At 40.6% G+C, this 57,671-nt stretch carries 55 protein-coding genes (1 of these 55 only partly in view); 24 read left to right on the forward strand and 31 right to left on the reverse strand.

The genetic code is table 11. The features are described 5' to 3' along the window. The first annotated feature begins 65 nt into the window (after positions 1-65). From RMY31_RS06950 to RMY31_RS06960, 3 genes are all read left to right on the forward strand, one after another. Positions 66-2,063 (forward strand): pentapeptide repeat-containing protein, encoded by a 1,998-nt coding sequence (locus RMY31_RS06950; RefSeq protein WP_322657887.1) that lies wholly within the window; start codon positions 66-68, stop codon positions 2,061-2,063. Between the two features lie 77 nt (positions 2,064-2,140). Continuing rightward, positions 2,141-2,275, forward strand: coding sequence for a hypothetical protein (locus tag RMY31_RS06955; protein ID WP_409877535.1), 135 nt, complete (start codon positions 2,141-2,143; stop codon positions 2,273-2,275). A gap of 216 nt (positions 2,276-2,491) precedes the next feature. After that, positions 2,492-2,866 carry a hypothetical protein gene (locus RMY31_RS06960; RefSeq protein ID WP_322657795.1) on the forward strand — a complete coding sequence of 125 codons (375 nt, stop codon included), beginning with the start codon at positions 2,492-2,494 and terminating at the stop codon, positions 2,864-2,866. A gap of 79 nt (positions 2,867-2,945) precedes the next feature. Here RMY31_RS06960 and RMY31_RS06965 read toward each other — a convergent pair whose 3' ends face one another. The 18 genes from RMY31_RS06965 to RMY31_RS07050 all read right to left on the reverse strand — a co-directional run bounded on the left by RMY31_RS06965 (position 2,946) and on the right by RMY31_RS07050 (position 26,527). Beyond that, the gene (locus RMY31_RS06965; RefSeq protein ID WP_322657796.1) at positions 2,946-5,141 is read right to left on the reverse strand and encodes a polysaccharide biosynthesis tyrosine autokinase; all 2,196 of its coding nucleotides are present in this window, start codon (positions 5,139-5,141) and stop codon (positions 2,946-2,948) included. Positions 5,142-5,222: 81 nt separating this feature from the next. Continuing rightward, positions 5,223-5,816 carry a sugar transferase gene (locus tag RMY31_RS06970; protein WP_322657797.1) on the reverse strand — a complete coding sequence of 198 codons (594 nt, stop codon included), beginning with the start codon at positions 5,814-5,816 and terminating at the stop codon, positions 5,223-5,225. Between the two features lie 161 nt (positions 5,817-5,977). Further along, entirely contained in the window at positions 5,978-7,153 is a 1,176-nt protein-coding gene (locus tag RMY31_RS06975) for a DegT/DnrJ/EryC1/StrS family aminotransferase (RefSeq protein ID WP_322657798.1), read from the reverse strand. Positions 7,154-7,177: 24 nt separating this feature from the next. Continuing rightward, positions 7,178-7,873: a class I SAM-dependent methyltransferase gene (locus RMY31_RS06980; RefSeq protein ID WP_322657799.1), complete on the reverse strand. Its 696-nt coding sequence runs from the start codon at positions 7,871-7,873 to the stop codon at positions 7,178-7,180. 15 nt (positions 7,874-7,888) lie between these two features. Then, positions 7,889-9,091: a glycosyltransferase family 4 protein gene (locus RMY31_RS06985; protein WP_322657800.1), complete on the reverse strand. Its 1,203-nt coding sequence runs from the start codon at positions 9,089-9,091 to the stop codon at positions 7,889-7,891. A gap of 67 nt (positions 9,092-9,158) precedes the next feature. Beyond that, entirely contained in the window at positions 9,159-10,211 is a 1,053-nt protein-coding gene (locus tag RMY31_RS06990; protein ID WP_322657801.1) for an NAD-dependent epimerase, read from the reverse strand. Between the two features lie 10 nt (positions 10,212-10,221). Further along, a complete protein-coding gene (locus RMY31_RS06995) occupies positions 10,222-11,502 on the reverse strand; it encodes a nucleotide sugar dehydrogenase (RefSeq protein ID WP_322657802.1) in 1,281 nt (426 codons plus the stop codon). Positions 11,503-12,115: 613 nt separating this feature from the next. Further along, on the reverse strand, positions 12,116-14,020 hold the full coding sequence (asnB, locus tag RMY31_RS07000; protein WP_322657803.1) for an asparagine synthase (glutamine-hydrolyzing): 1,905 nt from the start codon (positions 14,018-14,020) through the stop codon (positions 12,116-12,118). Positions 14,021-14,023: 3 nt separating this feature from the next. Beyond that, a complete protein-coding gene (locus tag RMY31_RS07005; protein ID WP_322657804.1) occupies positions 14,024-14,845 on the reverse strand; it encodes a hypothetical protein in 822 nt (273 codons plus the stop codon). Beyond that, positions 14,842-15,984: a glycosyltransferase family 4 protein gene (locus RMY31_RS07010; RefSeq protein WP_322657805.1), complete on the reverse strand. Its 1,143-nt coding sequence runs from the start codon at positions 15,982-15,984 to the stop codon at positions 14,842-14,844. The genes RMY31_RS07005 and RMY31_RS07010 overlap by 4 nt, the downstream gene beginning before the upstream one ends. Next, positions 15,977-17,221, reverse strand: a complete 1,245-nt coding sequence (locus tag RMY31_RS07015; RefSeq protein WP_322657806.1) for an O-antigen ligase family protein — start codon at positions 17,219-17,221, stop codon at positions 15,977-15,979. Before RMY31_RS07015 ends, RMY31_RS07010 begins: the two co-directional genes overlap by 8 nt. Before the next feature lie 250 nt (positions 17,222-17,471). Further along, positions 17,472-18,644, reverse strand: a complete 1,173-nt coding sequence (locus RMY31_RS07020; protein ID WP_322657807.1) for a hypothetical protein — start codon at positions 18,642-18,644, stop codon at positions 17,472-17,474. A 51-nt stretch (positions 18,645-18,695) separates the two neighbouring features. Next, complete coding sequence (locus RMY31_RS07025; RefSeq protein ID WP_322657808.1) at positions 18,696-19,850, reverse strand: glycosyltransferase; 1,155 nt, start codon at positions 19,848-19,850, stop codon at positions 18,696-18,698. A gap of 132 nt (positions 19,851-19,982) precedes the next feature. Next, positions 19,983-21,128 (reverse strand): glycosyltransferase family 4 protein, encoded by a 1,146-nt coding sequence (locus RMY31_RS07030; protein WP_322657809.1) that lies wholly within the window; start codon positions 21,126-21,128, stop codon positions 19,983-19,985. 13 nt (positions 21,129-21,141) lie between these two features. Beyond that, positions 21,142-22,512 carry a murein biosynthesis integral membrane protein MurJ gene (gene murJ / locus RMY31_RS07035; protein WP_322657810.1) on the reverse strand — a complete coding sequence of 457 codons (1,371 nt, stop codon included), beginning with the start codon at positions 22,510-22,512 and terminating at the stop codon, positions 21,142-21,144. A 97-nt stretch (positions 22,513-22,609) separates the two neighbouring features. After that, positions 22,610-23,401, reverse strand: coding sequence for a hypothetical protein (locus RMY31_RS07040; protein WP_322657811.1), 792 nt, complete (start codon positions 23,399-23,401; stop codon positions 22,610-22,612). 102 nt (positions 23,402-23,503) lie between these two features. Further along, a complete protein-coding gene (locus RMY31_RS07045) occupies positions 23,504-24,460 on the reverse strand; it encodes a hypothetical protein (RefSeq protein ID WP_322657812.1) in 957 nt (318 codons plus the stop codon). Between the two features lie 21 nt (positions 24,461-24,481). Continuing rightward, positions 24,482-26,527, reverse strand: a complete 2,046-nt coding sequence (locus tag RMY31_RS07050; protein WP_409877571.1) for a polysaccharide biosynthesis protein — start codon at positions 26,525-26,527, stop codon at positions 24,482-24,484. Between the two features lie 994 nt (positions 26,528-27,521). On the opposite strand from RMY31_RS07050, the gene RMY31_RS07055 reads away from it, so the two are divergent. Next, positions 27,522-27,704 carry a hypothetical protein gene (locus RMY31_RS07055; RefSeq protein WP_322657814.1) on the forward strand — a complete coding sequence of 61 codons (183 nt, stop codon included), beginning with the start codon at positions 27,522-27,524 and terminating at the stop codon, positions 27,702-27,704. Positions 27,705-27,732: 28 nt separating this feature from the next. On the opposite strand, the gene ilvN is transcribed toward RMY31_RS07055, so the two are convergent. Next, entirely contained in the window at positions 27,733-28,254 is a 522-nt protein-coding gene (gene ilvN, locus RMY31_RS07060; RefSeq protein ID WP_214430561.1) for an acetolactate synthase small subunit, read from the reverse strand. 275 nt (positions 28,255-28,529) lie between these two features. Here ilvN and RMY31_RS07065 point away from each other — a divergent pair, with 275 nt between their 5' ends. After that, entirely contained in the window at positions 28,530-28,898 is a 369-nt protein-coding gene (locus RMY31_RS07065) for a BON domain-containing protein (protein WP_322657815.1), read from the forward strand. Between the two features lie 89 nt (positions 28,899-28,987). On the opposite strand, the gene RMY31_RS07070 is transcribed toward RMY31_RS07065, so the two are convergent. Further along, positions 28,988-29,920, reverse strand: a complete 933-nt coding sequence (locus tag RMY31_RS07070) for an alpha/beta fold hydrolase (protein WP_322657816.1) — start codon at positions 29,918-29,920, stop codon at positions 28,988-28,990. A gap of 352 nt (positions 29,921-30,272) precedes the next feature. Here RMY31_RS07070 and infC point away from each other — a divergent pair, with 352 nt between their 5' ends. From infC to RMY31_RS07085, 3 genes are all read left to right on the forward strand, one after another. Beyond that, positions 30,273-30,806, forward strand: a complete 534-nt coding sequence (gene infC / locus RMY31_RS07075) for a translation initiation factor IF-3 (RefSeq protein ID WP_015111888.1) — start codon at positions 30,273-30,275, stop codon at positions 30,804-30,806. Positions 30,807-31,261: 455 nt separating this feature from the next. After that, positions 31,262-34,267, forward strand: a complete 3,006-nt coding sequence (locus tag RMY31_RS07080; protein ID WP_322657817.1) for an MFS transporter — start codon at positions 31,262-31,264, stop codon at positions 34,265-34,267. Between the two features lie 91 nt (positions 34,268-34,358). Beyond that, entirely contained in the window at positions 34,359-35,036 is a 678-nt protein-coding gene (locus RMY31_RS07085; protein WP_322657818.1) for a TrkA family potassium uptake protein, read from the forward strand. A gap of 34 nt (positions 35,037-35,070) precedes the next feature. Here RMY31_RS07085 and RMY31_RS07090 read toward each other — a convergent pair whose 3' ends face one another. Next, positions 35,071-36,624: a cation:proton antiporter gene (locus RMY31_RS07090; protein ID WP_322657819.1), complete on the reverse strand. Its 1,554-nt coding sequence runs from the start codon at positions 36,622-36,624 to the stop codon at positions 35,071-35,073. Positions 36,625-37,022: 398 nt separating this feature from the next. Between RMY31_RS07090 and RMY31_RS07095 the strand changes: the two genes are divergently transcribed. The 3 genes from RMY31_RS07095 (at position 37,023) to RMY31_RS07105 (ending at position 37,843) form a co-directional block, all read left to right on the forward strand. After that, positions 37,023-37,331, forward strand: coding sequence for a hypothetical protein (locus tag RMY31_RS07095; protein WP_322657820.1), 309 nt, complete (start codon positions 37,023-37,025; stop codon positions 37,329-37,331). An 84-nt stretch (positions 37,332-37,415) separates the two neighbouring features. Next, on the forward strand, positions 37,416-37,706 hold the full coding sequence (locus RMY31_RS07100; protein ID WP_322657821.1) for a type II toxin-antitoxin system Phd/YefM family antitoxin: 291 nt from the start codon (positions 37,416-37,418) through the stop codon (positions 37,704-37,706). Continuing rightward, positions 37,703-37,843, forward strand: coding sequence for a hypothetical protein (locus RMY31_RS07105; protein ID WP_322657822.1), 141 nt, complete (start codon positions 37,703-37,705; stop codon positions 37,841-37,843). Before RMY31_RS07100 ends, RMY31_RS07105 begins: the two co-directional genes overlap by 4 nt. A gap of 171 nt (positions 37,844-38,014) precedes the next feature. Here RMY31_RS07105 and RMY31_RS07110 read toward each other — a convergent pair whose 3' ends face one another. The 5 genes from RMY31_RS07110 to ndhC form a co-directional block, all read right to left on the reverse strand. Continuing rightward, entirely contained in the window at positions 38,015-39,517 is a 1,503-nt protein-coding gene (locus RMY31_RS07110; RefSeq protein WP_409877544.1) for a tetratricopeptide repeat protein, read from the reverse strand. Beyond that, positions 39,507-40,799 (reverse strand): ATP-binding protein, encoded by a 1,293-nt coding sequence (locus RMY31_RS07115; protein ID WP_322657824.1) that lies wholly within the window; start codon positions 40,797-40,799, stop codon positions 39,507-39,509. Before RMY31_RS07115 ends, RMY31_RS07110 begins: the two co-directional genes overlap by 11 nt. Before the next feature lie 225 nt (positions 40,800-41,024). Beyond that, a complete protein-coding gene (locus RMY31_RS07120; protein ID WP_322657825.1) occupies positions 41,025-41,552 on the reverse strand; it encodes an NAD(P)H-quinone oxidoreductase subunit J in 528 nt (175 codons plus the stop codon). Then, positions 41,545-42,282 (reverse strand): photosynthetic/respiratory NAD(P)H-quinone oxidoreductase subunit K, encoded by a 738-nt coding sequence (ndhK, locus tag RMY31_RS07125; protein ID WP_322657826.1) that lies wholly within the window; start codon positions 42,280-42,282, stop codon positions 41,545-41,547. Before ndhK ends, RMY31_RS07120 begins: the two co-directional genes overlap by 8 nt. Then, the gene (gene ndhC, locus RMY31_RS07130) at positions 42,273-42,635 is read right to left on the reverse strand and encodes a photosynthetic/respiratory NAD(P)H-quinone oxidoreductase subunit C (RefSeq protein WP_322657827.1); all 363 of its coding nucleotides are present in this window, start codon (positions 42,633-42,635) and stop codon (positions 42,273-42,275) included. The genes ndhK and ndhC overlap by 10 nt, the downstream gene beginning before the upstream one ends. Positions 42,636-42,830: 195 nt before the next feature. Here ndhC and RMY31_RS07135 point away from each other — a divergent pair, with 195 nt between their 5' ends. The 6 genes from RMY31_RS07135 (at position 42,831) to RMY31_RS07160 (ending at position 45,134) form a co-directional block, all read left to right on the forward strand. Then, on the forward strand, positions 42,831-43,166 hold the full coding sequence (locus tag RMY31_RS07135) for a rubredoxin (RefSeq protein WP_322657828.1): 336 nt from the start codon (positions 42,831-42,833) through the stop codon (positions 43,164-43,166). Between the two features lie 112 nt (positions 43,167-43,278). After that, on the forward strand, positions 43,279-44,298 hold the full coding sequence (locus RMY31_RS07140; RefSeq protein WP_322657888.1) for a photosynthesis system II assembly factor Ycf48: 1,020 nt from the start codon (positions 43,279-43,281) through the stop codon (positions 44,296-44,298). Positions 44,299-44,418: 120 nt separating this feature from the next. Beyond that, the gene (gene psbE, locus RMY31_RS07145) at positions 44,419-44,667 is read left to right on the forward strand and encodes a cytochrome b559 subunit alpha (RefSeq protein WP_322657829.1); all 249 of its coding nucleotides are present in this window, start codon (positions 44,419-44,421) and stop codon (positions 44,665-44,667) included. A gap of 9 nt (positions 44,668-44,676) precedes the next feature. Further along, a complete protein-coding gene (gene psbF / locus RMY31_RS07150) occupies positions 44,677-44,814 on the forward strand; it encodes a cytochrome b559 subunit beta (RefSeq protein WP_015115279.1) in 138 nt (45 codons plus the stop codon). Positions 44,815-44,823: 9 nt separating this feature from the next. Next, positions 44,824-44,943 carry a photosystem II reaction center protein L gene (locus tag RMY31_RS07155; RefSeq protein WP_071989460.1) on the forward strand — a complete coding sequence of 40 codons (120 nt, stop codon included), beginning with the start codon at positions 44,824-44,826 and terminating at the stop codon, positions 44,941-44,943. A 68-nt stretch (positions 44,944-45,011) separates the two neighbouring features. Continuing rightward, entirely contained in the window at positions 45,012-45,134 is a 123-nt protein-coding gene (locus RMY31_RS07160; RefSeq protein ID WP_322657830.1) for a photosystem II reaction center protein J, read from the forward strand. Positions 45,135-45,354: 220 nt separating this feature from the next. Here RMY31_RS07160 and RMY31_RS07165 read toward each other — a convergent pair whose 3' ends face one another. Then, positions 45,355-45,465, reverse strand: coding sequence for a photosystem I reaction center subunit VIII (locus RMY31_RS07165; protein WP_322657831.1), 111 nt, complete (start codon positions 45,463-45,465; stop codon positions 45,355-45,357). A 105-nt stretch (positions 45,466-45,570) separates the two neighbouring features. Between RMY31_RS07165 and RMY31_RS07170 the strand changes: the two genes are divergently transcribed. Continuing rightward, entirely contained in the window at positions 45,571-45,711 is a 141-nt protein-coding gene (locus RMY31_RS07170; protein ID WP_409877550.1) for a hypothetical protein, read from the forward strand. Here RMY31_RS07170 and RMY31_RS07175 read toward each other — a convergent pair. Together RMY31_RS07175 and RMY31_RS07180 are read right to left on the reverse strand one after the other, a co-directional pair. Continuing rightward, positions 45,691-48,822, reverse strand: a complete 3,132-nt coding sequence (locus RMY31_RS07175) for a hypothetical protein (RefSeq protein ID WP_322657832.1) — start codon at positions 48,820-48,822, stop codon at positions 45,691-45,693. The genes RMY31_RS07170 and RMY31_RS07175 overlap by 21 nt on opposite strands. Before the next feature lie 285 nt (positions 48,823-49,107). Continuing rightward, positions 49,108-51,453, reverse strand: a complete 2,346-nt coding sequence (locus RMY31_RS07180) for a penicillin-binding protein 1A (protein ID WP_322657833.1) — start codon at positions 51,451-51,453, stop codon at positions 49,108-49,110. A gap of 354 nt (positions 51,454-51,807) precedes the next feature. On the opposite strand from RMY31_RS07180, the gene folK reads away from it, so the two are divergent. The 4 genes from folK (at position 51,808) to RMY31_RS07200 (ending at position 55,118) form a co-directional block, all read left to right on the forward strand. Then, on the forward strand, positions 51,808-52,296 hold the full coding sequence (folK, locus tag RMY31_RS07185; RefSeq protein ID WP_322657834.1) for a 2-amino-4-hydroxy-6-hydroxymethyldihydropteridine diphosphokinase: 489 nt from the start codon (positions 51,808-51,810) through the stop codon (positions 52,294-52,296). A gap of 86 nt (positions 52,297-52,382) precedes the next feature. After that, positions 52,383-52,931, forward strand: a complete 549-nt coding sequence (locus RMY31_RS07190; protein WP_322657836.1) for an NUDIX hydrolase — start codon at positions 52,383-52,385, stop codon at positions 52,929-52,931. Between the two features lie 53 nt (positions 52,932-52,984). Continuing rightward, a complete protein-coding gene (locus tag RMY31_RS07195; protein WP_322657837.1) occupies positions 52,985-53,818 on the forward strand; it encodes an ADP-ribosylglycohydrolase family protein in 834 nt (277 codons plus the stop codon). A gap of 490 nt (positions 53,819-54,308) precedes the next feature. Beyond that, a complete protein-coding gene (locus tag RMY31_RS07200) occupies positions 54,309-55,118 on the forward strand; it encodes a prohibitin family protein (RefSeq protein ID WP_322657838.1) in 810 nt (269 codons plus the stop codon). A 72-nt stretch (positions 55,119-55,190) separates the two neighbouring features. Here the strand turns inward: RMY31_RS07200 and RMY31_RS07205 are convergent, their stop codons facing one another. Further along, complete coding sequence (locus tag RMY31_RS07205; protein ID WP_322657839.1) at positions 55,191-55,652, reverse strand: hypothetical protein; 462 nt, start codon at positions 55,650-55,652, stop codon at positions 55,191-55,193. A 491-nt stretch (positions 55,653-56,143) separates the two neighbouring features. Between RMY31_RS07205 and RMY31_RS07210 the strand changes: the two genes are divergently transcribed. Both RMY31_RS07210 and RMY31_RS07215 read left to right on the forward strand, forming a co-directional pair. Further along, positions 56,144-56,416, forward strand: coding sequence for a hypothetical protein (locus tag RMY31_RS07210; protein ID WP_322657840.1), 273 nt, complete (start codon positions 56,144-56,146; stop codon positions 56,414-56,416). Between the two features lie 33 nt (positions 56,417-56,449). Continuing rightward, complete coding sequence (locus RMY31_RS07215) at positions 56,450-56,827, forward strand: hypothetical protein (protein ID WP_322657841.1); 378 nt, start codon at positions 56,450-56,452, stop codon at positions 56,825-56,827. A gap of 193 nt (positions 56,828-57,020) precedes the next feature. Here RMY31_RS07215 and RMY31_RS07220 read toward each other — a convergent pair whose 3' ends face one another. Continuing rightward, positions 57,021-57,671 carry the end of a tetratricopeptide repeat protein gene (locus tag RMY31_RS07220; protein ID WP_322657842.1) on the reverse strand. The gene runs 1,539 nt beyond the window's last position, so the window shows 651 of its 2,190 coding nt (coding positions 1,540-2,190); its start codon lies off the right edge, out of view; the stop codon is at positions 57,021-57,023.

Here is a 57,671-nt window from a genome sequence, read left to right on the forward strand (position 1 = left end):
TGTTGCAAGAACGACTACGCACACCGATACTTCGCGAAGGTAACTTGACTGTAGATTTGCGGCAAATGGCGATCGATTTGCGACCAGAAAATGCAACTTTCCGCGATGCTTTTTACCAACTGCTGCGAAAAGAATTACAAAAGACTGGCGCAAAACCTTTGGGTTTAGACCTCAGCCATTCTTTGATTCAAGGGGATTTTGTAGGTAGCGATTTGGGTTTAAGAACACCTCTGTATGCCCAAGCCATTGCCCCTATTTTTACCACAAGCGAACAAGAACAACTAGAACGCTTGCGTTGGGTATGTTTGCAGTCACTAGGAATTAGCTTGCCCAATTCTAAGGACTGTCGATCGCTGTTGCAAACTGAGTCAACTACATCTAGTGAAATCAATGTCTTTCGTGGTTCTTTGACACTGGTGCAAACTCGCTTCAATGGAGAAGTGCAATTTCCCAATACATTCTTTCTACAATCTGTGGATGCCCAAGGCGCAACCTTTCTCAAAGCCACTAACTGGACTGAAACTAGATTTAGCCGTCCCTTAAGCTTTAACAATGCTATTTTCCGGCAATTGAGTAATTTTCAAGGCAGTATTTTTTTTGACAAAGCTAATTTTAAGCAAACTCAATTTCAGGAAACTGCTGATTTCCACAACAGCATATTTGTAGACAATGGTAACTTCAACCAAGCTACTTTTAAGCAGTTGGCTAAATTTAGTAATGTGCAGTGGCAAGGAAATGCAGATTTGTCAGAAGTGCGCTTTGCCAATCAAGCACAGTTTACGAAAGCAAATTTTTATCAGTTACTTTTACTAACAGAAGCAACTTTTGAGCAAGCTGTAAGTTTTCGGGAAGTGCAGTTTAATCAACTTGTAAATCTTCGAGGTACTAGCGTTCTCAACCAAGCAGATTTTAGCGATACAAGGTTTGCAAAAACATCTTATTTAAGCGTACCTGGACTGACTTTTAACTCTAACCAAGCAAAAATTTTAGGGAATCCTGGTGAGATTGGTAGAATGTTTTGGGTTCCGACTTTGCAAGGTAATCAAAATGTCTTGCGGAATTTAGGGCAAAATTTTCGTCAACAACAGCAAGTTACCGATGCCAATCAGCTAGAGTACATAAAACAAAGACTGCGATTAATGGAGTTAGGTCACCGTCTAGTTGCGACAAACATCAACAGCGCTTCTCTAGCAAGTTTAATCCATTTAGGTTTTTCTACAACTCAGGCTAAAGAGATAGCTAATAGCCGTCATCTAAAGCCGTTTTATAACAGCAGTGAATTACTCACTTTGCCAGGCATAGATTTAGAAACATATATGCAACTAAGCGATCGCCTTGTCGTTGCTGAACCCCTTTCTATTGGTGGGTGGTTACTGCAAGCTTGCAGTTGGTTGGCATTGAGTGTACTGCTGCTGTTGAGTGGCTACGGTACGGATTTTTGGTTAGTATTTGGCGTTGGGGGAGTTGCGATCGCTTTCTTCGGCTTGCTATTTTGGCTAGTGGATCGCTATCGCCGCCTACTTCCCATAGCAATTATTCCCACATCCTACGAAACCGTTGCAATATTGGTAAGTTTTGGCATTTTAGAATTCTTCAGTTTACTGGCGATATTTCGCAATGCAGAACAACCGTGGCTAACACTGGGATGTCTTTTAATTATTATTGTCCCCTTACCTGTGGCTTTATTGATTCGACTTTACCAACAAGGTCGTTATCATGACTTGATGGATATTTCCTACTTTACAGAAGATGGTACTTTTCGGCAGTTACGATTGTTAATTGGACGTTTGCCAGTGATACCCAGAAATCAGATATTCCGCGAAAGATATATGCCCTTATTGTGCGATCGCCGTTGGAACTGGCTCAACTATTACGACTTTAGCCTCAATAACTTAGTGAGATTGGGATTTAACGACATTCGCCTGCGAGACGAACACTTGCCGGGTATCATCGCCACACTTGCATGGTATCAATGGAGTTTGGGTGTGCTTTACATCACATTGGTTTTGTGGACGCTTTCCCGCACGATTCCAGGATTGAACTTGCTGATTTATCTGAAGTAGCTTATCGCATAATCTTCACCACAATCGAGTGTTACATTGAACTTCATACGTTGTTAGCAAGCGACTCGTAGTTATTTGTGATTGTAACCTGCGAGCATTTAACTCAAAAAAGCAGCCGAACGATCGCCTACTCTCCTCATGTAGTTTCCAAACTCAGTTTAGGGATAAATCATCCCAACGCGATCGCTAAATGCAACCTCCTGCAATGTTAATGCATCGGTCTGCAATGTTAATGCCATGGCTGCATCGTTAATGCATCGGTCTGCAATGTTAATGCCATGGCCGCATTGTGAATACGACGGCTGGATTGATAATGCATTGGTCTGCATAAACTAATCTACCCTTTGCCTAACTTTGTTCTAAATCTTACTGTTATTTTTATAGTTTTATTGGGCACATTAAATATATACTTTAACACGTATGCATATATGCCGAACCAAGATATAACACGTCGTTTGCGCCTGAAAGTCATTAGTCAAGATGTTACCTCATTCCATGGTTTGCAAACCGTCAGCACCTACGATACAACTCGTGCTGATGCCTCTGTTGCAAACATACAGCAAGCTTATCAGTCTATGTTGGCACAGCAACAAGCTGAAACCGAGAAACTAGCTTTATACCGTGCTGCTGTCGATGCTGCCCGATTAGCAGAATGGGAATTTCACAATGCTGTATTAGCCATGAAAGAAGTTGTGCGCGGGCAATATGGATCGGATAGCGATCAAGCCCAAGCAATTGGACTGAAGAAAAAATCAAACCGCAAACGTCCCAGTCGTAAAAAGCCGATTGCGGTTGCAAGTTAATTAACTTACAAGTAGAAAGCGATCGCAAACTTTCTCTAAATGCGATCGCTAATGCAGTCTATTGCAACACAATATCACTCTAAAATTTCACAAGAGATCCAGACTCCTCTTTGCGAATACTTGGTTGCGGATAGTCTTCCTTGGTGAAGTAGTAGTAGCTGTAGGGTTCGTTTTGAGAAATCACACCATTCACTACTTGTCCTAGGACATTTTGACCAGATTTTTCCAAAAGTTCTTTAGCGAAAGCTGCATTAACCGCATCAACCACACCCGGACGAACTACCAATAAAACACCATCAGCCATTTGACCCAGAGTAGCAGCATCAGCCGCCATGTTTAATGAGGGAGCATCAACAATTACAAAGTCGTAGTTAGCAGCAAAAGTTTCCATCAACGCCGCCATTCGTTTCGAGTCCAACAGAGAAGCAGGACTAGGAGGCACTACCCCAGAAGTTAGAACATCCAAGTTATCCATCACATTTCTGATCGCTTTTTTGATTTCAGCCTGTCCCACAATCAAATTGCTCAAACCTTGACTATTCGTCAATCCCCAAATTTTATGCTGAGTTGGACGGTGCAAATCTCCATCTATCAGTAAGACTTTATGCTCTGTCTGAGCCATCGCTACAGCCAAATTAGTAGCTACTGTTGACTTACCTTCTTTGGGTACAGAACTGGTGACAACAATAACTTTTAACTCTTTATCGGCGCTCATAAATTTCAGATTCGCCCTTAGCATCCGATAAGCTTCACTCATTGGGGAACGAGGAATATCTCTAACAGCAATGTTTTGAATATCCAACTCCAGTTCTTCATAGCTGCGAATGGATTTTTTCGGCTTGTTAGCAACAGGAATTATGCCTAACAAAGTCAAGTCCAGTAATTCTTTAGCCTCATCAACAGTTTTAATTGATTTATCTCTTGCTTCTAAAACATACACACTTGCCAAAGCAGCCACACTAGACAATAGACCTGCAATCAAGTACAACATCTTCAGAGAAGTTACTGGCTCTTCTGGAACTTCCGCTGGAGATATCAGACTGGCATTACCTAGATTTTGATTTTCAGCTATCTCACTCTCTTGCAGCTTTTGAAGCAAAAGTGAGTAGGTAGATTGCGCGGCCTGAACTTTACGTTCTAACTGGCGCTGATATTGTTCTAATCTTGGCAAATTGTTGAGTCTTTGCTTGTAAGCAGTTTGTAATCTGAATAAAGTATTAGCTTGGCTTGCCAAACCTAAACGAGTTGACTCTAATTCCACAAGTTTTGCAGAGAGTTGTTGTTGCAACGCTCCCAATTGAAAATTTTGATTTTGTTGTGGTTGAGTTGTTCCTGCAACCATTGCTACTCGTTGTTGCAGCAGTTCATTTAAAGACTTTAATTTTTCCTGTAAATCGATGATTTGCGGATGGTCATCTTGCAAAACAGTGCGCCTAGCTGCTAATTGTGATTCTAGTTGTTGAATTTCTTTAAGAATATCTTGCACCCCTGTAGTTTGGCTGAGGGAAGTCCTCATTACTGCCTGCTGGGCATTCATACCCAATTGCTTGCGGATGGCTTGAGACTGTGCATCAACATTGGCTAGGTTATATTGGGCTGCACTAATTTGTTTTTGTAATTCTGCAATGATTCCTACTGCCTCATTTACCTCTTCTTGTAGAGAAACAACTTGGTACTTTTCTTTAAACCTTGCTAGTTCTGCTTCTGCTCGGCGAACAACTAATTCAGCATTTGGCACTTGTTTTTCTAGAAATTTGCGAGCTGCTGCTGCTTGAGCTCTATGAGCAGACACATTATGTTCTAGATAGATAGCCATTATGGTATTCACAACTTTTGCGGCTGTCTCTGGATTTATATCTTTATAAGAGATATCTATTACATCAGCTCCCTTAATTTCTTCTACCGTCAGTCGTTGCAAAAAAATCTTTGATTTTAAGGGCATTCCTTTATCGTCTTTCAGCTGAAGTGTGCTTAAAGTTTTGTTCACGACTGGAACAGAGTGGATAACTTCTGCCTCTGTATAGAGAGGATTACTTTTATCTTGGACTAATGGCTCTAACTTACCTATTTCTGTTCCTACACCTGTTAGAGAAGAAGTCGTATTTGTCCTTTGAAACTTTAATTTGCCTTCTGCTAAATAAGAAGGCCTTTTGAAAACTGCAACAATACTTAAAAGTACAAAAACAGATAGAAAAACACATGAAGCTGACAGCCAACGGCGCTTAATAATTAACCAATATTGTTTAAAGTTTTGAGATGATTCGATAGTTTTCATAAATACCTTCTATGTTTGTTGACTAATGACGATTGTAGAGACGCAATTAATCGCGTCTCTACTGACAATTGACAAAGACTTTTATGTTGCAAATACCCGTTTCAGAGTTTTAAGTATAATAACTAGATCGAAAACTAGACTGAATCGAGTAATGTATTCCATATTTAACTCTAATTTCCGAGGCATAATTTCATTGATATAAAAATGTTCTGAGTTATTCATGTCTTTTAGTAACTCACTTTCATTGTGGAATTTCATTGAAGCTAGATCGGTTATGCCTGGAAGTACCTCTAAAACTCGACGCTGCTCAGAAGTATACAAAGCAACATATTTGGGTACTTCAGGACGAGGACCTACTAAGCTCATTTCTCCTTTAATGACGTTAAATAGTTGAGGTAATTCGTCTAGCTTATACTTTCGCAAGAATCTACCACTTCGGGTAATTCTTTTATCGTTAGCAATTGTAATTTGTTTACCTATTTTCTCGGCACTCTGTATCATAGTACGGAACTTATAGATTTTAAATTCACGCCCAAAGCGTCCAATTCTAACTTGCCGAAAAAACACAGTTCCTGGAGAATCTAGCTTTATCCATATTGCAATGAAAAAAAATAAAGGCAACAAGATTGCAACACCAAGCAAGGAGAAAAATAAATCAAAAGCTCGTTTTGACATAATCACTTACTAGTTGGTAATTGATGAGTGCGAACGATCGACAAATTGCAGCGAGATAATACTAATTTGAAAAATGATTGTGACAACTGAAGTGAATACAAGCTTATAAATGAACTTTTTCACAATCCAAAATTTCAAATGGCATTATTTCTTGGAGTTACTCAAAGCAAAGTTTTTTTCACGACTTCAATGACACGGGTTTGGTCTACTTCAGACATTTTTGTATATATTGGTAAGCTGACTATGCGTTCGTAAGCATGGGAGGCGCAGGGAAATTTTTCTGAACGCAGGTTATATGTGTCGCGCCAATAGGGATGCAAGTGCAAAGGAATATAATGGACGCTACAACCAATGCCTTTAGCAGCCAACTGCTCAATGAAAGTGTTGCGGCTCACTTTTGCAGATTCATCCAAACGAATCACGTAGAGATGCCAGGAGTGAGTATCGCCATTGGCAGGTTTTGCTGGTAGATGTAAAGGCAAGTCAGCTAACTCTGTGTCATATCGCTTAGCGATCGCAACTCGTTGTTCTTGGAATAACCAGGCTTTCTTTAATTGATGAATACCTAAAGAAGCCGCCAAATCAGTCATGTTGTATTTAAAACCAGGGGCAACCACCTCGTAATACCAAGAAGGTTTGGTTGAGCTATAACGATCGAACACATCTCGACTGATGCCATGTAGCCGCATCACACGACAACGTCGGGCAACTTCCGGATTGCGAGTAACTAGCATTCCTCCTTCACCAGTTGCAATAGTTTTGGTGGCATAAAAACTATAGACTGTCGCATCGCTATCTAGGCTGCCAATTAATTTACCTTGGTAGGTTGTCGGTATGGCATGGGCAGCATCTTCAATCACTTTCAATCCATACTTGCGAGCGATCGCCAGAATTGGCTCCATGTTACAAGCAAGTCCGCCAAAATGCACGGGTATGATGGCTTTGGTTAAGGGAGTAATAGCTGCTGCAATTTTTAGCGGATCGATATTGAGAGTGACCGGATCGATGTCAACAAAGACTGGATTTGCTCCCAGATAGCGAATTACTTCCGCAGTCGCAGTAAATGTATGTGTTGTAGTGATGACTTCATCGCCATGACTAATGCCCAGTGCTTCTAAAGCTAAGTGTAATCCGGAAGTGGCAGAATTGACTGCGATCGCCTCGACTCTATGCCCAATAAATTCAGCAAAATCCTGTTCAAAACGTTTTGTTTTTGCTCCTGTAGTTAGCCAATTAGACCTTAAAGAGTCAACGACTTCCGCAATTTCTTCCTCTCCAATATCAGGCAATGCAAAAGGTAGAAATTTTTCCATAATAATTAGATTTTTATGTTCCACAACGTTTCTGAAAATAATTTTTAATTAAGATTTTTTAATCCAACATAAAGCATGAGTACGTAGAAATGGCATCATATTTAGTAAATAATAAAGATTCGGATGAATCTTAGTAATCCGGCGATTAATAGGGGGTGCTAATGTTAATCGCCATACTTTAATCTCCCCTTTGGGAAACAATTTATAAATTCGCTTAATAGGAACACCTCTAACATCGGGATTTTTAGGATTATTGAAAATAAAGTCATACCAAAGTATCCCTCCATTTGGTTTAATTAATGACCATATATAATTTGCTAAAGTTTGCTGAAAATTATCATCTAAGATTGAAGTAAAAACTGTTGCTTGTAAAATGACATCAAATGAATTTTTCTCTAATTTTAGTGTTGAAGCATCTCCAAGCAAAACCTGAGAGTCTTTTGGGAGTAAGTATCGTGCCCGCAGCGCGCGTTCTTCTAAAAGTTCATTTCCAATCAAATTTTCTGGTTGAAAACCTAAGGAGATCAACTGAAGTAAATTATCTCCGAAACCACAGCCAATCTCTAATACCCGTTTATCTCGAACAGGTGCTAAACCAGCCCAATGAATCCAGCGAATAAAAGCTCGCCGTTTTTCTTCATAAGTCATGTAACTATATGGATTCAAAGGCTCATATAACAAGTATTCTGGAAGTTGCTTAAATCGAGCATAACGCTGGCGAATGGCTTCAACTTCGCTATACATAAAACTTTCCTAATTTTATAAATAGTTGACTTCATTTCTAAATTTGTTTAGTTGATGTTGCTCTAAATGCGGTAATCCTAAAGCACGGTAGTAGATGTTTGTATAAGAATCAGCCACCTTTTTCAGACTGAAATTTTCCCGTACATGTATTCCACTACGAGTACCCATTAAGATTCTCTGGTCTTTAGACTTGAGAAGTTGCAGAATTGCTGTAGCTAAAGCTTTTGCATTTCGAGGAGGAACTAATAACCCATTCCAACCATCTTGCACGACATCCTTACAACCAGGTGTATTCGTTGTAATCAAGGGAAGTTCCATTGCACCAGCTTCTAACAAAACGCGTGACATACCCTCACGATAACTAGGTAAAACAAAGAGATCGCTCAAAGACAATAATGTAGATATATCATTACGAATACCCAGATAAGAAACAAATTTAGCTTGCTGTTGAACTGCCTCGATTGGCACTGCTTGTCGTCCTTCTGAGGAGAACGGGCCAATTAAAATAAACTTGACACCTTGCATTTGCTGGCAAACTATTTTAGCTGCATCAAGATATTCCATTACGCCTTTAGAAACAACAAGACGCGCAATCATAGTGACAACTAATTGTCTTTCTAAACCTAATTCTTGGCGTATGACTGCTAGTTGTTCGGGGTTGGGACGGTTTTTTATTAACTGTTCTATATCAATACCCGAACCCAAAACTAAATCATCACAGCCATCTTTGACCATCTTATGCTTGCGAAAATATTCGCGATCGTCAAGATTTTGAAATACTGTGATTCCTGCTGCCGCAGAAGCTTTTCTTTGCAAATATCGATATATAGGTCTGAGTGTCAGCGCTAATGGAGAATTAGAAGAGAAGATATAGCCCATCCCATTAATTGTACGCACTCTTCCGGGAATTTTAGCCTTCATTGCTACAATGGGTGTTATCATAGCTGGTTTAGTATCAAAACCATGAACGACATCTGGTTTATATTTACTAAATAAGTTGAAAAGTTGGGTGCGAGTCTGTATATCTGCTAGTGCGTTGATTTCCCGTTCTAGTGTGTATCGATAATATGGAATTTGATGGTTTGCAAAAGCATCGCCATTTTCAGACCCAACAGCTCCAACATTAAAACCTCTATCCCTAAGTGCTAACAACAGAGGAATGCGGAAACGTATATCTTCTCCACCAACATGCCAAATAGTTTTTGGTACAGTATTCATGTCATTTTAAACATCTGTAAATACAGAAAAAATTGCATGAAGTTTTGCCATTTTTATGAAATTTTTCTTAACTAACCTGAGCGCCTAAAGAAAGCGATCGCAATGGTATTTGCACTTTGTAGTAAGAACAATACCAAGCCACAAAACGTTCAATTCCTACCTCAATTGGAGTGCTAGGTTTGAAACCAACATCCCTAATCAGATCGTCGACATCTGCATAGGTAACGGGAACATCACCAAGTTGCAGCGGCAGCAAATTTTTTGCTGCTTTTATTCCCAAACTGTTTTCTAGCACTTCTATAAAATGCATTAATTCGACGGGTTGATTATTACCTATGTTGTAAATTTTATAAGGAGCCTTACTGGTTCCTGGGTCGGGTGTATCTCCTGACCAAGCAGTATTTGGTTGAGGTATTGTATCTATCACCCGGACAATACCCTCTACGATGTCGTCAATATAAGTAAAATCTCGACGCATTTTACCGTAATTAAAGACATCAATTGGCTGTTTTGCTAAAATTGCTTTAGTGAATAAAAACAGCGCCATATCTGGACGACCCCACGGGCCATAGACGGTAAAGAAGCGCAGTCCAGTTGTAGGTAAATTATACAAATGGCTATATGTATGAGCCATCAGCTCGTTGGCTTTTTTTGTAGCAGCATACAAACTAACTGGATGGTCTACGTTGTCGTGAACCGAAAAGGGCGTTTTGGTATTAGCACCGTAGACAGAACTAGAAGAAGCAAATACTAGATGCTTAACGCCTGAGTGACGACAACCCTCCAGAATGTTAGTAAAGCCTACCAAGTTGCTATCTATATATGCATGGGGATTCTTGAGTGAGTAGCGGACACCTGCTTGGGCTGCTAAGTTAACTACAATATCGAAGCGTTGTTCTGCAAACAGTTGTGCAATGCCTGCATTGTCTACTAAATCTAGTTTGTGAAAACTAAAGCCTGATTTGTCCTCTAATTGGGCTAAGCGTTCTTTTTTGAGGGAGACATCATAGTAGTCATTGAGATTATCTAGTCCCACAACCTCGTCACCTCTGGATAGTAGGCGTTGACTGAGATGAAACCCAATGAAGCCAGCAGCACCTGTGACTAAAACTTTAACCATGTATTTTCTCCTATAGACTTGAATAATGAATGTTGCTTGGCAGAGTCAGAGAATCAAAAACAGATTTGACATCTAACAAAACTCCTCCGGGACGCAGACAAGCAAGCAACTGTTCGCGAGACATGTCTAGGTAAGCTTGATGACTGACAGCCAAGACAATTCCATCTAGATTGGATAATTCTTGCCAGTCTGTAAGCTGGATACCATACTCTCGCTGAGCTTCGTGGCTATCAGCTAGCGGATCGTGTACGAGGGGATTAATCCCAAATTGACGCAACTCTGCAACGATATCGGGAACGCGACTGTTTCGGACATCAGACACATTTTCCTTAAAGGTTAGACCGAGAATTCCGATACGCGCTCCTTTGATAGATAGGTTAGCCTTGATTAAAAGCTTGACTAGATGCCGGCCAATATGGATTCCCATACTGTCATTGATCCGACGACCAGCAAGCATAACTTCAGGATGGTATCCGAGTTCTTCTGCTTTGGTAGTTAAATAATAAGGGTCAACACCAATGCAGTGACCGCCGACAAGTCCTGGAGTGAATGGCAAAAAGTTCCATTTGGTTCTTGCTGCTGCTAATACATCGTGAGTGCGGATATTGAGGCGATCGCAAATTAATGCTAACTCGTTCATTAAGGCAATATTCAAGTCTCGCTGAGTATTTTCAATCGCTTTGGCTGCCTCAGCTACTTTAATGGAGGAAGCGCGATACACACCAGCATCAATAATAGTTCCGTAAACTCTCGCCACCTTTTCTAAGGTTTCAGCATCTTCCCCAGCTACAACTTTCACAATCTTTTCTAGAGTATGAGCCTTGTCACCCGGATTAATTCTTTCTGGAGAGTAACCAAGTTTGAAATCAACACCCTGCTGTAAGCCTGATACTTTTGCCAGAGTAGGGCCGCAGATTTCTTCTGTCACCCCTGGATAAACAGTAGATTCATAGACTACTGTCGCTCCAGGTTGTAATACTTTACCGACTAATTCCGATGCTTTAATCAGGTAGGACAAGTCTGGTCGATGGTTGCGGTCAACAGGGGTTGGGACTGCAACTACAAAAAAGTTGCTATCTACTAAGTCGTATGGTTCTGAAACGATATTCAGAGTCGTGTTTATTAACTCCTCTTGGGAGATTTCACCTGTAGTATCGATGCCTTGTCTTAAATTTGTAACTTTCTCGACGTTGACATCAAACCCAACAGTGTAGGGGAATTTTTTGGCAAATGCTAAGGCTACAGGTAAGCCAACGTAACCCAAACCGATAACTGCAATGCGATCGCTCATATCTTAGAAGTGTAATCAGAGTAGAGATTAATGTTTGACTTAATTCAATTTGCTCAAAGATGTGGGCTTTAAAATTTAAAAAGTATTGTGGAAATGAAGGGTGCAGTCGCTACTTCCAGAGCTATCTATACGAATGTAAGTCTGATTGGATAACGCTAATCGATTAATTTTGTCACATATTTAATCTGATTATGCTGATATTAGGAATAACAAAAATCAGCTTATAAACGATATTTTTCCTTTAATCAAACTAACATTTTTTCAAATCAACAACAGTATTTTTATATTGGCATTTGGCATACATTATTGTTTTTACTGTTGTTGAACACTTAAACAATTTAACAGTCAATATCAAGGAATAGATGCCACTTTGGCAATAGTTTTAGATATTAATTTCAATTCATTAAATATCTACTCTAAAGTTAAACAAACAATTGCACAACCAAAAATATGACGTTTTTCAGACTACTCCTTGGTATCTGAATACGAATTTGAAAGATTAATATTTTCCCCGAACTGGGTAAAATTAAGGCTGGTTAGGCTTCCTGGTCGATTGGTTTTCCCAATTCATTCTTAAGTAGATTATTGAGAGATGAACATCATCATTTAACAATTAATACTTTTCTTCTAACCATGCTTGAAACATCAGTACATTCCAAAGAATGTATTGCCAGTCTTTTTCACCTGTAATATGCTCTGCCCACTTTTGTCGAATCGGCTGTGGATTAAAAAACCCTTCTTGCTTTAGCCGATGTTCATCCAGTAATGCTTCTGCCCAATTTCGTAAAGGGCCGCGTAACCAACTATCAATCGGGACGCTAAACCCCTTTTTGGGACGCTCAATCAAGTGTTTAGGCACGTATTTATATAAAACTTGACGTAATAGCCACTTGCCTTGGTTGTTACGAATTTTCATAGAAAGTGGTATACGCCAAGCGAATTCTACTACTCGACGATCCAATAGTGGTACGCGAGCTTCTAAACTCATACCCATACTGGCTCGATCGACTTTCACAAGGATATCATCAGGTAAATAGCTCACAGTATCGAGGTACATCATACGTTGAGTAAAGTCGGTTAACTCTGTCCAATGTTGGCGATCGCTGAAGCCTGTTGGAGGTTCTAAACCACCTACTACTACTGTTTCTGGTTCTTGACAGTGAGAGATCAACTTTGTGTAGATAGCATCGGCATGAGGAAGTTTCAAAATCTCAGCGATTGTCTGTAATTTATTCCCCAAAGTCGATTGTTTGAGTTTAGCTAATGATAAGCTTGTCAGGGCATGTGCAGCATTCTTGCGTAGCATTGGAGGTATCCAACCGATTGTCTGCCAAATGTTGCGAGCTTTGAAATAACGCTTATATCCTGCAAATAGTTCATCCCCACCATCGCCAGAAAGACTGACTGTCACATATTGTTTAGCAAGCTGAGATACCAGAAAAGTAGGCACTTGAGATGAGTCGGAAAAAGGTTCGTCGTACAAAATCGGTAGCTTGGGGATGACTTGCAGTGCTTCTTCTGGGGTGACATAAAGTTCTGTATGGTCTGTACTTAAATGCTTTGCCACCGCCTTGGCATACTGTGCTTCGTTATAGTCATCTTCATGAAAGCCAATAGAGAATGTTTTCACTGGTTGGCTACTTTGAGCTTGCATCAGGGCTACTACTGTTGAAGAGTCAACTCCCCCAGATATAAAAGCACCCAATGGTACATCTGCAACCATTCTTAGACCTACTGCTTCCAATAGCAGGGTTTCTAGTTGAGCTACTGCTTCCAAGTCTGAACCGTTAAATGGTTCTGCAATCCCTAACTCTGCAACTTCTTTTACAGACCAGTAGGTTACAGGATTGGGATGAACTTGGCTACCATTCCAGGTAAGGACTGTAGCTGGTGGTAATTTATAGATGTCTTGGTAGATAGAATATGGTGTGGGAACGTAGCCATGCCGTAGGAACAATGTTAAAGCATCGCGATTAATTTTTGCTTTAAAAGCAGGATGGGCTTTTAGAGCTTTTAACTCTGAGCTAAATAAAAAGGTTTGACCAATCCAGCCGTAATAAAGAGGCTTTTCACCTAAGCGATCGCGTCCTAAATGCAAAAGCTGCTCTTGACGATCCCACAGGGCAAAAGCAAACATGCCATTGTAGCGCTTGATTGCCCCATCTACTCCCCATTGGCTAAAGCTAGCCAGCATTACCTCTGTATCAGAATGACCTCGAAAATGATGTCCCAATGATTCAAGTTGAGACCGTAGTTCTAGAAAATTATAAATCTCGCCGTTAAACACAATGACATAGCGATCGTTAGCCGATAGCATGGGCTGATGCCCTTCTGGTGAAAGGTCTACAATCGCTAGTCGTCGATGTCCCAAGGCAATCCCTGCCGATTCATCTACCCAAATTCCTCCATCATCTGGGCCGCGATGAATTAGTGTATCTGACATCTGCCTGACTATTGCTTGCATGATGTCATCAGAAGTTTGTCGAGAAGAATCCAAAAAACCAGTAATCCCACACATAAACTAATGCTTATATCTATACATCCGGAAACTGCCGATCGCTAAAAAAAGAGGGAGCAAAAACTTTAAATACTCAGTAATTTTCAACAATTGCAAAAAAGATGCACTGTTAATGCGATCGACTCGATCTGCAAAATTATCAATTCTTGTGACTACAGTATTCACCCACTTCTCGGTTTCAGGACGGAATTTGTAAGTTTCAAATGTCAGAGCTTTGTCCCTACTTAATTCTTCCAAGCTAACAACGCGATCGTTCTTGATGGGTACAACTTCCATATCAGCATCATACATATGCCAGTCATCGTTATACCAAGCCTCCATGACCACATGACCATTTAAATGGACTAAGCGAGCGGGTATTCTTGCTCTTTCGGCTAATTTTATGAGAACGAAAGATACTTGACTGCAAAAGCCTGAGTGTCCATACTTCAACAGATGATCGACGTTGTAATGAACTTTGAAATTATGGTCTATAAAGCCGATACTCCATAAAATCGAATTACTAAATAGCGTATGCTGCGCGTCGCGATCGCCATGCGTGAATCGACAGGCGGTTACTTCGTAAAGAACTTGCATTGCATCATGTGGTGTTAGTTGCTCTAATGGTCGTTGCGATCGTGTTTGCGCTTCTGCATAGAGAGCATTAAGACTAGGTGTTTTTTTTGCCAGATGAGGGTCAAAGCACTCCCAAGAACGAGCTGGAGTATTTCTGTAGTTTCCCAGGGATGTCCATTGCCCTAAACTAGCAATTCCTAATAGACTTACACCAATGGAAATTAATGAAATAGATAAAATATTCCATTGATAGACCCTAAAACTTTTCACTTCAGTATCTCCGAATAGATTGCCTCGTATCGATTTACAACAGCTTCCAACGAAAAGTTCTCTACCACTCGCTGCCGTGCCGACATTCCCAGCTTTTGCCGTTGCTCGCTGTCCATCATTAGTAATTCTTGCCATGCATTTGCAAGTGCCTCAGAATTCTTTGGAGGTACTATCCGTCCAGTATCTGCCACAATCCAGCCAGAATCTCCCACGTCAGTCACGACACAAGGCACACCACAAGACATTGCCTCTCCTATAATCAGAGGCCATCCTTCACCATAGGCAGAAGAAGAAGAAGCAATATCTAAAGCTGCGGTCAAGCGAGGTATGTCTGTGCGTTCTCCAAGCAAGTGAACTCGATCGATAATTCCTAACTCTTGAATTAATTGATACAAAATCTGATTCTCTAAAGTAACCTCCGTTCCAATTAGCAGAAAGTTTGTATCTGGATAGTTTTTCAGTAAGATTGCAGCAGCTTGGAGAAAATTAGCGTGGTCTTTCATTGGATGATAACGACAAATCAATCCAATCAAAAAGGTATTTTCAGATAAACCTAACTCTTTGCGAACAGTCAATCTAGCTTCAACTGATGGTTTGAATACTGAAGTATCAGTTCCATTAGGAATTACACAGCTATTTTGGTTAGAATAGCCCAAGTTTTCATGCTGTAATTTACCAATTTGAGAAACATACATAATCTTGCTAGGAGCTTTGGAAATTCCAGCACATAATTTAATAACAGTTGCTGTCATTTTTTTCGTCAGACCTAATGAGTAAATTGAACTATGAATACTCCATAAAACTGGTATTTTGGTAAAACTTAAATAACTAACTAATTGAGCGGCTAAATTGCCATGATACATCCAGCCTTGGATTAGATTTGGTTTGAGTTTACGAACTATGTGAATAATTCGCCAAATGGAAGCTGGTGTCGGTGGCATTCCTTTTTTAATACCAATGGTATAAATAGGTATATCCAAGGCTTCAATTTTATCGCCCAATCTCCCATAATCCATTAGAGAGATTACAACTGGACTAAAATACTCTCGGTTGATTTTAGAAAGTATCCTATAAAGAATTATTTCAGCGCCGCCAGTTGACAGTCCAGTAGTAATATAAACAATCAAAACTCTACTCATGTTCAGATCTCCATTGTCCTTCTGCAAGTCCTAACATCAGCGACCAAATAATAACCTGCTTTGGCTGATAAAAAGTAAAATCAGCACTTTGGCATATTAGAAAAGAAGCAAAAATAAAGAATGCTGGATAACAGTTGTTTTTAAATGTCTGCCATACTCTTTTGAACATGTAATAGAAGATAAATAGAGAAAAAATACCAAGTCCAAAACCATACTCTATAAAAATATTGTGGAAATGTTCTGGTGATTGAAGTTGTCCATAACTATCGACAAATACAATATTTGCAGATTTGATTAAAGAAGGTGTGGCATTAAATCCAATCCCCAAGATTGGAATGCGTTCAGATTGCAATAACCTCAGAGCATTATCCCAGATAAATTCTCTGGAATTTAGAGTAGAAATTTCATCTATATTAGTGCGGTTAGCAATCAAAGATGTATATAAATCTCCACCATAGTTAAGCAAGATAACAACAAAAATGGATGTCAAAATTGCAATTATAGTATAATATTTTATTTTTTTCGCCAATGATAGTTTTCTTGAATATATTAAAAATAATATAAGGCTCACTAAAACTGATGTTCTACTAAAGGTTAAAAATAAATAAATTATAGAAATGACTATTATTAGCTTATATTTTCTCATCAATGCAATTAAGCAAACTATACTTGCTACTTGACTGGAACTTGCTACAGTCATTCCCGCAGCATAAATTCTATTCAACTCTCCCAATTGTTGTTGGGCAACGAATATGCTACTCAATACTAAAATAATGAATAAAACGATTAACACACTCTCACTTGTCTGAGCGCCGAGGCGATAAACAAGCCCCTTAGCTAAATAAAAAACTAGGATAAATCTGAGTAGATAAACTAGAGTATCTATGATATAGCGATCGCCCAGTTCAAGAGCATCGAAGAAACTCAATGAGATGATGAATGTTAAAGTTACTATAAATAGAAAATCTTGCTTGTCAATTAAAATTAAACCTGACAAAAAACAAATCCCAATAGAAAATATAAGTAAAAGATCGTACCAGCCTAGAAATGCTTCATGCCACAACTTATTGATGAAGATCGCACCTTCATCTGGGAAGATCTGTGTACTACGGAGACTCATGTAAGCAACTAGAGAAAATATTGGAAATGGAGCTAATTTTAAACATTTACTAAACCTTTCCCAAAGTGAAACTGATTGATTTGAGTGATTATCGTTTATTTCATTATTTACGATCATATTTTGCCTGAATGATTTAATTAACACTCTATATAAATAAACTTCTATTTTGAAGCCCGGATTTTGGCTAAAAAACTTTGATAATTGTGAATTTAAACTTGCTAATAATCACAAGAAATTGGTTTTGACTTTATCCTAGTTAGCTTTACTAAGCTGTTCCACATTTAACTTACATATATAATCATGTAGACTGTCAAATACTCTCAGAATTGACTATACAAAGAAAATGTGTTTCAGCTTAGTTTCTTATTTATATATTTTTTTCATCTCTCATATTTTTTGCTCTTTTTATCATCTTTTCAATGCTGAAGCCTAAAGGCTTTTTATTCTTTATCTTTTTTTGAGCTGAGCGAATTGCTTCTTCAACTCCAGAGGCTATTTTGTTCTTCCACCAATTTGTTTGCTCGCTATAACACCAAACATACTCGTCTGAAGTCGCTAGCGCATAGTATGTGTTGTGTTCAAGCCATTTTGCTCTTTGCTGTGGAGTCAGGTAATAACTAATAAATGATTTTTGAGGTTGGCGTAAAGCGAATAATTCGTCTATGTAGACAGCTTGGCCTACCTGAACTTGACGGGTGTATTTTGTCTTATTTTTAGGATCTACCAATGCCAATGCTAATTCTCGGATTAAATTATATCCCCAGAAAAAATCCTTCTTACTTTCACTGTAATAAGCATCTTCGTTACCATCAATAATTAGCGTCTTTGGGTCAACTGCATCCAACATACCGTTAACAAATGCTGGAAAAAGTCCATAATTGTTTTTAGAAAAATCAGGCAGACTCTCACGATCTAATTCTACGAATTGGCTCAACTGAAATAAGGTGAGAAGTTTAATGCCTGGTAGTTCTTGTTGGATAGCTTGAATAAACTGTGCGCCTCGCTTACGTACTTGTTGCTTGTATTCCTCAAAAGATTTCTCCTTAGCCTGAGGAAGACTTGGATAGAGCCATGGATTTGCACCATAAGGTTCATAGGTTTCTGGATCGAAAGCAATGCCTACTAATCGTCCATTATGTGCCGTTTTTGCAAAAAGACGAAGATTATATTCTGATGCTTTCCAATCACTCTCGCTAAACCAATCCCAGCCTTTGTCTGTTGTTGCCCACATTACCAAGAAATTATCGGTAAACTTAGAAAATTTAGTTGTTTTAAGACTTTCTATATCTTGAGTAAAATCTTTGGAATTATAAGGCTCGTGTAAGAAAACTTTCTTTCCTGCTTTCAGACGAATAATAACACCATCAAATGGACGTTTTTCCATTTGTTGAATATTTTTATTCAGAAAAGAAGGATTTGGTGCATCCCAGCCATAGTGAATAAATTTATTGAGTTTTTGTTTAGGTTGTGCAACTGCAAAACAAAAGTAGAACATTGTTATACACAAAGCAAGTGCTAACACTCTATAAAATCGTTGCATGGAATATCTTATTCTCAACATAGATTCCTTTTTACATCTGATTTTTTGTGTTTACATCGATTTTTGTGATTTAGAAATGGAATCACAAAATAAGCTGAGAAAAGCAGCTTCGGTTTTAATAACTAATTGTTGTACTGAAAACTGTTTAACAATTCTCTGCCGAATATGTGCTCTATTGAAATTATTCGCGCCAAGATTTTCTATTAATTTCTTCATAGCATTTTTTAATGCCTCTGGATTTTTAGGTGGTACAACTATGCCTGTATCACCAACAATCCAAGCAGAATCGCCTACATCTGTTACTACACAAGGTATGTCACAGGCCATCGCTTCTCCAATTACATTAGAAAATCCTTCAGTATAAGATGAAGAAACAGCTATATTTAGAGCATTATGTACCGCAGGCATGTCTGCACGTCCTCCTGCCCAGATAATTTTCTCAGAGATGCTTAATTCTTCAGCCATCTGACAAAGTTCTCGTGCATAGTTTTCTGGGCCACTACCTACACAAACAAAACGCACATCTTGCCTTTCTTTACACAGTAATGCCGCTGCTTTTAGAAACGTAGCATGGTCTTTCCTTAGATCTAGCCGTCCCACTAAACCGATTAGAATCGTATCTTCTAAAATTCCCCATTCCATTCGTACTTTTGTCCGAGTTTCTCGATCGGGCTTAAATCGATCGATATCAATACCATTAGGGATTACCATCATCTTGGCGGCGGTGAATCCCTGATTTAGATAATATATTTGACCAGCATGAGAATTGATAATAATCAGATCGGTAAAGCATGATAAAAATCTCTCTAATTGAAAGATGATATATGCCAGCCAATCAGAAACTTGACGATCCATGTAGGATTCGCGTATTCCCCAAATCATTTTGGTCTTAGGCAAAAAAGGCTTTAATAATATAGTCAGTAAATTTGATTCTGCAAGATATCCATGTAACACATGAGGATGTATGTGTTTAAGATGCTGAACAAGTGACCAAAAGAAACTAAATAAATGCCAACGTCCCCGTTTTTCTAAACAGATGGCAGGTATATTACTATCTTTTAAATCTTTCTCTAATGCCCCACCAGGGTAAAAATATAAAACGCTGACATCAAAACCTTGTTGCTTTAAACCTTTTACTAGCGTCACTAATTGTCTTTGGGCACCGCCAAAGTTCAGATTACGAATGAGAAAAGTAATTCTATGCATTTTGATTAATGAATTATACAAAATATCTAAAGTAGTTCAAAAGAGTTTTGTGTTTGCTTAATTAAAGTCGGGTTAGCCTATCCTAGCCATATTCATAATTAGTTACTTTTTTAGTAATTAGAATTGGCTATGTTATCTTCCTAATTCAGGCTTATGGACATTAGTAACGACTTGCCAAATTTTTTCATGAATAACTTGAGTTAATAATTCTTCCCACATTCCCATTACCTTTTCTAAATTGAATCGTTCGGTCACTTCTGGCGCACGAGCTGCTAAACATTTCCGCTCTTCTTCATTAGATATTAGTTGTTCCATTGCTGCGGCTAATGCTGACACATCTTCATTGGGTACTAAGATGCCATCTATCCCATCACGAATAATCTCTCTTGGTCCACTAGGGCAATCTGTAGAAATAACTGGTAATCCACAGGCCATCGCTTCACAAAGGGCGTTAGGAAAACCCTCAAAGCGAGAGGACATGATAAAAATGTCTGCTTGCTTGAGAAATTCATAGGGATTATTGACTGCTCCAGGAAGATAAACGCGATCGCTCAGTCCCAATTGCTCGCACAATGATTCCAGATCCGGGCGCAACGAGCCTTCTCCTAAAATGGTTAATGTCCAATCTGGATAACAATTTTTTAGTTTTGCAAAGGCTTGTAGCAATAAATCAAAGCCTTTTGCTCTGACTAAACGTCCCACAGCAATGAGCGATCGCTCTTTTAAGAGGTTGCGCGATAACTCTTTTTCTATAGGCGGTAATAAAACCATGTTAGGGATAATACAACCACTAGCTTGAACTTTAGACGAAAAATAATCTCTTGCTCTCTTAGTCTGAAAAACGATGCGATCTGCAAATGGATAAGTCCATTGCCGTAGTTGTTTCCAACTCCTACTTATAGAAATTTTTAGTGGATCGTTACGTTCAGACACTACTACTGGTATTTGCAATCCTCGAGTCGCTAGTAAAACTAGCACGTTTGTCGTAGACATAAAGCTAATTACAGCATCTGGTTTGCTGTTAATAATTGCATCTCGTAGTCTTCCAATACGCTTCAAATTATTCCAGACACCAATAATTGCATTGGCAGAATCTTTATTTATGCCTAATGTCAGATAAGAAACACAGGTATCTAGATAAAATTCGTTATTTTTTTGACTCTCAAATGTCAATAGAGTAATTTGCCATCCTTTCGCTACCCAGTAGTTTGCCATGATTGACATTACACGTTCAGCACCACCATAGGTTAGAGAAGAAATAATCAGTGTTAATCTCATTTGGAAGTTAAATTTATTTTGCAAAATGACGATTTTTTAATTTCTGATTTGCACTATATGTTAAAAATAAGAAGGAAAAAATGTAAACGCAGGTTGTTGATAAAGCGATACCTGCAACACCCCACCAGTTCATAAATAAATAGTTTAAAAATATATTTATGATTAAATTACAAGCAGAACCCCACATCAATATATAGCTAACTTGCATTGCGGAAATTAAACGTACTACCAAAATACTTGCTATATAAAAAGGTATTTGTAGAGCAAAAAAATTTTGGATTTGAGCTACTAAATGTGTATCGTTAGCTGTAAACGAACCTCTTTGGAAAAGTACCTGAACTATCAACTCAGAAAACACAAGCAAGAATGCTGTCAGTATCGTAGTAGCGATCAAGATCGACTGCATATACTGCTTCAGCGTCCGACGTACACCTGTCCAGTCGTTACTGGCTACCATTTTGGAAAAATAGGGAATTACAGCAGTGCTTAATGCTGTAGTAGCTAGAGTTATCGGCAAGGCAATCACCTTGTTACCGTAATTCAGTGCCGCTACGCTACCAGCCGGCAACATCGCTGCCATAGATTGATCGACTAAAGTTGTACTACACATTAAAAAACTCCCTGCAATCATGGGGAAATATTGACCTACAACCTGACGCAGGTGAGTATCAAACCCATACCATTTTGGCCACCAGGAAATGTTTTGTCGGTGTAGTGCTATTCCTAAAAGAGTTATTTCTAGTACGGCACCGCAGACTAGCCCTACTGCTAAAGCAAAAATGCCCCAAGACTTGAGCATCAACAGCAATATGACGCTAACAGTTGGAGTCAGAATTGGTGACAAAGCTGCTAATGCAAAACGCTCTCCTGCATTCAATACAGCACTCCAAATGATAATAATCCCATTTAGCAGCACAAGAGGCGCGATCGCATAGAGCAGATGAAAAGTCATCTCTAACTTTTCAGGACTAAAGCCAGTTGCAATATATGGTAAGTAGATAGGTGCAGTGACTACCATCAATATCGTCGTGATTCCTAGTAGTCCTAACCCACTGACTGTAGCTCCAGAAAAAAGTCTTTGAGCAGCTTTTTTGCCTTCTTGCTCTCGTACCTTCATATAAGTAGGTATGAGAGCGCTATTAAAAGAACCAGCGATTACATTGATGATAAAAGAAGGAACTAGTAAGGCAATTAAATAAGCATCTACGTCGTCTCCAGTGCCAAACCTTTGGGCAACCACTAATTCTTTACCCATCGCTGCCACTTTAACCAATGCTGTCAATAAACCAACTATCATAGCTGCGCCAAAAATTTGGCGATTGATAGAGCTACTTGTTAGCTTCTTCCATAAATCAACTAAGCTTTGCAAACGCCACATTTCCATACTGCTGTTCAGAAAATTACTTTAAAACACCTGCATCCAAGCCTGGATAGTTATTGCTAATAATCTCACTATCACTGAACCTAAGCAGCTTGTTAGACTAACCACCCCAAGGTATGCGTGGTAAGGGTAATTTAGATAAACTCATATATATCTTCAGCAAGTGTAAATATAGCTTGCCCTTTATAGTAATGCCATTAATGCAATTGAAATTCTTGACAACTTCTCCACCAAATTTCTCTTTAAATTCATTAATACCTAGTTTTTGGCGGTCTGTATTTCCAGTATACCAGCCTCCAAAATCATAAATCCCGATTCCAGAATTTTTAAATCTCAATATATCCTGCCAGTGATGGTAACGATTTGCCCGTCCGATAAGTGATTGATAAGACGTGTTTTCGCTATTTTTAATAGATGCAGAATGCAAAAGAAAAGCTCTATTTTTATGAACATAGTAAACATGCCAAACCAGAGGGCTACCGTCTTTTAACTTCACATGTGAAATGTCAATCAAGCCAGCATCTGCGCGTTTTCTTAACCAGCTTCTATCAATCTTAACCAACCCTTTTTGTGTAGCAAATAAATCATAAAAATCAGAAAATCTATTGAGAAGGTCAGAGTTCACATTATCCCAATACTCATAAGCAATTTCATCTTTTTGCTCTGCTCGTCTAATTTTGTATCTGTCATTACTACTGATATTTTGCCAGAGTTCCTGTTGACTTTTAGTTAGATCTATCAATCTTGTTTGCACTTCATTAGATTGAGCGCCGGCAATTGGATATTTCCATTGTTTGTAATAGATTACGTCTACATTATTTAATTCTTTTGGTTCTTCATCAAACCAAACTTCTCCCACTGAGAAAATCAATTTTCTTTTGAGAATTAGCATACATTTATTTCCTTTCAGATTTAAATCAAATTTAAACAGCTCGCAATGGATTCACCAGTGTTTAAATTTGAACGGGTAAATATGAATCTGACAATTGTTTATTTAACAACTAGTTTTTAGCTTTTTAAGCCACAGTGCTAGTCTTGAATTTGAATTTAAAGCTAATTGAGTACTCCTTCCATCCACACAGGCTATCCATTTATTATTATCAATCTGGTGAGGATCGATATTGTGCATACCGACTTTATTCCAACCATATCCACTTGCCTTAATAATTGGATTGCTTTTTACTGCTTTTTCTTGATAATTTGCTGTTGTTAGCTCTGTGATTTCAAATGCCAGAACTTGTTTGCCATAGATATACTCACAATCCTGGGTATATCTAAAAATTTTCTCATTGAATACTATAGTTCGACCTCCTGGTCTAGCTATTTTTGCATTTCCCTTAATAACAGGACTCTGAGGATGTTCAATCCAAGGGCCAGTGGGTTGCTGAGAATAGTAGAGACGTAGAATATTTCTTTTTGCTGCTGTTGCTGTAAACAGCCACCATAAATCATTATGTTGAAAAATTGTAGGATCTACAAAATCTTCTCCAGATAGTAAAGTTTTACAGAATGTCCATTGTGTTGGAAAACTAGTTGCTTTGTATAAACGAACCGAACTTGCTTGAGCAGTTTCTGGAATCATATAGTACTCATGATTCCATTTAAAGACATATGGATAAGACAAATGAAATGGTTCTTCAAGTACGATTTTTTGATAATTCCAATTAAGACAATCTTTGCTAGTTGCTAATCCGATATCTCCTTTATTAGTACGAGCATTCAGAACTTCAAAAAACATATACCAAGTGTCATTTTCGTGAAGCATGAATGGATCGGCAACAAATTCTGCTGGCACATCTGTTACATGTTTAGCAGTCAAAATCGGATTCTTTATACTTTTGGGGGAAACCAAGTTTAAAGGAGATTCACCCGTGTAAATTGCAATTGACCACTCTGAGTCTATATTGATAATTTTTTTGACTAACTTCTTCATGAAATTTGTTCCTTGCATAATAATTTTCCTCACTTAAGGTTATCTATTTACAACTGAAGTCTCAATTTCTGGTAAGTACTTTTTAGGAATACTGTTACCTTTTAATCCATCTACTTGAGGATTCACTGTTGAATAATCAGGGGTATATCCAGTGATTAGTTGCTCAAGCAAAAATAGAATAGACATGGAATCATTGTAGGCTGCTGCTTTACACAAATCTTCTACAACGACAATTAGATTTTTGGGGATAATGCGGCTAGCATTTTTGACAACAAACAGTTTCTCATGTTGGGTTGGTTCGTATTCCTCTCCTTGAATAAACAGTTCTTCAAATAATTTTTCCCCTGGTCGTAATCCTGTAAACACAATATCAATGTCTTTGTTGACTTCATATCCTGAAAGGCGAATTAATTCTTGTGCTAAATCAACAATTTTCACAGGTTCGCCCATATTCAGCATTAAAACCTCACCACTATGACCAAGTACTCCAGCCTGTAAAACAAGCTGTACAGCTTCCGGAATGGTCATGAAATAACGACAGATATCAGGATGAGTAACGGTTACTGGGCCACCTGTAGCAATTTGTTTTTTAAAAGTGGGAACGACACTACCACGACTACCCAAAACATTGCCAAAACGCACGGTGACATAATGCTTTCCACTTTCTTTTGCAGCTTGTAGCACCAACATTTCAGCAACTCTTTTACTAGCCCCCATCACATTGGTGGGATTAACTGCTTTGTCTGTGGAGATCATCACAAAATGTTTGACATCGTATTCCAGTGCTAGTTCTAGTAAATTTTTTGTCCCGATGACATTGTTAGTGATTGCTTCTGGTGGATTTAATTCCATTAACGGGACGTGTTTATGAGCCGCAGCGTGAAAAATTACATCAGGTTGGAATCGCTCAAAAGCATGTTTTAATCGAGAACGAAAGCGAATATCAGCAATAAAGGTGTAAATATGAGGGGTATTGCTTTGCGCTTTGCCATCTTTGTTGAGTAATTGGATAAGTTGTTCTAGTTCTTGTTGGATATTGAACACAGAATTTTCTCCATGTCCAATAAGTATGATTCTGGCAGGCTGAGATTTGAAAATTTGACGGGAAAGTTCGCTACCAATTGACCCACCCGAACCTGTGATGAGTACTGTTTTGCCGTTGATAAACTGAGATACTCGCTCAATATCGGTCTGTACTGGTTCTCGTCTAAGCAAGTCCTCTATCCTGACATCCCGAATACTGTCTACCCGCACACGACCATTAAGAATTTCATGTATTCCAGGTAAAGTGCTAGTTTGCACTCCAGTAGCTTTGCAAATATCTACAATTTCCCGAATGACTTTCCCCGTCACTGTAGGCATTGCAATGATCGCTTTCTGGATATGCAGAGATTGTACCCATTTAGGAATTTGGTAGCGATCGCCTAGTACAGGAATCCCACGAATACGTGCGTTTAATTTTCGAGGATCGTCATCAATGAAGGCAACTGGATAAAGTCCCAGTTGGGGATTTCTTTGCATTTCTTGGAGGAGAGAAACTCCGGCACTACCAGCACCGATAATTAGCACTCTCTCTTGTGAGTTAAATACTGGTTGTCGTTGACTGACTCTTTCCACAGCCCGAACACTGAAACGAAGTGCCCCAATGAAAATACACGACAATAACCCATCAATAAATGGTAGCGATCGCGGCAGTGTATCTATAAATGGAAATTGATTTAGTATGTTTGTCAGAATATCAAATAGCATGATTTGGATGACTACTGCACCCACCATCAACATAGCTATATATATCAGTTCCTCAATACTGGCATACCGCCAGTAACGCCTATAAAAACCAAAACTGGAAAATACACTTAATTTAACTATTAAAAATAGTGTTGTTGCAATTGCTAATTCTAATATATATGCTTGGAGATCCAGATCGCCATCTAAACGTAGAAGCAAAGCTAATAAAGGTGTGATTGAGAAAATAATCATATCAACAATGAATAAATGACTATTTCTCAGTTTTAGCAATTTGCTCAATAAACTATTAATCATTTTTTTCCTGATTACATTAGGAATAAAAGATAAGAGATTCACCACTGTAAAAACCTCCATGGCAATCTACAGAATTATCTCATTTGTAAATAAAGTCCATTTTCGGGAAGGACTGTCAAATCTCATCCATTAGCTAAAGATGGTATTTATCATGTCTGATTGACTTTATTAGAGACTTGAAATTGAGGCAATTTTAGGCGGTTTTTTGATTAATTAACTTTAGATGCAACTACAAATTGCCTAAGATACACATTTACTTAGTCTAGAAATAGATATAGGTAATCTTATGTTTTAAAAAAGAAAATTACCTATTACCAAAAATATTTAGTATGTGGCAAATAATTAGTTTAAAGCCACAGACAAACAACTGCGATCCAACATACATACCTCTGGCTTTTGACGCTGGAGAGGATTTATATCCTAGCCACGAGATTTACTTAAGATGCAGTTTACAACATTATTGTAGGGACTATTTTTATCGATATCTAAGATTAATGAAGTAATTCTTTAACTATTACCTTTGACCTTAATACTTATAGGTATAGATTAAAAAATTACTCATTGATACTAACATAATCTTGTATCAATATTCCCGTAAGACTTGCAATGATTTATTTGGTTAATAAGTGATGCTGTTATCTCTATGTAAAAAACAGACATCAATTTTAAAAAAAAGCACCCTTTCATAACATGACCTTTGTAATTGATCGCAGTTAAAGTAATTTATTCATCAAAATTTCATGAATCTCTGATTGAGAAATACCATTTTGACTAATTATTTACTTTTGCTGCACAAGCGATACACCAATTGTTTTCACAACCTAACACTTAAAGTCAAGTAATAAACACTAACATGCTTATTACCAACCATAGTGTTGTTATTGTTGTATGAAACCATAAACCTTGTACCAGTTTTTTCTTAGTTGTGTCACGCCAATTTGCCACAATTTTTTTGAAAACATAGAAACAATTCAAAATAGTAATTATTTAATACTAAAGACAGATACTATTCAGTAATAACAGCAGATGTTGGCTGATGACTGTGAGTAACTTCAAATGGATGATTTATTTCTTGAAGTTTTCTAAAAATTACATAGCAGCAAACCTAGTAAATTTTTTACCAAGTGTGCTGCTTGATTTCATTGGTGAATTTATTTATGTCAAAGATGTGGAATTTGCGCTTTGTCGAGTTATAGATAAAAAACTAGGCGATGTCTAACGACAAGCCACTGGGTGTCTATGTTTTTTTAACTAACCTTTGCTTCCAAAGACTTGAGTAACTCAGTATTTACACCCGACTCACGAGTCAGGGCAATTTTGCCAGTGCGGGCTATTTCCCTTAGACCAAATTTTTGTAGCACCTGGACGATCGCTACCATCTTACCAGGATCTCCAACAACTTCCAGGGTTAGAGAATCTTCTGCCACATCTACAACTCGCGCCCGAAAAATCTGAGCCAGTTCGATCACTTCTGAACGGTTGCTGCTAGTAGCGTTCACCTTCAAGAGCATCAATTCTCGCTCTACGCATGGAGTTTCGGTAATATCCTGTACCTTGAGGACGTTGACCAGCTTGTATAGTTGTTTGGTGAGTTGTTCGATTACGCGATCGTCACCAGGTACAACCATCGTAATACGGGAAACTCCTCCTTGCTCAGCTGGACCAACAGCAAGGCTTTCTATATTGAAGCCGCGACGGGCAAATAAACTAGAAATGCGGGACAGAACACCCGCCTCATCTTCTACCAAAACTGAAAGGGTATGTTTCATCTTCGCCAACACAGAGTCAGGCAACATTTTAACTAATGGAAACACTAGCTAATGATTGCCATACACGTACTGCTTTAAATTGCTAAATTGTAAGTCTGATCTTCCATTGTAAACTTAATGTTTGCACTCATTACACTCTCTAGAGAGAAGTTATCTAGAAATCTTACTGAAAGTAGAATCTTCCCTGAGTGCATATCTTTTCAACGGCAGATGTGGATTGTCTATAAAACACTTATCCTCAAATGTTATGAACCTTTGATAGGAGAAAAGTTTTTATGGGTTGGTTAAAAAGACTTTTTGGATTAGAAAAACCTCAAAATGCACAAGTGAATCCTGCTCCCCAGCCAGTACCACAAGCTGCTAGTACCGAAGCTGTCTCTACCGCTACTCAATCAATACCGCCAGAGCGTTTAGGATTGAATGGAGAATACGACCAAAGTGGGATGGCAAAACGAGTAGCGTTAGCGTTCGATCAAGACCAGCAACTTGATGACATTAATACCCTCTGGGTCGCTCAGACAGGTAGTACTGTGGTGCTAAAAGGCCAAGTTCCCAGCCAAGAGATTCTTAACAAGATGATTTCTGTAGCGAGATCGGTGAATGGCGCTACAGATGTTGACACTAACCAAGTTACCATTGGCTAGTGGAAGAAGGTAGAGGGGCAGAGGGGCAGAGGAACAGGAGCAGAGGTAGAATAATAACTCCTAACTTCTAATTCCTAACTCCCAACTCCTCACTCAGCACTCATAAGCTGGTTATTGCCAAAAGATTTCTCAAGCCAACCCAAAATAGCTTTGTTGACTTGTTCTGGGCATTCATCGTGAGGACAATGCCCTACATCCTCTAACTGAAGTAGTTCCAATTTATCGTTGTACTGAATAAATCGATTAGCAAGTATAGGGGGAACAAATCGGTCTTTTTGTCCCCAAATTAACAGCATTGGAATTGTTAAGGTTGGTAATACTGTTTTGACACTAGGGCTAAAATTAACTGCGATCGCAGCTTTGAACAAGGCACTAAAAGCACGGGCAGAACCTCGGTCTTGGGGAGGGCCAGCTAAAATATCTATGAGTTCATCAGTAATTGCCTCTGGATTAGCGTAAGCAATACTTGCCCAGCGACGTAGAATGCTGGGTCTGCGCACGAAGTGAAACACTGGTTTCAATAACAGTGGAGAAGCAACAACGTTTTTGATTGCCTTGACCAAGGGTCTTAGTAAAGCCGGGATAGCTTCTTGTTCTAGTGATGGATCGGGCAGACTCATCATTACTATACCTTGCACCATATCGGGATGGGTGGAGGCAGCAGCCATGGAAATTAGTGAACCATTGGAATTCCCTATTAACACCACTGGCTGACGGATAAAGGCTTTCCAAAAGTCGTACACCTGCTCTACCCACAGTTCTATACTGTAATTCACTGGGGCTTTTTCAGAAGCACCAAAACCCAACATATCCAAAGCATAGACTGTGTGGCGATCGCCTAACACCTCTAAATTATGTCGCCAATGACCAATGGAAGCACCAAACCCGTGTAGCAAAATTAAGGGTGTTGTTTCTTGGTGGCCTTTAACAGGTCGGATATAAGTATAGCGAGTTTGCCTGCCGCGCCATACCCAGTCTCTTTGATTACCAACCCGTTCCTGCCAGTGTACCGTAGTGGTCACACTTTCCTCCCATTCATTAGCATCAATACTAATTCCAATATAGGGGATTGGAAAAAGGGAGCCGGGGAAGTTAGGCGAGAGAAATTACGACTAATAATAAAATAATTATTACAATATGTAACACTTTTTCAGGTTGTGTAATTTAGATTAACTATTGCAGAGAAATTCCCTCAGAGTGAGTAGAATGACAAATACAACAACTAACTACTCTATGAATTAGCTACCCTAGAATATAGATTCCTTTTGAAGTCCTCAGTTATTTCTAAGTACTGTGCTTCTGAGGCAAACCAATCAAAACCAAGTCAATCAAGTCCAAACTACATACTTAACTAAAGAGCTCCCACTAATCATAATGCCTGTGATTGAGAAAAAAAGAACTCGCGATCTGCCTCAAATTAACGAACGCATCCGCTTCCCGAAAATCCGCGTCATTGACACTGATGGCTCGCAGCTGGGAATCATAACTCCGCAAGAAGCACTACAGCTAGCCGAAGAAAAAGAGCTGGATCTAGTGCTGCTGAGTGACAAGGCTGACCCGCCGGTTTGTCGGATTATGGACTATGGGAAATACAAGTTTGAGCAGGAGAAGAAGGCGCGGGAAGCCCGGAAAAAGCAGCACACAGCTGATGTCAAGGAAGTGAAGATGCGCTACAAAATAGAAGAACACGACTATAACGTGCGTGTCAAGCAAGCAGAGCGCTTTCTAAAAGATGGTGATAAAGTCAAAGCGACTGTGATGTTCCGGGGTCGAGAGATTCAACACAGTGATTTGGCAGAAGATTTACTCAAGCGCATGGCAACCGATCTGGAGCCGTTTGGTGAAGTACAGCAAGCGCCCAAAAAAGAGGGGAGAAATATGATGATGCTCATTTCGCCCAAAAAGTAATCCTCTAAATTTTCTAGACACCAACTATAATCCACAACTGAAAATATCAAAACGACCTCTGAGTCGTTGAAATTTGTCGAAAACTGATAGTCCTGAGCGCTGAGTGGGAAACATAATACTCAGTTGCTTGGGACTTTTTCCATGTCTGGGGATTGGTGATTGGGGAACTCGGGGTCCCCTCTGGGGATTAGGGGCAATGGGGATTGGGGATTGGGATATTAGTTCTTTCTCCCTCATCTCCCCCTACCTTCCCGTGCTTCCCGTGCCTCCCCGAAGTTTGCTTGCAGGGAAACCAGGCCACTTGCTTCAAGCCGGGGAACCTGTCCAACGCAGTGGCTCCTCCTGGCAACTTCTCTTCCTGCTCCACGGCAGTTGCTCCACTTGGGGAGACCCCAAGACCGCACTGCCTCCCCTGCTCTCTCCCGTTATGCGGTGACATCAGAAAGTAAAACTGCATGGAACTAAAAAATGACTTGTTTGCTGCCAATAGAGGCATGGCACGACTGTTACAGTGGGTGAATCTACGGCCAGAAGAAAGCGATCGCACTTTTTTGATGTTCGCCTTTTATACAACTGTATCTGTAGGATTGCGCTGGGCAGAGGATAGTACAGTAGCACTATTTTTAGATGAATACGGGGCGGGACCGCTGCCTTGGATGTACATTGCCAGTGCAGCGATGGGTGCGGGAATGGTTTTTGTATATTCTTGGCTGCAAAAGATTTTCCCCTTGCGCTGGGTAATTGTGGCGATCGCACCCTGTATGGTCGCGCCCTTAATGTTATTGGTGTTATTGCGTTGGGGAGTACATTTTTCCTACTTGTCTGTAATTGTTGTATTCCTGATGCGGCTATGGGTAGATGCACTTTACGTCGTCAATGACCTCAATACATCCATCGTCGCTAACCAACTATTCAATATTCGAGAAATTAAGCGTACTTACCCGCTGGTAAGCAGCGGTCTGTTGGTGGCAGATGTCATCAGCGGCTTTAGTTTGCCTTGGTTACTGCAATTCGCCAAGCTCAATAAAGTCATCCTCATCGCCTGTGCAGTGATTATTTTGGGGGCAGGGATTCTATCCTATCTAAGTCATCAATATCAAGCAGCTTTTCCCGATGCTCCACAACGATTAGTTACCCAAGAACAAGCCTCTCGACACCGACGTATCCAAGCCCCGCTCAGGCGCTATACATGGCAGTTATTTGCTTTTGTCGGTCTTTTGCAAGTGATTGCGCTATTAGTAGATTTTCAATATCTTCGGGAACTGAAGTCTAATTTAGGCGAGCAAGAACTTGCTAGTTTTTTGGGTTTATTTGGTGGCATTGTGGGGCTGTGTGAGTTGGCAACCCAGTGGTTTGTCTCCAGCCGACTCATTGAACGTATAGGAGTGTTTTTCACTGCCGCCCTCTTACCAATATCTGTAGGCTTTATAGTACCAGGGGCGATCGCATTACTGAATCTCTTGCCAGGACTACAATCGCAAGGCATTTTCTGGGGACTGGTAAGTCTGAAATTCTGTGATGAACTGCTGCGCTACACCTTTGTTATTAGTAGCGGCCCAGTGCTTTATCAACCTATTCCCGAACGAATTCGCAGCCGGATGCAGGCATTATCTGGCGGGACTGCCGAAGCGATCGCCACGGGTTTGGCAGGATTATTAATTCTGGTGACTGTATTATTTTGCGAGCGGTTTGTTCCCATATCACTACAAAAGTGGGTATTGGTGATAGAAACGGTGCTAGCAGCGGCCACCTGTTTAAAAGTAGTTTGGGTACTGCGATCGCGCTATGTCGATCTGCTAGTTTTGAGTGCGGAACGAGGCGAACTGAGTGCTACAAATGTCGGTTTGCGTGTCTTTAAACAAGGAGTAGTCAAAGCTTTAAGAGAAAAAGGCAGCACGGCAGATAAACACTCTTGCATCGAACTTTTAGCCCAAATCGATCCCCAAGGAGTGTCCCAAGTTTTAGCACCTCTGCTGATCGAGTTAAATCCAGATTTGCAGCGTCAAAGTTTGGAGGTGATGCTCATGGCAGGCGCAAATTCTGCTTATGTGCTGCAAGTGCGTTCTTTGTTAGAACAGCCCCAAGGAACTGTCGATCCGGAAATTTTTGCCCTGGCATTGCGTTATGTTTGGTTGGCTGAGGCTAATCCCAATTTGAGTCAATTGGAAGAGTACCTGCAAGCACGCCACCACTCATTGATCCGTGCCACCGCCGCTGCTTTAATCTTGCGTCAGGGAACACCTATGCAAAAGGTAGCAGCGACCAAAACTATGCGCCGGATGCTGACCCATAAGCAAGAACGAGAACGAATAAATGGAGTCAAAGCTTTAAGAGAAGCAGTTTATTTACAGGCGCTGCGGATTCACATCCCGAATTTGTTGCAAGATGAATCTTTACGGGTGCGCTGTGCAGTATTGGAAATGATTGCAGCTACCCATTTGGAGGAATACTATTCCGCACTGCTTGGGGCACTTTACTATAAGTCAACTCGCAGTACCGCTATGCGTGCTTTAATTCGACTGGAAAATGAAGCTCTAGAGATGCTGTTGCAACTAGCTACTAATAATTATAAACCCGAAGTAGTACGCATGTATGCATGGCGCACCATTGCTCAAATTTCCACTCAAGAAGCGATGGAGACTTTGTGGCTGCACTTGGAAACATCTTGGGGTGCTACTAGGTATCATATTCTCCGCAGCTTACTGAAAATCCAAAAACAACCAGAAATTACTGGTGCAGTAGATCGGTTCCAGCACAGTCGGGTAGAAAGTTTAATTGACCAGGAATTAAAGTTTTTAGGTGAGATTTACGCTGCCTATCTAGACTTGCAAAAACAACAGACACTAGAAAATCATCAATCATGTAAGAGAGTTGCGATCGTCTGTGAGTTACTACAACGCGCCCTTCAAGAATTGGAATTGGATGTCAAGGAACGGTTACTGCTACTCTTGAGGCTACTTTATTCTCCAGAAAAGATGCAAGCAGCGGCATTCAATCTTCGCTCTCAGTCAGCGGTAAACTTAGCGCGAGGATTAGAAATTTTAGAGCATACGGTGAATCTGCCAACAAAATCTCTACTGTTGAATATTTTAGATAAGCGATCGCACCAAGAAAAACTGCATTATCTCGTGGAAGCAAAGTTTGCAGAATATGAACAAATGCCAGTCAGCGACAGGCTTCGCAAGATGTTGACACTAGGTAATTTTCTTTCTGACTGGTGCTTAGCTTGCTGCTTTCATGTTGCTCAAGTTAGCCGTATCCGACTCACAAGTGTCGAGATTTTGGTAGCACTGCGCCATCCTACTGGCTTTGTACGAGAAGCTGCGATCGCATATCTCAATGTCGTTTCACGCCGCGTTCTGCTAGAACTCTTACCCAAATTACAAAAAGATTCCCATCCTCTGATAGCGGCTCAAGTTAAGGAGTTAATGAAAAAATACCCAGTCAAAAATTACAATTAATAAAGTATCAAACAAGCCAATAAAGTAAAATCTTCATTCCCTTGCTAGCTTGTAAAGTGAAGTCAGAAATCGAAGAGCATCAGGAACAGCTATGTATGTATTAATTGGTGGAGCAGGCTTAGTGGGTTTAAGTTTGGCACAAAAACTGGTAGAACTGGGGCATACTGTTGCTGTTATTGACATTGACCCTACCGCTTGCCGCTATGCTCGCGAACAAGTAGGAGCAATGGCTTTTGAAGGTAGTGCTGTAAGTACAGAAGTATTGTTAGAAGCAGGAATTCGCAAAGCTGACTCCTTAGCAGCTGTCCTCCGCAGTGATGCTTTAAATTTGGCGATGGTGACTCTCGCTAAACACTACGGTGTACCCCACATTCTGGCTCGAATGCGCCACCCCGATTTTGCCGAACCGCTGAATCTTGCTGGAGCCAACCATATCATTAGTACTGTCGAGCTAGCAGTTTCAACAATGGTGAATGCCATTGAATACCCTCAAGTAGAATCAATGATGCATTTTGAGCAAGGACAGATTGAGGTGCTAAAACTTTCTATCCCAAACAATTGCTATGTTGTTGGTCGTAGCATTGCCGAAATTGCTCAAAATCCGACGTTTCCCAGTGGCTCTTTAATTATTGGCTATCAACCCCACCCCCACGAAGATTTGATGATTCCTAATGGTAGTACGGTAGTGGAACCAGGTTCGACTGTGCTGATGGTGACCAAACCAGGGTCTTTACACCAAGTTATTGATTTTATCCAAGGTTGTAAATAGAAGGCAGGAGGCAGGAGGCAGAAGGCAATTAGCATCAATCATCCTCAAGTTGAAGTAATTGTTCATCAATGGTTTGTACGCGCGATCGCACAATTTCTTCGGAGAGAATTCGCTTACGCAGTGCTTCATTTAGCGCTCCTTTTTCTGCTAGCAGTAAGCGGCGGCGGATGGCTTCGAGTTTGCTGAGATTACCATGTTTGGCTTTCAACTCCTCTGGGCGGCGATTATAGAATTCCCGCAGTGCCTTTTCCGCCCCAGCAATGCGGACTTGATAACCCGACCGCATCTCTTCATAGACAGATTTTGGCAATACCCCCGATCGCAACAGGCTATCTAATTCATCCTGTGCTGCCTTACCCGTCATCAGCTGAGCTTGCAATTCTTCAACTTGCTGTTGAGCCTCTGAAAATTTAGATAATTTTAAGCGTTTTACCAGCCAGGGTAAGCTTAAACCTTGACCCACTAATGATATCAGTACACTACCAAAGACCAAAGTAATCAGAACTTCTCGCCCTGGTAGTGTGGTAGGTAAACTCAACGCCAGAGCCATTGAGAGTGAACCTTTGATGTTGCCTAAAAAGAGTAAATGTTGCCAGGGCAGCGGAATGGGGCGGTCAATCCAACGAACTACTACCATCAGCGGATAGACCGAAAGAATTCGCCCCACTTGATAAGCCAAAACGGTCAGTAGAATTGCTGGTAAAGTCCTCCAAAGCATGACTGGGTTTATTTGTAAACCAATTAGCAGAAAAATAAAAGTGTTAACAGTAAAACCGGCATATTCCCAGAAACTCAATAAGGTGATGCGATTAGAAGCGGAAGTATTCCGAAAAAGCCCAAAATTACCGAAAATTAAGCCAGCTACAACTACAGCAACAGGACCTGAGACACCTAGAATTTGTCCAACTTGAAAAGTTCCTAATGCAACTGCGACAGTCAGTAAGAGACTGCTAAGGGGATCTTCTAAACGGGCAAATACAGGTATGCTCAAGTAACCTAAGACTAACCCCACAAGGCAGCCTCCTAGAGAGATAAATAGCAGTTGTTGGATTCCCTCTAGTAATGTGAGCGAACCTGTCGAATATACTTGCAAAATCAAGTTAAACGAAACTAGGGCAGCAGCATCGTTGAATAGAGTTTCTCCTTCAACGATGGTTGAAAGTCTTGAAGGTACAGGTATCTCCTTAAAAACGGCAATCATGGAAACCGTATCAGTGTTTGCCAGAATTACCGCTACAAACAAAGCGGGTATCCAAGCCAGTCCCAGCCCAAATTTTAATAGAACGGTAATAATAGCAGAGGACAATATAGCTCCAGGGCCAGCCAAGAGAGCAATTGGTTTAAATGTGCTTCGTAGACGGCTGATATCTGTATTAATGCCAGCTTCAAATATGAGAATCGGTAGGAAAAGATTCAAAACCAGTGAAGGATCTAAACCAATGCGACGAGACAATAACTCAGTGATTGGTAATCCTGCCAAGACTAAACCCGTTACATAAGGAATACCAAGCTTACGAGATAGCAGGGCTACGCCAGTAGCAAGCAGTAGGAGAATAATTGAAATATTAACTAATTCGGCAACATTCACTTTAATTGTGGATAGTTATTTGGACTTTGCTGAGAAATTCTCACCTCACTCATGCTACATTAGCAAGCTCAAGGCATGAGTTCAGGAACCCGAATTTCCTCAATCTAAACAACTTCAAAAATTAAGGTGAGTTTAAATTAGAGGTTGGCGCACCCGTGCCATAGAAGTGTAACTAGTTGCGCGATCGCGGCTTATTCTTTCTTCAAAGCTATCCTGCGCTGTTATTAATAAAGCTTTTCAATCATTTTTTTTTATGATTTTGAAAAGAAATCTTATTTGCTGATATATCTATCTGCTCTTAAGGTTAAATTAAGCACTTGAGAATACGCTTGTAAAATTTCTCTCATAATACATTTAAGCAATTTAGATACTTTGAACGATAAGGATGGATAAACTTTATGGAAAATATCAATTTCATACCAGAACCATATGGTGAAACAACAGATGTAGAATCTTGGCTCAGTAGGGCTGGGTTAAAATTTGCAGATTTAGGTGATGATGCTGCTAGTAGAGCAATTCGTAAGCAATGGCGAGAGTATCAAGCCGCAGTGCAAAGGGGCTGTGCAGTTCTACACCAACCACCAGAACGTATTCAACTCAGCGGCGTGTATGCCCATCTGAGAATACCTGTTAGTGCAGCAACTATGTCTAGGATTAGTAATGAAATCTCACCAAGTCATATAACTGGGCAAAAGCCAGAGAATTAGTAAATTTGAGGGTTTCAAAATTTGATTGACAAACTTAGTTAATACTTATTAGCATTGAATTAGATGCTAATAAGTATTGTCATTATGATCGATATCTCAAAAGATATACATTCTCTCACTGAGTTTAAACGTAATACTACTGAGTTTTTACAGCGTATTAAGCAAACAAAACATCCCTTAGTTCTAACTGTCAATGGAAAAGCTGAGTTAGTTGTTCAAGATGCAGAATCTTATCAAAAACTTTTAGACGCTGTTGAATTATTAGAAACTTTAAAGGGTATTAAACTTGGTTTAGAACAGATGCAGGAAGGCAAAGGGAAAATAACAGGAGATTTTTTGAATGAACTGTTTAATAAATTAGACAGTTCTCAATGAATCAGAAATATCATGTCATTATACAACCCGCAGCGATCGCCCTCACAACACTATCATTCCACCTCAAGACACGAAACTTCAAGTTCAAAGGTAGAGCGATCGCCCTCACAACACCATCATTTCACCTAAGAACATGAAACTTCCAGCTTAAAACAGGAACGTTCTCACTTAAAACAAGAACATTCTCACTTGAAACAGAAATGTTCTCACTTGGAACAAAAACGTTCTCACTTAAAACAGGAACGTTCTCACTTAAAACAGGAATATTTTTGCTTGGGATCTGAAAAGTCGAGATTAGGCGATCGCTTTTATTGTTCTGAGGAGAGGCGATCGCGAAGATATGCTAAATTTTCACGACAAGTAATACTGTTTGGGTGATTCACCCCTAACCGCTGCTCCAAAATTTCCAAAGCTTGAATGTACAACGGTTCAGCTTCGCTGTATCTGTCTTGGTAACGGTAGAGATACGCTAGGTTGTTGAGGCTAGTGGCGATATCTGGATGTTCTTCTCCTAGCAGCTTGCGCCTCAGTGCCAAAGCTTTGATGTACATTGGTTCGGCTTCACTGTATTTGCCTTGGGATTCGTAAAGTCCCGCTAGGTTGTTGAAACTGTTGGCGACATCTGCATGTTCTTCTCCTAGCAGCTTGTGCCTGAGTGCCAAAGCTTTGATGTACAACGATTCGGCTTCGCTGTATCTGCCTTGCGAGTAGTAGAGTCCCGCTAGGTTGTTAAGGCTATCGGCGACAGATGGATCTTCTTCTCCCAGTAGCTTACGCCTGAGTGCCAAAGCTTGGATAAAAAGGGGTTCGGCTTCGCTGTATCTGCCTTGGGAGTAGTAGAGTAATGCTAGGTTGTTAAGACTAGTGGCGACAGATAGATGTTCTTCTCCCAGTAGCTTGCGCCTAAGTGCTAAAGCTTGGATACAAAGAGGTTCGGCTTCACTGTATTTGCCTTGGGAGTTGTACAGTAACGCTAGCTTCGTGAGACTAGTGGCTAAGTCTTTCTCTAAACCTAACTCTTTTTGCAGTTCAACAGCTTTACTTAAATACTCAATTCCTAATTCTTGCTCTTTTTTGTAATCTTGAAACTCGCCTCGTTCAAGTCTTTTTCTATAAATCTCTCCTAGGCTAAAGTACAAAGTCGCTAAAGTTGCATCTTTTACCCCTCGCTGTTCTGCATCTTGAATAAACCTTTGCAAATCTTCTATAGGCAATAAATAGGGATTATCATCATCAAAGCCTGATAGTTCGTTGTCACTGAAAGCAAAACGAATAGATTCTAATTCTTTACCTGAAATTGTATTTTTTTTTCTAGATATAAACCGGAATACGCCATTGCGCCAACTCCAAAAATCAGGAGCTTTCTTAATCAAGTTAACTAAAATCTGATTAGTCACCCACAACACGATCGCAAAAGGAAATTCCCTTAACCCTTCCCTAGTCCACTGCAAGTAACCAAAAAATACTTCTTGTTCCGAACGTTCTTCTCCCAGTTTTAGAAAATAAAGCTGTTCAGCACCAGTTACAGTAATTACTGCTGGGTTATGTTGTCGTAAATATTCTTCATTTTCCACTAGTTGAGCAATAGCGCCCCTCAAACTCGGTTCACCCCTTGCTAATGTGATGCGATAGGGGCGAATTGCTGGCTGTAATTCTGTTTCATACTGAGCAATAATTTCATCACGAAAACTAGCATCATCACAAACCGCAATTAGTAAATTTAATCCATGTGCTTTTGCTTCAATAGAAACAATCAAATCATCATAAGCATCTTGATTTTCATCATCTGTTAGTAAATCATCATTCACCATTTATCAACCCCCGTCTTCTCAAGGTTTCTATAATAATTGGGTGAACATCATACCAAGTTTCATCATTACGATATTCCAAAACATACAGCCCATGCAGTAAATCTAAAAACTCTGGTTGCTTTGGATCGTCAGGCATAAACTGTTCATAAGTGCTTTGCAAAATTTCAAAATCGACTTTACCTAAACGAATAGAAAAATCATTACGAATTTTATTAATTGCTTGCTCTAAAATGTTGTCATCAATAACAATTTTCTCACCTGACTTGCGCCTAATAAGTCGCAAACAAATACGACAGCATTCATTTGCTATCCTAATTAACTCCCTTAATACACCACCACTTTGGACAACCAACTTCTCCGCTGTTGACTTTTCTATCAAATCACGTGCAATTCTCTTTTCTAATATTTCACAAAGTAGGTTTTTTACTTCTGTACGAGGATGAGCATCAGGTAGACGATTTTTACCTTTCTCAAAGACTTTGAGGACTGGCATCACCACAATTTGGTCATTGGTTTCTGTAGTAATAATTGTGCTAAGAAAAGTTTCCCGGAGTACTGCAATAGGGATAGTGTAGATAATCCTAAAATTAGGTTGAAAGAGAGCTTTAATATTATCTCGATAAATATCGTTGACTCTTCCCAAGTCTAGTTTATCTAAATCATCAATTATGACTATAATCTCTTTTTGAGTCACGGATTGAATCAACGCCGCAATTTCATTAATCCGAGCAACTAAATCGGATATCTTGCGTTCAAATTCATGTTTAATTTCATCTCTAACTGTAGCATCAGCCTTTAATTTAGTTTTAATTAAACTTAGCAAATCAAAACCTATTTCTGTCTCTGTTTGCCAATTGATTTCCTCAGTCCGAGTTCTGGTTGCAAACCAACCATAAAGAGCTTTTTTAGTAGATTTAGGTATTTCAACTTTGCGTGCTTCTGCTTCAAACATTAAGTTAACAGCAATAGCAAACAAAATATTGATATGATTAACAGCCGACATTTCAATACTGTCAGCAATGGAAAATAAAACTACAAAATAATTATCTTGAATCTGCTTACTAAACTCAGCTAGCAAAGAAGATTTACCACATCCTCGATGACCCGTAAATACAATCTTGCCATCACCATTAGGGCTATCTTCAACTAACTGTATTAAATCTGCTATTAAATCCTTACCATAATCAACTCGAAATTGCTTCATTTCTTTCTCTTCCACCAGTGGAAACAATTCGAGATTGCTATACGCTTGCTGAAAAGACTTTAATAATTCATCAGACATAAGCTATTACTGTATAACTTAACTTATTCATATCATCACCCATATTCGCAAAAGTAGAAATTAAGTCTCTTTCTACATTCTCCTTTGCGAACCTCTGCACTTACCTTTGCGTTCCTCTGCGTTAAAAAACATTACCCCTCTCCGCCGACGGAAAGGGGTTAAGTGTGAGTTTATCGAAATCTCACTCTTGTACAGACGCGATTAATCGCGTCTCTACTCAGCACTTTAATAAGCGTCTTGCAACTCGTAAAAATCAGGCGAAACGTAATCCTTCCGCAAAGGCCAACCCACCCAATCTTCTGGCATCAAAATCCGCTTGAGATTGGGGTGTCCTTCGTAGATAATGCCGTACATATCGTAAGACTCGCGCTCTTGCCAATCTGCGGTCTTCCAAATCCAGTATACTGAAGGCACTCTGGGATTTTCCCTGGGTAAAAACACCTTTACCCGCACTTCTTCAGGTTTATCAACATTATCACCGACTTTAACCAAGTGATACACGCTGACTAAATCCTGCCCAGGGCCGAGGTCGATACCAGATTGAAACTGGAGATAATTAAACCCGTAGGCATACAGGGCTGTAGCGGTGGGAAGCAAGAAATCTGGCTCCACTTTAATTATCTCTACCCCATTTTTATCAGGCTCTAAAAACTCATGTTCAAAGCCGTTTTCTGTCAACCACTGGGAAACTTCACCTGCTTTGACTAAAGACTCTTGAGCTGCTGGTACTGGTTTAGATTCTTCTTCAGCCACGGTTTTGTTCCTCCTTTTGTTTCTGTGCTGTCAACAGCGCAGGTGGTACTGGCAGACCAATTGCTTCTGTCAATTCCTTCGGGGGTGTAAAGCGTGTTTCTGACTGCAAATACTTACCAGTTAAAATTTCCTCTGTTGGCTTCAGACTATGAGTCGTGCTGTAGAAACGGTGGGTTTGCTTAATTAGACCTCGTTCTTGCATCGAATCATTAGCTATCTTTTTCCGCAATTTAATAATTGCGTCAATGATTGCTTCTGGACGAGGAGGACAACCAGGTAAGTAAACATCCACAGGAATCAGTTTATCAACTCCACGCACAGCCGTAGGAGAATCCACACTGAACATGCCACCTGTAATGGTACAAGCTCCCATCGCAATTACATACTTCGGTTCGGGCATTTGCTCATAAAGACGAACCAATTGGGGTCCCATCTTCATAGTTATTGTCCCTGCCGTAATAATTAAATCGGCTTGGCGGGGGCTAGAACGGGGAATCAGCCCAAAGCGGTCAAAGTCAAACCGAGAGCCGATTAAAGCTGCAAACTCAATAAAGCAGCAAGCTGTACCAAACAGCAACGGCCAAAGACTCGAAAGCCGTGCCCAGTTATAAAGGTCATCAACCGTAGTCAGAATCACATTCTCTGAAAGGTCTTGAGTGACTTTGGGGCCTTCAATAGGGTTGATGATTCGCTCTTTATCCTGGGTTGTTAAATTAGAATTCAAGACCATTCCAAAGCTCCTTTACGCCATGCATAAACTAGGGCGATTACAAGAATTGCAATAAAAATTATGGCTTCAATGAATGCCAATAGCCCTAAACGGTGGAAAGCGACCGCCCAAGGATACAAGAATACAGTTTCCACATCAAAGACAACGAAAACCAGCGCAAACATGTAGTATCGGATGTTGAACTGAATCCAGGCTCCGCCAATTGGTTCCATGCCAGATTCATAGGTGGTGCGACGTTCCAGGCTGTTACCACTGGGTCGTAGGAGCTTGGATGCTGAAAGCGCTAGGGCAGGCACTAGGCTACAGATGATTAAGAAGCCTAGAAGGTATTCGTAACCGCTGAGGACAAACACAATGAATATCTACCGCTTAAGGTGTAAATAAGACTGTTACTTTCTTTTACATTATATCTTTTTGCCTTTTCTGGAATCTGGGAAACAGACGCATTTCAGGTATTTGATTCGTTTTTGCTCGTGATAGAAAAGTCTAACAGTTATGTCATAATTTTTAACGTATATTTAAGATTTTCCCTCTGCGAGGCCTTAGCCATGAGCGAACAAGCTGTTGAAACTCAGGTGTTAGACCGCCATGAGTGTCGCGCCTGCGGTTACGTCTATGAACCTGAGAAGGGAGACGATAGCCATAACATTGCCCCAGGCACACCCTTTGCAGAACTGCCCATAGATTGGCGGTGTCCAGTTTGTACTGCGAAGAAGACTGCTTTTGCCAACATCGGTCCTGCGGGTACAGCATCGGGTTTCAAAGAAAATCTCGGTTATGGTTTGGGTGTCAATAAACTGACACCAGCACAAAAGAATATCCTGATTTTTGGTGCTTTAGCTCTTGCCTTCTTGTTTTTTATCAGTCTCTACGGCTTACAATAAGACCCGCTAAGTTTTTTATTCAGTCCGGAGACCAGCGTATTGTCTTTAAGGTCAAAAATTTAGAGAACCACTACACAAATTTAGAAACAATTAAGAAATACTGATGCATTCCATGGGTGTTGTGAAAAGTTGGCAAAGAATATTTGCCTTGTTAATGGTAGTCCTCATGTGTATAGGTTGTAGCAAAGTCCCTTCTACCAGCTACAATCCTTGGGAAGTCATTTCTGTGCCGACAGATGCAAAACTTCTAGATATTGGTTTTACTGATAACCCTGAGCATGGCTTTATAGTTGGTAGCAATGCCACCCTTTTGGAAACAAATGACGGTGGTGATACTTGGCAACCCATATCACTGTCACTAGATGACCCCAAATCTCGCTTTGATTCAGTCAGTTTTGCTGGTAAAGAAGGCTGGATTGTCGGAGAGCCTTCGTTACTGCTACATACTACTGATGAAGGTCGTTCTTGGTCGCGCATTCCCTTGAGCGAAAAGCTACCCGGTAGCCCGATCGCTATCAAAGCATTAGGAGAAAATGCCGCTGAGATGGCTACTAATGTAGGAGCGATATACAAAACCACAGATGGCGGTAAAAACTGGAAAGCCCAGGTAGAAGCAGCAGTTGGTGTGGTGCGTAGCTTGAATCGTTCTACTGATGGTAAATATATTGCTGTTTCTTCTAGGGGTAGCTTCTACTCAACTTGGGAACCAGGACAAAATGCTTGGGTACCCCATAACCGCAATAGTTCTCGCCGTCTAGAAAATATGGGCTTTGCTGAGAATGGGCAATTGTGGTTGTTAGCACGGGGAGGTCAAATTCAATTTAGCGACCCCAATAAACCTGACGAGTGGCAAGAGGTACAAAGTCCCGAACTCTCTACTAGCTGGGGTTTACTCGATTTGGCATATCGCACACCTGATGAAATTTGGATAGGTGGTGGTAGTGGTAACTTATTGCGGAGTCCCGACGGTGGCAAAACTTGGGAAAAAGACCGCGCTGTTGAAGAAGTGGCTGCTAATTTGTACAAAATCGTCTTTTTGCCGGGCGATCGCGGATTTATTATTGGCGATCGCGGTGTTTTGCTGAAATACCAACCAAATGCTGAAAAAGCTGCTCAATCAGAGGCTGCTTAGTGCGACTCCAAGCTTAAGTATTCGTCCTGATTTCTGAGAAGGACGTTGCAACTTGTAACTCTTTCTAAACTTTGTAGGATAATAAACTCAATAACAATCTTTGTGAAGGTAGGGATCTAAATGTCAGGTACCACTGGAGAACGTCCGTTTTCGGACATTATCACCAGCGTTCGTTACTGGGTAATTCACAGCATCACCATTCCAGCATTGTTTATTGCGGGTTGGTTATTTGTCAGCACCGGGCTGGCGTATGATGTTTTTGGCACACCCCGTCCCAATGAGTATTACACACAAGTACGGCAGGAAGTGCCAATTGTGAAGAACCGTTTTGAAGCTAAAAAGCAAGTTGAACAGTTTATTGGAAAGTAGTTTGAAATCATGACTAGCGGTAATAACATCAATCAACCAGTTACCTATCCAATTTTTACGGTTAGATGGCTTGCAGTTCACACTTTAGGTGTGCCAACTGTGTTCTTTTTGGGCGCGATCGCCGCAATGCAGTTTATTCAACGCTAGGAGCAACTCATGGAAAGAACGCCCAATCCCAATAATCAGCCGGTTGAACTAAACCGGACTTCTCTGTACCTGGGACTACTACTGATTTTTGTTCTAGGGATTCTGTTTTCCAGTTACTTCTTTAACTAACTGGAACTGTTGTGAAACTTTGTTTATTTAACCTGTGTTGATTTGTTGTTAAGGGAGGAGAAAAAGCTGTGTCTATTGGAAGTGGGAGAATTCCCCTGTGGGTTGTTGCTACGGTCGCAGGGTTAGGTGTGATCACTGTTGTAGGTATTTTCTTTTATGGAGCCTACGCTGGAATCGGTTCTTCGATGTAAAAATTAGGCTGAGCCAAATATCATTTAGTCTGGACTTTCTAGCATTTGTTTAGAAATCAGCATTAAAAAACCGCCTGTCTTTATGAGATAGGCGGTACTAATTATTTTTGTCAAGGGGAAGGATAAAAGGAATGCAACCTCCTTTTCTCTTTCCCTTTGACTCTTTAACAACCTCTTCAAAAGATAAATTTGCAAGAGGTCTAATGAACCAATGACTACATTAAGCGATATCCTCGCGTTCAATGTAAATCAACAAAAATGCAAATGTCACAATTGGCAAAACCCAACCAATTATGGGAACGAAGATAGAGGGCAAAAATGAAGCTGCCATAGCAAAGTTTCCTGTTATATCACACTACAATTCAAGATGAGCTTACTGCAAATCCTGCTGGATTTTTTAAATTCTAAAGATTTTTAACACAGCCTTGGTTGGAAGATGGGAGAGCAAGGTAGACGCGGTGAAAAGTTGCGTGCGGTGAGAGGGTCGCAGTCTTGGACGGCACTTCCTCACCGCGTCATCGCGTCCTCTCATCCCCAGTTTGCTCGTCACCCAGGATTAAATATCCATACCCAGTAATTCATCTAGCTGCAAATTGGGTAAATCTGGAGGAATCACAGTCCGTACTATTGTGACTTTGTGACTCTCCTGCTGAGTAGCCATATCTAAAGCGATCGCCTCGATGCGAATCTCTAAACAGCCAAAGGGAATGCTCAATTGAGTCATTGCTTCCAAGCCTCCCGAAGAACTGGGTAACAAATCTCTTAATAAATGGGGACCGTCCAGTAAAGCGCGAGTTTGACAATCTTCAATCCATAATTTGATGACAACTTGCGGGGAAACCTCAGGTAGTTCTACACGTACTCTCACAGATTCGCCCGCAATTAGTTCACTATCTGGCACATGTAGTTGTGGAACTGACAAAGGCTCTGCAATCGCCGCACTCAGAGGTAGAGAACCAGCTAAATCGGATATGGGTAGCTCTTTTTCTTGGGAAGGATAACTTCTAGGTGTATCCTCTGTGATTTCACTATATGTATCATCTACAACAATTTCTTGTGCTAACCAAGCTGGTGTCTTGATATGAGAAGCAGGTGGCACTTCTGGCGGCGATGAGTTGGGAAAAGAATTCTCCGTGTCTTCTTCTTCTGCAAAGATGCGATCGCCAATCGGCAAATCAGTCGCCGCCTCAGTTGAGAAACTTTCCGGCGTTTCTGTCTGGCTATGTTCCTGTATGTCAATTTCTTCTACTTCCACCAAGTCCGTCTCTGACCCAATCTCCGTTTCAAGATTTAGGTCTGATGACAAATTGAGATCGTCAGCAGGAGTTTGAGAGCTATCAGAAAGAGGAGCCTGCTTGTCAGGCATTGTCTGATAGTTTAGAACATCATCTTGGTATTGCAAATAAACGGATTCAGGTAAGGTGTATCCTTGGCTCTGCATCCACTTTCTGATTAAGGGGGATAATTGGACTTCCGAACTTGGTGGAACTACAGTCATTTCTGCCATAGAGTTATCTATTAATTCCGAACTCGGTGGAATTACAGCCACTTCTGCCACAGCGTCATTTATTAATTCCAAAGTTGGTGGAACTACAGCTACTTCTGCCACAGAGTCATCTTGAGACTGTCCATCACCAGAAGCTAATTCAGGTGCATTTTCATACACCACTCCCATCGGTTCCATCTGTGGTGAATCCTCAGTCGCCTGAAATTCCGATGCATCGAATGCTTCTGGTGCATGATTTTTCACTTCTTCCTTGTCGTCAGGCAAGGTTTTGAGACGTTTTAAGTACGGAAAAGTGTTGCTAAGCATCGACACTCGATTATTTCTAATGACAAGCTGCTCCAAGTTGATGGGGGCGATAGGGGTTGTGATGTATTTTTTCTCTACAGATTCTTGTAGAGAAGGTTCTGTCACAGCGACATCTGTAAGTACAGCATCCGTGGCAACCGCTTTAGTGGTTTGCGTTTCAGGCAGCTTGGGCAACTGCGGCGATCGCAAATCTCCCGATTTATTCAGCTTAGATACCCGAATCGCTTCTTGTGGAACTTCTGGGTTACCGGGTAGTGGTAAAGGCTTATTTGGGAATGAATGGATAGGCTGAATTTGGGTTGTTTTTGCGGTTTTGACTAGGTTGAAAAGTTGCAAATCGAGACGAATAGATGTTGCTGGCTCTCTAGTAGCAGCCGACATTGGCGATGTACTAGCCTCGTCTAATAAGTTTAGTTGATTAGATTTTGTTGTAGTTGCGATCGCCAGTAATTCTGTGACATCAGCTGTAATTGTAAAAGATTGGCTAGCTAACAGCATTACTTCACCGACATTGGCGAGTGCGCCAAACAAACTAATGTCTGCCAAAATTAACTTGGATTCACAATCAGCAGGAATATTAATTGAAGAGTTAATAGTAAAGGGTAGCAACTTATCTGGTAAGGGTTGCCGTACCTGATTTAAAATTTCTGCTGCCAAGGGCGATCGCAGTTCAATTCTTAGTTCCAGTGCATGGAGATTTTCTGGATTTATTGTATAACTCTCCAGATTGGTTTTGTCTTGTAGCTCCACGCGTCCACTAATACTGAGTGTTTGCCCCCAACGAGCAATATAATTTTCTCGTTCTAGAGTCAGCAAAAGAGGAGGTGCTGGTTGTATAGCAGGAGAATCCTCAGCATTTTCATCCTCTAACAAAGATTCAGAGACTGGTAAAGCTAAATCTATTAAATTTTGTAAAATTTGCTCTGTCGTTTCCCCTTTGAGCCAGACTGGGCTAACAGGCTGATCGATAACAGCTTCTTCTTTATCAGCGAACAAATCAGTGGTAGCAGCGTTATTTGGCGTGGCGTAGACGCTTTGGGGCTTGTCCTCAGACATCGCTTGCGTTGTCATAACAGTAGATTCCAAGTTGCCAATAACAGCTTCTTCTTTGTCGGCGAGCAAATCGGTGGTAGCAGCGTTATTTGGCGTGGCGTAGACGCTTTGGGGCTTGTCCTCAGACATCGCTTCTGTTGTCACAACAGTAGATTCCAAGTTGCCAATGACAGCTTCTTTTTTGTCAGCGAGTAAATCGGTGGTAGCAGCGTTATTTGGCGTGGCGTAGAAGCTTTGGGGCTTGTCCTCAGACATCGCTTCTGTTGTTACAACAGTAGATTCCAAGTTGCCAATGACAGCTTCTTTTTTGTCAGCGAGTAAATCGGTGGTATCAGAGTTATTTTGCGCGGTAATCAGTTCTGGTGTAACAGCAGCAGATATCAAGTTGTCATAGGAAACAAAATCTGGGTGAGCAGGTACATTTAATACACTCTCGCCTGTACCCAACTTTCCGACTACTGCCTCATCTACTGGTTGAGACAAGACTTGCAAATGAATACTGTATTGCCAGGATTTACCGAGAATATCTGACATCAAGTCCCCGGAGCATCGCAACTGCCAAATTCCTGACTTGAGATGAGTGAAGGGAATTACCGCCATTAACCCTTCTGAATTAGTGCGTCGCGATCGCTTTTGGATTCGCCGCTTTGGTGGAACTTCGCAGGTTGAAGAGTGAGTTACCCGCACTTCCACATCTGTATGGGGAAGGTTAGAACGAGCCAAAACTCTATACCAACCTTCTAAAATTTCTAAGTTTGGCGATTCCAGGACATGCCAAGAGCGATCGCCCTGTTTCTGAATCAGAAATTGCCAGTGTTCCATTGTGAGTGGTGCCCAGACCAAAAAGCAGCTGAGTAATAGTTAGCATTACCTTGCTTGCAAGTTTACCTCAGCAATCTGTAATTGCATAACCAAATGTAATGTTTTGATTCAGATACTAAACACTTACAGGCAGATAGTCCACAACTAGGTCATGAAAATGTCTTGCCCTTACACCCCCACACCCCTTTTAAAGCTAGACACCCACGGACAAATAGCCTACAACGAGGGTATGAAGATGTCTTGGCTTTACACCTTCACACCCCTACACCCATTTTCAAGACAAGTTTATTCTGAAGACGATGAGCTTGGTCTAAGTCTTTCCCGCCAAGAAGGTTGTTGCTTTGAACCTGATGAACCAGAACTATTACTGTTGGAGGATGGAGACTGCCTAGACCTAGTAGGCGGTGAAGAATCTGAGTCGGTTCTTCTATATCGCCTTCTGGGACGAGATGATTCTGAGGAAGATTCAGTAGAACTTGATGCTTGGCTACGATAACGCCGCCGTCTTCTAGGTGATTCTGAAGATGTACTGTCGTCTTGTTGATAACGTCTTCTACTCCTTCTAGATGAGCCGCTATCGTCAGAATTACGAGTGTTTTCCTGGTCATCATCATCTGAAGAAATAGAACGATGTACCACTCGTCTGGGCTTGACAGGCTTTGCCTTAATGCTGGCTTTGCGACCCTCTAACTTGGGTCTTGCGGGGAATTTTTCTACAGGCATTCCCTCTACCGCTTTTTCCATAAATTCATGCCAAGTGTAAGCGGCGCTGCTACTGCTCCCCCAAGTAGGGTGGTTGTCATCATTACCCAGCCAAACACCCGCTACCAACTGGGGAATGTAGCCAATGAACCACAAATCGCGGGCTTCATCGGAAGTACCAGTTTTTCCCGCAACAGGTCTATTATCTAATTGAGCAGCGCCACCAGTACCATCTGTTACTACGTTGCGTAGCATCCAGGTCATGATGGCGGCACTATCAGCGTCAAGCGATCGCTTAGCTTGCAACTTATCTGACCAAACCACTTGACCTTGGCGGTTGAGGACGCGGCGAATGCCATGAGGTTCTGCGTGCAATCCTTGAGTGGCAAAGCTGCCGTAAGCGCTAGTCAATTCCAGCAGATTGACTTCGTTCGAGCCGAGAGCTAGGGAATAGGTGGGCTTCAGCTCCGATTTAATTCCCATACCATGAGCTAGTTTAATGGTTGGCTCAAATCCCACATCAATTAATACCTTTACCGCAATGATATTGATGGAACGGGTAAGGGCATCTCGCATAGTCATCGAGCCGTGGAAGTTTTCACCATAGTTTTTTGGTTCGTAGCCATCCACGACAAATGGTTGATCTAAGTAGCTGTAGTAGGGACTCTTACCGCTAGCTATAGCTGTGGCATAGACAAATCCTTTAAATGTCGATCCTGGCTGGCGCTGTGCCTGAGTAACGCGATTAAACTGGTTTCTACCAAAATCTTTTCCCCCAACCATTGCCTGAATTGTACCAGTACGGGGGTCGATGGCTACCAAAGCCGCTTGCTTAAAGTTCTCCCAGCGACCTTGATTTCGCAACGTTTTGGCAACTGCTTCTTCTGCTGCCTTCTGCCAAGTCGGATTCAAAGTAGTTTCTACTGTTAAACCCCCGCCAGCTAACACATCAGCAGAAACGTACTTTGGCAATTCTTTTTGGATGTAGCTGGTAAAGTAGGGAGATTCTACTTGCAGGCGCTTAGGCAAGCTACTTTTTAGAGTGATTGGTTGCTGAGCAGCTGCCTGCCTTTCGGCTACTGTAATGATTCCATCGTCTTGCATCCGTTGCAATACCAGATTACGCCGCTGTTTAGCTGCTTCTGGATTCTGCTCCGGAGAATACAAGCTTGGGGCAGGAGCTAATCCGGCAATTGTGGCCATTTCCGCTAGAGAAAGTCGATCCACAGGTTTACTGAAGTATACCCATGCCGCATCTGCTACACCGTAAGCACCAGACCCCAAATACACCAGATTCAGATAACGCTCTAAAATCTGGTCTTTGGTCAATTCTTGCTCCATTTTCTGTGAGAGACGGACTTCCTTGAGCTTGCGCCAGATTGTCCGCTCTTGTTTAAGAAAGAGAATTCGCGCTAGTTGTTGAGTGATGGTGCTACCACCTTCGACTACATCCTGCGATCGCAAATTATTCCAAACTGCTCGAATAATCCCTTGGGGATCGACTCCACTATGCTGCTCAAACCTTCTATCTTCTGAGGCGATGAAAGCTTTTCTCAACTTCTCAGGTATTTGCTTGAGCGTTAGCTGTTCTCTAGTTGCTTCTCCTTGTTGTTGTAGGATAGTGCCATCGCTAGCTTTGATAGTCAGTGTTTGCTCCCGGACAAGGGCATTTAGTTCTGATTTATCCGGTAAATTCCGATCTACTGACCCTAAAACGTAGCTTAAGGCAACGATCCCACCACCTACACTCAAGCCTGTCCAAAACCAGAGGCGACGATAAAATGGTTTATCGCGGCTGGTAAACCTACCAACGATCCCAGATGAGATACTGCTCACCTGGCTCAAAAACTGCCTTCCCCTCACCGGTTTTGTTGGGGGTAAGCTTTCGCGTGTGGATTCTTCACTTTCGTAACGATTACCAGGCCGCAATCGCGGTTCCTCCTTGTCAGAGTCACTTGAATTAGTTGCTCGTTGCTTGAACTAGGAGGTAAACTTCCCCACGTCAGTTCCTTGCTCAAAGTAGCTGACACCTAACCACCATGTAATCATCTTCGGGTTAGCGTACCACGTTCGTGTTAGTATAATAGCCTATAAATTATTAACTGAATTCAGTGCTACACAATGTATTTTTAAATTTATTAATTTTTATTTTTGAGAAAAAATATCATGGTTTTGTGTAGTTGTTTAAACCAATAAAATTATTAAAATACTTGGACAAACTGTAACTAAGGATGCACTAAAGCAGCAGAGAATATTTTATTTAAAGCTAGTGGGATCAATGCGATGCAGGCACAATGTGCAGTTGCTCTTGGTAGTAATATTGGCGATTCCCATGCAATTTTAGAAGCAGCGATAGAGAGATTAGCTCACGCACCCGGTATTGTGCTACAAGCAAAATCCAGGTGGTATACAACCAAAGCTGTAGGGCCACCCCAGCCAGATTACTTGAATGGCTGCGCCATTTTGCAAGTAAAATTGTCTCCGCAGCTATTGTTGGATACTTTGTTAGCAATAGAGCAAGAATTTGGCAGAGTGCGTCAGGAACGTTGGGGACCGCGATCGCTAGATTTAGATTTGTTGTTATATGATGATTTGAGACTAGATACGCCAACTCTCCAGATTCCCCATCCCCGAATGCGGGAGCGAGCCTTCGTCCTAGTACCGCTTGTAGAAATTGCCCCAAATTGGGTAGAACCAGTTTCCGGAAGAGTGATTAAAGAGCTGGTAAAAGAGGTAGACTGTTCAGATGTACATTTGTTAAAGGGCAATTAAAGTTACCACCCATAAACGCACAAAACGCTGATTTAACAGTCAACAGCAGTGTTTACCTGTGTATTTAAAGACAACAAAATTTTGTTATGCCATTAGGTAGAGAATTACCACAGTTACTAAAACAACGCTTACTTTATAAGGGGCGTAAGTTTGATTTTGAAGTGAATCGCTTGCGTTTGCCCAATAAAATAGAGGGAGAATGGGAGTGTATTCGTCACCCTGGTGGTGCCCTAGCTGTACCTATAACAGCAGAGGGGAAACTTGTACTAGTACGACAATATCGTTTTGCAGTACAAGGACGAATCTTAGAATTTCCTGCCGGCACTGTAGAACGTAATGAAGATCCCTTAGAGACAGTACAACGTGAAATTGAGGAAGAAACTGGCTATAGTGCCCAAAAATGGGACAAATTAGGTGAGTTTTTCCTGGCTCCTGGCTATTCTGACGAAATCATCTATGCTTTTCTCGCACGAGATTTGCAAAAGCTGGAGACACCGCCAGCAGGAGATGAGGACGAGGACATTGAAACTGTGTTGTTAACTCCCGAAGAACTCGAAAGAGCTATCCTCGAAGGAGAGCCAGTAGATGCTAAATCAATTTCTAGCTTTTTGCTGGCGCGGTCTTTTTTAATTTAGTCAGAGACGCGATTAATCGTGTCTCTACAACTGACAACTGACAACTGACAATTATGTTACTAGAGTTGGCGATTGGGGATGCTTATGGCGCAGGCTTTGAATACGCCAATGAAATGGGCGCTTATAACGATTTAAGTCAATACTTCAAACATCCCCGTCATCGACTCATCCCTGGCAGCTATACAGACGACACGCAGATGAGCATTGCCATTGCAGAAGTGATAGTGGCTCAATTGCAGTGGACACCAGAAGTTTTAGCTGACAGTTTCGTTAAAACTTTTAAACGCGACCCTAGAGAAGGTTACGCCAGCCGTTTTTACCAATTTTTGCTAGAAATCCAGGATGGAAAAGAGTTTTTAACTAGAATTTGCCCTGACAGTGATAAAAGTGGGGCAGCAATGCGTGCAGCACCAATTGGGATTTATCGCACCCCAGAAAAAGTCATTGAGGCGGCAACAATTCAAGCGGCCATTACCCACAATACACCTGACGGGATCGATGCTGCGGTAGCAGCAGCTTTAATGTCGCACTACTTTATTTATCGACTGGGGTCAAAACTCAAATTAGGACAGTTTCTAGAAGGTTATGTATCTGGAAATTGGTCTAAGCCTTGGCAGGGTACAGTCAAGTCTCAAGGCTGGATGAGTGTCAGGGCTGCTATTACTGCTGTGATGCGAAATGACAGCATGAGCAAGCTGTTACAAGATTGTATCGCTTTTACAGGTGATGTCGATACAGTAGCAGCGATCGCACTGGCCGCCGGTTCATGCAGCGAGGAAATCAGCCAAGACATTCCCAGCCATCTTGTCACAGGCTTAGAGAATGGCCCATACGGCAGGGATTATCTCATCGAATTAGATAAGCAGCTAATGAGTGTTAATTGTTGACAGTCAACAACCGATAAGTAGAAAGGTGCAAATAAACATAACTATGTAACGAAAAGTAAACTTAGCTCAAACCCTCTTCCCTCCTGCCTTCTGCCCTCTGCCTTCTGCCTTGTCTCAACGATAAATATTCACACCGACCTACTTAGTATCGGGTAATTGATTTCTTGGAGTTCCTTAAGAATAGCTAAATATAATACATAGTTTGGAAGTATTGCACTTCTCTTCAGTCCTAATTTAAATATCTACCTTTAATAAGCTTGTTTGGCAGACACAGCTATGACATACTGCTATTTAGGAATCATAAAACACTGTATTCCTACCAACTTAACGTATTTATCCTTTTTCATAAAATCAAGTTAAAAATTTATCTTTTTGAATGCGTTGGATACTCAGTTGAAGTTTTTTTTGAGTAGGTCACTATTCCTCATTCCCCACTACCATACGGGCGTAAGGCCTTATGCCCCTCCCTACTCCTCTTTTCATAGGAGCGATGAAAACAAATAAAGCTCTTAACAGTGCCGGTAAGCTGACTGCACTTTTATGCCTGATAACTATATTCCTTACGCCTTTTGTGATTGTCAATGCAGGAGAACGCGGGGTATTAATGCAGTTTGGCAAAGTGCAAGACCAAATCTTAGGAGAAGGAATTCATGTAATTATTCCCATAGTCAATACTGTGGAAAAGCTGAGCGTTCGCGTGCAAAATCAGGATATTTCGGCTGAAGCTTCTTCAAAGGATTTACAAGATGTCTTCGCGAATGTGGCACTAAATTGGCATCTTATCCCGGAAGAAGTCAATGCTATTTTTCAACAGATTGGGGATAAAAAAAGCGTAATTAGTCGGATTATTAACCCAGCAGTTGAAGAAGTTATAAAAGCAGTCATTGCCAAATATACTGCCGAAGAAGTTATTACGAAACGAGGAGAAGTAAAATCCGAAGTAGACAATGCATTAACTACACGACTGGGTAACTATCACATTGCAGTTGATGATATTTCTCTTGTCCACGTTCATTTTTCTGAAAGATTTGGTGAGGCGGTAGAGGCAAAACAGATTGCTGAACAAGAAGCAAAACGGGCAGAATTTATCGCGCTGAAGGCAACAAAAGAGGCTGAAGCAAAAGTTAATTTAGCAAGAGGAGAGGCTGAAGCAAACAGATTGTTACGTGATGGTTTAACTACAGAAATACTCCAAAGGCAAACAATAGAAAAATGGAATGGTAAACTTCCATTAATAGTTGGTAAGGATGTACCAAAATTTTTTCATTTGACTGAATTATTAGAAGCTAATGACAATTGATATTATCTGTACAATTTTCACTTGTCTTTTACAGCAGCGATCGCTGCTGGGTGAGTACTTAGCTATATTTTATTAATTATTGGAGAATAAAGCAGGAGCATCAAGAATCTTCAACTGCATTAATACTATAACCACGAGGGTAAAAACAGTTGAAGAAACTAGACCTGTGAGTAATTCTTTTTTGAGGTTACGCTCTTTGGATTCCTTTTGAAAAATATCAGCAGATCCTACCTGCATCAAAAGAATACCCACAATGTTAGTCAGCCAGTATCCTATGATTGAACCAGGTATAAGTAATTTTGGAGACAATAAACTACATATATACCCAAAACCGTAAGCAATTGGCAGATTAAATAACAGATCGTTCCACCAACATAGTGGCGATAATAGATATCCTAATACTAGAAAGAATCCACCTCTGAGTTTTGTTAAAATGTCTTTTTTGAACTCCTCTGGAACAGTTGGTTCTAACTGCTCGGAGATTTTTTGTTTTGCTAAGCTTAAGTCTTGACTCACTTTTTGGACGCTTTCCATAAAAACCTTATACTCTATCGACTTAGTGTAGTTTAATCTAAAAACTAGACAAAAGTCTAGTGCTAGAGCGATCCGATTTGAGATTGTGCGGAAAGTTGAGCCAGTCGCTATTCGTCGTTAGGTCTTCCTGGATATGGATTATCGAGCATAACTTAGCAGAGGTTTCCTCGTTTGAAAAAGGGAGTAGACAGTAGGGGATACTCCTTTTTCATGCTTGGTTATGGGATTTTCCCGTGATTGGCTGACTTGAAAGGTGCTGAGTACCGAGTAAAAGTCAATGAGTCAGCAAAATAGATTTTTATTCATCCTGGTGTACGTAGTTCATAATGGCTACTTGGTACTTATAAAGGCTGGGTTATTTTTGAGGCTGAAACTGGTGTAAAGGCTTAATAGTTTAAAATTATTAAAATAATAGTTTCTATGTATGGTCATTGTAGAAATTCAAACTAAATAATAGCTACAATAAAAATGACGAATAATTTCATAATAAAATGACAATTTTTCCTTCAAGTAACACACTATTAATCGCAGGAATTGTATTTATAACGATTGCTGTTATCGGACAATCTAAATTAGGTTTTTTAGAAATTAATCCCGGCTGTTTCGGCAGAACATTGGCTTTATTTATTGGAATTGTGAGTTTAGCATTTGCAGTTGGATTATTGAATTTCCCATTAGAAAACTTTGATTTACTCAAAACTTATCTAGCAAAAGAAATTCAACAGAATATTAGCTTGATTAACGATTTTTTGCAGGGTTCGTAACTGGGAATTGATTCAAGCTAGGAGCGAGAGGTGATGACAACAGATTATAAACCGTGCTTGATTTGCGATCGCCTAGCGCTTGTTAGCGCTCAACCAGCATCACCTTTAGACGGTACAACAATCTCGCGATTGGGAATTGTAACTCTCACAACCAGTAAAGGGACAGTTGTTTGGAAAAACTTCGGCATAGCAAATCTTCCAGGAACCGGAGACTTTGGTACAAAAGTAGATGGAGTACTTGCTGAGTATAATAATGTCGATCTGGTAGCCAGCACTGGTATATTTGCGGGAGCTACAGGAATAGTCTTCAGTACTGGGTTCACTAAATATAATCAACAAGGTTACCCAATAGGGTTTCTTGGTGATGTACGTGGTAAAGTCTGCATACCCGATAACGCAGACAAACGTTAAGGAGATTGCTCATTGAATACTTTATGCATTGACAAGTGTGACCTGAAAAATCACTGTACTTCTTCAATACATTCACTGAATTCAAGATAAGAAGAATTATTCTATATTTACAAATCAGAAGGAAATATTAGCATTTAAGATAGCGATCGCCAACACGATTGATTAATATTTACAGCATCGAACTTACGTTAACTTATAACTTGGTTAGAATTTCTGGCAACAACTGACTAGGTACTTTAGATAAGGCGAGATTTTGTCCCTGGATGCCTAATTCGCTGTGGAAAGCCCGAATTGTTTTCACCACATACGCAAAAGTTGTTTGATAAGCTTCTGGTTGTTGGTTGAGTCCATTTAAGGCTTGCAAATGGTTGTCTAATGCTGCTTCTAAATGTTGCGATCGCATCGCTTTGTCACCATTAAAAGCATTATCCGTTACTAGCTGATAATGGGCTAATCCTAAATTATTATGAGCAGCAAACACGTCAAAACTTAAAGAAGCACTGTTCAGTGAGTGAGCCAAGGCAATGGCTTCTTCGTAAGCGCTGATACACAATTGCAGTAACTTTTGCCGCACATCTTTTGTTGTTTGGGATAAGTTTGCTAGATGCCAGTATGCAGTACCAAGATTATTTTGAGTGGCAGCGCAGGCACTGGGAACATGAACGGGAGTCCGATATTTGAGAGCTTCGCGGTAGACATCGATAGCTAGGCGCAGGTTTTCTGCTGGTTGTTCGTATTGGGCCAGGTTCCAGTAGGCAGTGCCGATGTTGTTTTGAATCATGCCATACTTCAGCGGTTCCTGTTCGGGGCTGTAGTGAGCAAGTGCTTCATTGTAAGATGCGAT

The organism is Dendronalium sp. ChiSLP03b (genome assembly GCF_034531165.2).
GTDB classification, from domain to species: domain Bacteria; phylum Cyanobacteriota; class Cyanobacteriia; order Cyanobacteriales; family Nostocaceae; genus Dendronalium; species Dendronalium minutum.

Bases quoted from the DNA above. Each gene is read 5' to 3' on its own strand.
- psbE (WP_322657829.1), top strand. From the start codon at position 44,419: ATGTCAGGTACCACTGGAGAACGTCCGTTTTCGGACATTATCACCAGC.
- RMY31_RS06970 (WP_322657797.1), bottom strand. From the start codon at position 5,816: ATGTCAAAACGAGCTTTTGATTTATTTTTCTCCTTGCTTGGTGTTGCA.
- RMY31_RS07175 (WP_322657832.1), bottom strand. From the start codon at position 48,822: ATGGAACACTGGCAATTTCTGATTCAGAAACAGGGCGATCGCTCTTGG.
- RMY31_RS06995 (WP_322657802.1), bottom strand. From the start codon at position 11,502: ATGAGCGATCGCATTGCAGTTATCGGTTTGGGTTACGTTGGCTTACCT.
- RMY31_RS06990 (WP_322657801.1), bottom strand. From the start codon at position 10,211: ATGGTTAAAGTTTTAGTCACAGGTGCTGCTGGCTTCATTGGGTTTCAT.
- RMY31_RS07155 (WP_071989460.1), top strand. From the start codon at position 44,824: ATGGAAAGAACGCCCAATCCCAATAATCAGCCGGTTGAACTAAACCGG.
- RMY31_RS07015 (WP_322657806.1), bottom strand. From the start codon at position 17,221: ATGATCGTAAATAATGAAATAAACGATAATCACTCAAATCAATCAGTT.
- RMY31_RS07165 (WP_322657831.1), bottom strand. From the start codon at position 45,465: ATGGCAGCTTCATTTTTGCCCTCTATCTTCGTTCCCATAATTGGTTGG.
- psbF (WP_015115279.1), top strand. From the start codon at position 44,677: ATGACTAGCGGTAATAACATCAATCAACCAGTTACCTATCCAATTTTT.
- RMY31_RS07085 (WP_322657818.1), top strand. From the start codon at position 34,359: ATGTATGTATTAATTGGTGGAGCAGGCTTAGTGGGTTTAAGTTTGGCA.
- infC (WP_015111888.1), top strand. From the start codon at position 30,273: ATGCCTGTGATTGAGAAAAAAAGAACTCGCGATCTGCCTCAAATTAAC.
- RMY31_RS07080 (WP_322657817.1), top strand. From the start codon at position 31,262: ATGGAACTAAAAAATGACTTGTTTGCTGCCAATAGAGGCATGGCACGA.
- RMY31_RS07040 (WP_322657811.1), bottom strand. From the start codon at position 23,401: ATGCTAATTCTCAAAAGAAAATTGATTTTCTCAGTGGGAGAAGTTTGG.
- RMY31_RS07200 (WP_322657838.1), top strand. From the start codon at position 54,309: ATGAAAACAAATAAAGCTCTTAACAGTGCCGGTAAGCTGACTGCACTT.
- RMY31_RS06960 (WP_322657795.1), top strand. From the start codon at position 2,492: ATGCCGAACCAAGATATAACACGTCGTTTGCGCCTGAAAGTCATTAGT.
- RMY31_RS07170 (WP_409877550.1), top strand. From the start codon at position 45,571: ATGGGAGAGCAAGGTAGACGCGGTGAAAAGTTGCGTGCGGTGAGAGGG.
- RMY31_RS07190 (WP_322657836.1), top strand. From the start codon at position 52,383: ATGCCATTAGGTAGAGAATTACCACAGTTACTAAAACAACGCTTACTT.
- RMY31_RS07210 (WP_322657840.1), top strand. From the start codon at position 56,144: ATGACAATTTTTCCTTCAAGTAACACACTATTAATCGCAGGAATTGTA.
- RMY31_RS07140 (WP_322657888.1), top strand. From the start codon at position 43,279: ATGGGTGTTGTGAAAAGTTGGCAAAGAATATTTGCCTTGTTAATGGTA.
- RMY31_RS06965 (WP_322657796.1), bottom strand. From the start codon at position 5,141: ATGAAAACTATCGAATCATCTCAAAACTTTAAACAATATTGGTTAATT.
- RMY31_RS07020 (WP_322657807.1), bottom strand. From the start codon at position 18,644: ATGCAACGATTTTATAGAGTGTTAGCACTTGCTTTGTGTATAACAATG.
- RMY31_RS07055 (WP_322657814.1), top strand. From the start codon at position 27,522: ATGACTGTGAGTAACTTCAAATGGATGATTTATTTCTTGAAGTTTTCT.
- RMY31_RS07115 (WP_322657824.1), bottom strand. From the start codon at position 40,799: ATGTCTGATGAATTATTAAAGTCTTTTCAGCAAGCGTATAGCAATCTC.
- RMY31_RS07065 (WP_322657815.1), top strand. From the start codon at position 28,530: ATGGGTTGGTTAAAAAGACTTTTTGGATTAGAAAAACCTCAAAATGCA.
- asnB (WP_322657803.1), bottom strand. From the start codon at position 14,020: ATGTGTGGGATTACTGGTTTTTTGGATTCTTCTCGACAAACTTCTGAT.
- RMY31_RS07100 (WP_322657821.1), top strand. From the start codon at position 37,416: ATGATCGATATCTCAAAAGATATACATTCTCTCACTGAGTTTAAACGT.
- RMY31_RS07135 (WP_322657828.1), top strand. From the start codon at position 42,831: ATGAGCGAACAAGCTGTTGAAACTCAGGTGTTAGACCGCCATGAGTGT.
- RMY31_RS07045 (WP_322657812.1), bottom strand. From the start codon at position 24,460: ATGCAAGGAACAAATTTCATGAAGAAGTTAGTCAAAAAAATTATCAAT.
- RMY31_RS07095 (WP_322657820.1), top strand. From the start codon at position 37,023: ATGGAAAATATCAATTTCATACCAGAACCATATGGTGAAACAACAGAT.
- murJ (WP_322657810.1), bottom strand. From the start codon at position 22,512: ATGGAAATGTGGCGTTTGCAAAGCTTAGTTGATTTATGGAAGAAGCTA.
- RMY31_RS07010 (WP_322657805.1), bottom strand. From the start codon at position 15,984: ATGAGTAGAGTTTTGATTGTTTATATTACTACTGGACTGTCAACTGGC.
- folK (WP_322657834.1), top strand. From the start codon at position 51,808: ATGCAGGCACAATGTGCAGTTGCTCTTGGTAGTAATATTGGCGATTCC.
- RMY31_RS07110 (WP_409877544.1), bottom strand. From the start codon at position 39,517: ATGGTGAATGATGATTTACTAACAGATGATGAAAATCAAGATGCTTAT.
- RMY31_RS06985 (WP_322657800.1), bottom strand. From the start codon at position 9,091: ATGAATACTGTACCAAAAACTATTTGGCATGTTGGTGGAGAAGATATA.
- RMY31_RS06950 (WP_322657887.1), top strand. From the start codon at position 66: ATGGCGATCGATTTGCGACCAGAAAATGCAACTTTCCGCGATGCTTTT.
- RMY31_RS07030 (WP_322657809.1), bottom strand. From the start codon at position 21,128: ATGAGATTAACACTGATTATTTCTTCTCTAACCTATGGTGGTGCTGAA.
- RMY31_RS07025 (WP_322657808.1), bottom strand. From the start codon at position 19,850: ATGCATAGAATTACTTTTCTCATTCGTAATCTGAACTTTGGCGGTGCC.
- RMY31_RS07195 (WP_322657837.1), top strand. From the start codon at position 52,985: ATGTTACTAGAGTTGGCGATTGGGGATGCTTATGGCGCAGGCTTTGAA.
- RMY31_RS07105 (WP_322657822.1), top strand. From the start codon at position 37,703: ATGAATCAGAAATATCATGTCATTATACAACCCGCAGCGATCGCCCTC.
- RMY31_RS07205 (WP_322657839.1), bottom strand. From the start codon at position 55,652: ATGGAAAGCGTCCAAAAAGTGAGTCAAGACTTAAGCTTAGCAAAACAA.
- RMY31_RS06980 (WP_322657799.1), bottom strand. From the start codon at position 7,873: ATGTATAGCGAAGTTGAAGCCATTCGCCAGCGTTATGCTCGATTTAAG.
- ndhK (WP_322657826.1), bottom strand. From the start codon at position 42,282: ATGGTCTTGAATTCTAATTTAACAACCCAGGATAAAGAGCGAATCATC.
- RMY31_RS07215 (WP_322657841.1), top strand. From the start codon at position 56,450: ATGACAACAGATTATAAACCGTGCTTGATTTGCGATCGCCTAGCGCTT.
- ilvN (WP_214430561.1), bottom strand. From the start codon at position 28,254: ATGAAACATACCCTTTCAGTTTTGGTAGAAGATGAGGCGGGTGTTCTG.